53 protein-coding genes (1 of these 53 running past the window's edge) are annotated in these 57671 nt (G+C 40.7%); 25 read left to right on the top strand and 28 right to left on the bottom strand.

The genetic code is table 11. The features are described from left to right. Together A7A69_RS13635 and pncA are read right to left on the bottom strand one after the other, a co-directional pair. Positions 1–421, bottom strand: the beginning of a protein-coding gene (locus tag A7A69_RS13635; RefSeq protein ID WP_152878117.1) for a bile acid:sodium symporter family protein. 542 nt of this gene lie to the left of the window's left edge; the window shows 421 of its 963 coding nt (coding positions 1–421); its start codon is at positions 419–421; its stop codon lies beyond the left edge, outside the window. A gap of 43 nt (positions 422–464) precedes the next feature. After that, positions 465–1127 carry a bifunctional nicotinamidase/pyrazinamidase gene (pncA, locus tag A7A69_RS13630; RefSeq protein ID WP_152878115.1) on the bottom strand — a complete coding sequence of 221 codons (663 nt, stop codon included), beginning with the start codon at positions 1125–1127 and terminating at the stop codon, positions 465–467. A gap of 317 nt (positions 1128–1444) precedes the next feature. Here pncA and dapA point away from each other — a divergent pair, with 317 nt between their 5' ends. The 4 genes from dapA to A7A69_RS13610 all read left to right on the top strand — a co-directional run bounded on the left by dapA (position 1445) and on the right by A7A69_RS13610 (position 4962). Beyond that, complete coding sequence (gene dapA, locus A7A69_RS13625) at positions 1445–2341, top strand: 4-hydroxy-tetrahydrodipicolinate synthase (RefSeq protein WP_120369924.1); 897 nt, start codon at positions 1445–1447, stop codon at positions 2339–2341. A 9-nt stretch (positions 2342–2350) separates the two neighbouring features. Further along, positions 2351–2953: a lipoprotein-34 precursor (NlpB) gene (locus A7A69_RS13620; RefSeq protein WP_120369925.1), complete on the top strand. Its 603-nt coding sequence runs from the start codon at positions 2351–2353 to the stop codon at positions 2951–2953. A gap of 39 nt (positions 2954–2992) precedes the next feature. Next, positions 2993–3712: a phosphoribosylaminoimidazolesuccinocarboxamide synthase gene (purC, locus tag A7A69_RS13615; protein ID WP_120369926.1), complete on the top strand. Its 720-nt coding sequence runs from the start codon at positions 2993–2995 to the stop codon at positions 3710–3712. 410 nt (positions 3713–4122) lie between these two features. Beyond that, a complete protein-coding gene (locus A7A69_RS13610; protein WP_151979790.1) occupies positions 4123–4962 on the top strand; it encodes a formate/nitrite transporter family protein in 840 nt (279 codons plus the stop codon). Positions 4963–4970: 8 nt separating this feature from the next. On the opposite strand, the gene A7A69_RS13605 is transcribed toward A7A69_RS13610, so the two are convergent. The 4 genes from A7A69_RS13605 to A7A69_RS13590 form a co-directional block, all read right to left on the bottom strand. Continuing rightward, positions 4971–6245 (bottom strand): replication-associated recombination protein A, encoded by a 1275-nt coding sequence (locus A7A69_RS13605; protein ID WP_120369928.1) that lies wholly within the window; start codon positions 6243–6245, stop codon positions 4971–4973. A 91-nt stretch (positions 6246–6336) separates the two neighbouring features. Next, a complete protein-coding gene (gene ampC, locus A7A69_RS13600; protein ID WP_241675266.1) occupies positions 6337–7467 on the bottom strand; it encodes a class C beta-lactamase in 1131 nt (376 codons plus the stop codon). 93 nt (positions 7468–7560) lie between these two features. Then, the gene (locus A7A69_RS13595; protein ID WP_152878111.1) at positions 7561–8733 is read right to left on the bottom strand and encodes a PQQ-dependent sugar dehydrogenase; all 1173 of its coding nucleotides are present in this window, start codon (positions 8731–8733) and stop codon (positions 7561–7563) included. 128 nt (positions 8734–8861) lie between these two features. Further along, complete coding sequence (locus tag A7A69_RS13590; RefSeq protein ID WP_120369931.1) at positions 8862–9269, bottom strand: Cd(II)/Pb(II)-responsive transcriptional regulator; 408 nt, start codon at positions 9267–9269, stop codon at positions 8862–8864. 65 nt (positions 9270–9334) lie between these two features. Here A7A69_RS13590 and A7A69_RS13585 point away from each other — a divergent pair, with 65 nt between their 5' ends. After that, entirely contained in the window at positions 9335–9976 is a 642-nt protein-coding gene (locus tag A7A69_RS13585) for a cation efflux transmembrane domain-containing protein (RefSeq protein WP_120369932.1), read from the top strand. Positions 9977–9987: 11 nt separating this feature from the next. Here A7A69_RS13585 and A7A69_RS13580 read toward each other — a convergent pair whose 3' ends face one another. Further along, positions 9988–10440, bottom strand: a complete 453-nt coding sequence (locus tag A7A69_RS13580; protein WP_120369933.1) for a YcgN family cysteine cluster protein — start codon at positions 10438–10440, stop codon at positions 9988–9990. 187 nt (positions 10441–10627) lie between these two features. Between A7A69_RS13580 and A7A69_RS13575 the strand changes: the two genes are divergently transcribed. The 8 genes from A7A69_RS13575 (at position 10628) to ahr (ending at position 15830) form a co-directional block, all read left to right on the top strand. Continuing rightward, positions 10628–10786: a DUF1328 domain-containing protein gene (locus A7A69_RS13575; RefSeq protein WP_004986102.1), complete on the top strand. Its 159-nt coding sequence runs from the start codon at positions 10628–10630 to the stop codon at positions 10784–10786. A gap of 261 nt (positions 10787–11047) precedes the next feature. Next, a complete protein-coding gene (locus A7A69_RS13570) occupies positions 11048–11782 on the top strand; it encodes a dienelactone hydrolase family protein (protein ID WP_152878109.1) in 735 nt (244 codons plus the stop codon). Positions 11783–11848: 66 nt separating this feature from the next. Continuing rightward, positions 11849–12211 (top strand): HIT family protein, encoded by a 363-nt coding sequence (locus tag A7A69_RS13565; RefSeq protein ID WP_120369935.1) that lies wholly within the window; start codon positions 11849–11851, stop codon positions 12209–12211. A gap of 120 nt (positions 12212–12331) precedes the next feature. Further along, entirely contained in the window at positions 12332–13366 is a 1035-nt protein-coding gene (mutY, locus tag A7A69_RS13560) for an A/G-specific adenine glycosylase (RefSeq protein ID WP_120369936.1), read from the top strand. Positions 13367–13405: 39 nt separating this feature from the next. Continuing rightward, positions 13406–13942 carry a M23 family metallopeptidase gene (locus A7A69_RS13555; protein WP_151979785.1) on the top strand — a complete coding sequence of 179 codons (537 nt, stop codon included), beginning with the start codon at positions 13406–13408 and terminating at the stop codon, positions 13940–13942. An 11-nt stretch (positions 13943–13953) separates the two neighbouring features. Then, on the top strand, positions 13954–14202 hold the full coding sequence (locus A7A69_RS13550; RefSeq protein ID WP_120369938.1) for a hypothetical protein: 249 nt from the start codon (positions 13954–13956) through the stop codon (positions 14200–14202). Positions 14203–14226: 24 nt separating this feature from the next. After that, positions 14227–14784, top strand: coding sequence for a DNA-3-methyladenine glycosylase I (locus tag A7A69_RS13545; protein WP_120369939.1), 558 nt, complete (start codon positions 14227–14229; stop codon positions 14782–14784). A 23-nt stretch (positions 14785–14807) separates the two neighbouring features. Then, on the top strand, positions 14808–15830 hold the full coding sequence (gene ahr, locus A7A69_RS13540) for an NADPH-dependent aldehyde reductase Ahr (protein WP_152878107.1): 1023 nt from the start codon (positions 14808–14810) through the stop codon (positions 15828–15830). Positions 15831–16010: 180 nt separating this feature from the next. Here the strand turns inward: ahr and A7A69_RS13535 are convergent, their stop codons facing one another. The 4 genes from A7A69_RS13535 to A7A69_RS13520 all read right to left on the bottom strand — a co-directional run bounded on the left by A7A69_RS13535 (position 16011) and on the right by A7A69_RS13520 (position 21529). Next, positions 16011–18395: a TonB-dependent siderophore receptor gene (locus A7A69_RS13535; RefSeq protein WP_206669012.1), complete on the bottom strand. Its 2385-nt coding sequence runs from the start codon at positions 18393–18395 to the stop codon at positions 16011–16013. Between the two features lie 207 nt (positions 18396–18602). Continuing rightward, positions 18603–19496, bottom strand: coding sequence for a FecR family protein (locus A7A69_RS13530; RefSeq protein WP_152878103.1), 894 nt, complete (start codon positions 19494–19496; stop codon positions 18603–18605). After that, positions 19489–20013 carry an RNA polymerase sigma factor gene (locus A7A69_RS13525; protein WP_152878101.1) on the bottom strand — a complete coding sequence of 175 codons (525 nt, stop codon included), beginning with the start codon at positions 20011–20013 and terminating at the stop codon, positions 19489–19491. Before A7A69_RS13525 ends, A7A69_RS13530 begins: the two co-directional genes overlap by 8 nt. Before the next feature lie 85 nt (positions 20014–20098). After that, positions 20099–21529 (bottom strand): aminotransferase-like domain-containing protein, encoded by a 1431-nt coding sequence (locus A7A69_RS13520; RefSeq protein WP_152878099.1) that lies wholly within the window; start codon positions 21527–21529, stop codon positions 20099–20101. Between the two features lie 90 nt (positions 21530–21619). Here A7A69_RS13520 and A7A69_RS13515 point away from each other — a divergent pair, with 90 nt between their 5' ends. Further along, positions 21620–21961: a hypothetical protein gene (locus A7A69_RS13515; protein ID WP_152878097.1), complete on the top strand. Its 342-nt coding sequence runs from the start codon at positions 21620–21622 to the stop codon at positions 21959–21961. Here A7A69_RS13515 and A7A69_RS13510 read toward each other — a convergent pair. Then, the gene (locus A7A69_RS13510; RefSeq protein ID WP_120371256.1) at positions 21956–22864 is read right to left on the bottom strand and encodes a LysR family transcriptional regulator; all 909 of its coding nucleotides are present in this window, start codon (positions 22862–22864) and stop codon (positions 21956–21958) included. The two genes, A7A69_RS13515 and A7A69_RS13510, sit on opposite strands and share 6 nt — an antisense overlap. Before the next feature lie 121 nt (positions 22865–22985). Between A7A69_RS13510 and A7A69_RS13505 the strand changes: the two genes are divergently transcribed. Continuing rightward, a complete protein-coding gene (locus tag A7A69_RS13505; protein WP_152878094.1) occupies positions 22986–24176 on the top strand; it encodes an MFS transporter in 1191 nt (396 codons plus the stop codon). Between the two features lie 58 nt (positions 24177–24234). Here A7A69_RS13505 and A7A69_RS13500 read toward each other — a convergent pair whose 3' ends face one another. From A7A69_RS13500 to A7A69_RS13475, 6 genes are all read right to left on the bottom strand, one after another. Then, entirely contained in the window at positions 24235–24888 is a 654-nt protein-coding gene (locus tag A7A69_RS13500) for an START domain-containing protein (protein ID WP_171500828.1), read from the bottom strand. A gap of 47 nt (positions 24889–24935) precedes the next feature. Further along, on the bottom strand, positions 24936–25757 hold the full coding sequence (gene dapB, locus A7A69_RS13495) for a 4-hydroxy-tetrahydrodipicolinate reductase (RefSeq protein ID WP_151979711.1): 822 nt from the start codon (positions 25755–25757) through the stop codon (positions 24936–24938). Positions 25758–25882: 125 nt separating this feature from the next. Continuing rightward, on the bottom strand, positions 25883–26998 hold the full coding sequence (gene dnaJ, locus A7A69_RS13490; RefSeq protein ID WP_125269465.1) for a molecular chaperone DnaJ: 1116 nt from the start codon (positions 26996–26998) through the stop codon (positions 25883–25885). A 105-nt stretch (positions 26999–27103) separates the two neighbouring features. Next, positions 27104–27481, bottom strand: coding sequence for a hypothetical protein (locus tag A7A69_RS13485; protein WP_120371252.1), 378 nt, complete (start codon positions 27479–27481; stop codon positions 27104–27106). Between the two features lie 134 nt (positions 27482–27615). After that, positions 27616–30750 (bottom strand): efflux RND transporter permease subunit, encoded by a 3135-nt coding sequence (locus tag A7A69_RS13480; protein WP_152878092.1) that lies wholly within the window; start codon positions 30748–30750, stop codon positions 27616–27618. Continuing rightward, positions 30747–31853, bottom strand: a complete 1107-nt coding sequence (locus A7A69_RS13475) for an efflux RND transporter periplasmic adaptor subunit (protein WP_152878090.1) — start codon at positions 31851–31853, stop codon at positions 30747–30749. Before A7A69_RS13475 ends, A7A69_RS13480 begins: the two co-directional genes overlap by 4 nt. 150 nt (positions 31854–32003) lie before the next feature. On the opposite strand from A7A69_RS13475, the gene A7A69_RS13470 reads away from it, so the two are divergent. The 4 genes from A7A69_RS13470 (at position 32004) to A7A69_RS13455 (ending at position 38108) form a co-directional block, all read left to right on the top strand. Continuing rightward, the gene (locus tag A7A69_RS13470) at positions 32004–32621 is read left to right on the top strand and encodes a TetR family transcriptional regulator (RefSeq protein WP_187349232.1); all 618 of its coding nucleotides are present in this window, start codon (positions 32004–32006) and stop codon (positions 32619–32621) included. A gap of 163 nt (positions 32622–32784) precedes the next feature. Then, positions 32785–35469 carry a phosphoenolpyruvate carboxylase gene (gene ppc / locus A7A69_RS13465; RefSeq protein ID WP_152878088.1) on the top strand — a complete coding sequence of 895 codons (2685 nt, stop codon included), beginning with the start codon at positions 32785–32787 and terminating at the stop codon, positions 35467–35469. A 314-nt stretch (positions 35470–35783) separates the two neighbouring features. Then, positions 35784–37079, top strand: coding sequence for a solute carrier family 23 protein (locus A7A69_RS13460; RefSeq protein WP_152878086.1), 1296 nt, complete (start codon positions 35784–35786; stop codon positions 37077–37079). Positions 37080–37199: 120 nt separating this feature from the next. Further along, positions 37200–38108 (top strand): LysR family transcriptional regulator, encoded by a 909-nt coding sequence (locus A7A69_RS13455; RefSeq protein ID WP_206669011.1) that lies wholly within the window; start codon positions 37200–37202, stop codon positions 38106–38108. Here A7A69_RS13455 and A7A69_RS13450 read toward each other — a convergent pair. The 5 genes from A7A69_RS13450 to ilvD all read right to left on the bottom strand — a co-directional run bounded on the left by A7A69_RS13450 (position 38105) and on the right by ilvD (position 45667). After that, positions 38105–38836, bottom strand: coding sequence for a sulfite exporter TauE/SafE family protein (locus tag A7A69_RS13450; RefSeq protein ID WP_152878084.1), 732 nt, complete (start codon positions 38834–38836; stop codon positions 38105–38107). The two genes, A7A69_RS13455 and A7A69_RS13450, sit on opposite strands and share 4 nt — an antisense overlap. A gap of 240 nt (positions 38837–39076) precedes the next feature. Continuing rightward, positions 39077–39961, bottom strand: coding sequence for an amino acid ABC transporter substrate-binding protein (locus tag A7A69_RS13445; protein ID WP_152878082.1), 885 nt, complete (start codon positions 39959–39961; stop codon positions 39077–39079). 876 nt (positions 39962–40837) lie between these two features. Next, entirely contained in the window at positions 40838–42157 is a 1320-nt protein-coding gene (locus A7A69_RS13440; protein ID WP_152878080.1) for an NAD(P)/FAD-dependent oxidoreductase, read from the bottom strand. Positions 42158–42402: 245 nt separating this feature from the next. Next, positions 42403–43692: a hypothetical protein gene (locus A7A69_RS13435; RefSeq protein ID WP_152878078.1), complete on the bottom strand. Its 1290-nt coding sequence runs from the start codon at positions 43690–43692 to the stop codon at positions 42403–42405. Between the two features lie 145 nt (positions 43693–43837). Then, a complete protein-coding gene (ilvD, locus tag A7A69_RS13430) occupies positions 43838–45667 on the bottom strand; it encodes a dihydroxy-acid dehydratase (RefSeq protein WP_120371241.1) in 1830 nt (609 codons plus the stop codon). Positions 45668–46069: 402 nt separating this feature from the next. Between ilvD and fmt the strand changes: the two genes are divergently transcribed. Both fmt and rsmB read left to right on the top strand, forming a co-directional pair. Then, positions 46070–47029 carry a methionyl-tRNA formyltransferase gene (gene fmt / locus A7A69_RS13425; protein WP_187349231.1) on the top strand — a complete coding sequence of 320 codons (960 nt, stop codon included), beginning with the start codon at positions 46070–46072 and terminating at the stop codon, positions 47027–47029. After that, positions 47026–48330, top strand: coding sequence for a 16S rRNA (cytosine(967)-C(5))-methyltransferase RsmB (gene rsmB / locus A7A69_RS13420; protein WP_152878076.1), 1305 nt, complete (start codon positions 47026–47028; stop codon positions 48328–48330). Before fmt ends, rsmB begins: the two co-directional genes overlap by 4 nt. A 32-nt stretch (positions 48331–48362) precedes the next feature. Here the strand turns inward: rsmB and zupT are convergent, their stop codons facing one another. The 4 genes from zupT to A7A69_RS13400 form a co-directional block, all read right to left on the bottom strand. Beyond that, positions 48363–49169 (bottom strand): zinc transporter ZupT, encoded by an 807-nt coding sequence (gene zupT / locus A7A69_RS13415; protein ID WP_152878073.1) that lies wholly within the window; start codon positions 49167–49169, stop codon positions 48363–48365. 88 nt (positions 49170–49257) lie between these two features. Continuing rightward, a complete protein-coding gene (locus A7A69_RS13410) occupies positions 49258–49401 on the bottom strand; it encodes a methionine/alanine import family NSS transporter small subunit (RefSeq protein WP_004986166.1) in 144 nt (47 codons plus the stop codon). 10 nt (positions 49402–49411) lie between these two features. Next, positions 49412–50890, bottom strand: a complete 1479-nt coding sequence (locus tag A7A69_RS13405) for a sodium-dependent transporter (RefSeq protein ID WP_120371237.1) — start codon at positions 50888–50890, stop codon at positions 49412–49414. Positions 50891–51303: 413 nt separating this feature from the next. Then, a complete protein-coding gene (locus A7A69_RS13400) occupies positions 51304–52161 on the bottom strand; it encodes an ATP-binding protein (protein WP_421721597.1) in 858 nt (285 codons plus the stop codon). A 162-nt stretch (positions 52162–52323) separates the two neighbouring features. Here A7A69_RS13400 and A7A69_RS13395 point away from each other — a divergent pair, with 162 nt between their 5' ends. Continuing rightward, entirely contained in the window at positions 52324–53106 is a 783-nt protein-coding gene (locus A7A69_RS13395; RefSeq protein ID WP_152878069.1) for a helix-turn-helix domain-containing protein, read from the top strand. Positions 53107–53122: 16 nt separating this feature from the next. Here A7A69_RS13395 and A7A69_RS13390 read toward each other — a convergent pair whose 3' ends face one another. Continuing rightward, entirely contained in the window at positions 53123–54571 is a 1449-nt protein-coding gene (locus A7A69_RS13390; protein WP_152878067.1) for an aldehyde dehydrogenase family protein, read from the bottom strand. 142 nt (positions 54572–54713) lie between these two features. Between A7A69_RS13390 and A7A69_RS13385 the strand changes: the two genes are divergently transcribed. From A7A69_RS13385 to A7A69_RS13375, 3 genes are all read left to right on the top strand, one after another. Continuing rightward, complete coding sequence (locus tag A7A69_RS13385; RefSeq protein WP_152878065.1) at positions 54714–55466, top strand: TIGR04219 family outer membrane beta-barrel protein; 753 nt, start codon at positions 54714–54716, stop codon at positions 55464–55466. 65 nt (positions 55467–55531) lie between these two features. Continuing rightward, the gene (locus A7A69_RS13380; RefSeq protein ID WP_152878063.1) at positions 55532–56641 is read left to right on the top strand and encodes a zinc-binding metallopeptidase family protein; all 1110 of its coding nucleotides are present in this window, start codon (positions 55532–55534) and stop codon (positions 56639–56641) included. Between the two features lie 342 nt (positions 56642–56983). Then, positions 56984–57529: a type 1 glutamine amidotransferase domain-containing protein gene (locus A7A69_RS13375; RefSeq protein ID WP_152878061.1), complete on the top strand. Its 546-nt coding sequence runs from the start codon at positions 56984–56986 to the stop codon at positions 57527–57529. Positions 57530–57671: the final 142 nt, after the last annotated feature.

Raw genomic sequence — 57671 nt, 5'->3', positions numbered from 1 at the left:
TAGGCGCTAACAAGGTTGATACCGACGTACACGCGACCGAAAGTGCGGTATTACCCTTGGCCATATAGGTAATCACATTAGACGCTGTTCCTCCAGGACAACATCCGACTAAAATTACACCAATGGCAATTTCTGGCGGAAGTTGAAAGAGCTGACATAATAAAAAAGCTAAACTCGGCATCACAATAAAATGAGCCACGACACCAATCAGAACCGCTCTTGGATATTGAATTACAGCTCGAAAATCGGCAATGCTAATCGTCATCCCCATACCAAGCATAATGATGCCTAATATCCATGGAATATAAACCGTGAGCCAGACAAAATAGGTCGGTTGCCATAAGGCGATCGCTGAAAATACGATGACCCATAGCGCAAAAGTCTTTTGCATAAACTGTGTCAGTCGCAATAATAATGGCATAGCAATATCCTGATTTTTAATACAATACAATTTTAAAAATGCTTTAATTGCCTAATAACTGCGACGATGTCATTCTTTTTACACCTTTACTGATCATCTGCTGCCACGCCTGCTGCAATGAACCATTTAAATCAATTGCTTTACAGGCATCGACCACCACATAACTTTCAAATCCTGCTTGTTTAGCATCCATAGCTGTCCATGCCACACAAAAATCGGTCGCAATACCTGTGATATAAACCGTATCAATACCGCGCTCTTTTAAATAACCAGCAAGTCCTGTAGAGGTCGTTCGGTCTGCTTCCATAAATGCCGAATAACTATCAATATCTGCATGAAAACCTTTGCGAATAATCAACTGTGCCGAAGCGATATCCAGATCAGGATGTAACTCGGCATCATGCGTTCCCTGTACACAATGTGATGGCCAAAGCACCTGCGTACCATAAGGCAGTTCAATATGTTCAAAAGGCTGTTTGCCTGCATGATTTTCAGCAAACGAGATATGATCGGCAGGATGCCAGTCCTGCGTCAGAATGATATTATCAAAAACACAAGCCAACTGATTGATACAGGGAATAATCTGATCCGCATGTGCGACTGCCAGTTGTCCTCCCGGAGTAAAACCATTTTGGACATCGACCACAATTAAAGCGCTATTTTTTCCCTGTTTCACGGCTCTGCTCCTGATATGAATCAGCGTCATTGATGCTGTAGTTCTGAGCATCTTATAAGAACTCTATTACTAAAATAAAGCTTTCGGCGTGCATCATATTAGACCTTTAGAACTTACAAACTTGTATGACGAGCGCATATATAAGGCCTAAAATGCGAAACTGGTATATAAAGTTTTGACTGCTTTGACTAAAGCATATTGTTCTTATGCTTCCGATCAGTCATAATTTGCATAATAGTCATTCAACAGAAATTACTTTTTGTTGAGACGCTAAATCAAAAGACTGCAAAACCATCCGTACTTCGTTCTGTATCTCACTGGATGGCACAATAGGATATTTTTTTAAAATGACTCAGCAAGCACAGACCATTCAAGGCTCAATTGTCGCACTCGTCACCCCAATGTTTGAAGATGGCAGCGTAGATTGGAAGAGCCTCGAAAAGCTGGTTGAGTGGCATATTAATCAGGGAACCAATGGTATTGTCGCTGTAGGTACTACAGGCGAACCATCGACTTTAAGCATGGAAGAACACACACAGGTGATCAAAGAAATCATTCGTGTGGCCAATAAGCGCATTCCTATTATTGCGGGAACTGGTGCAAACTCAACCCGTGAAGCGATTGAATTAACTCAAGCCGCCAAAGAGCTTGGTGCAGATGCCGCTTTACTTGTGACACCGTATTACAATAAACCGACTCAAGAAGGTTTATTCCAGCATTTTAAAGCAATTGCCGAAGCCGTTGAGCTACCACAGATTCTTTATAATGTACCAGGCCGTACAGGCGTAGACATGCTCAACGAAACAGTTGTTCGTCTTGCTGATATCCATAATATTGTTGGTGTCAAAGATGCGACAGGCGATATTCCTCGTGGTAGCGAATTAATTCAAGCATTGAATGGCAAAATCGCAGTTTACTCAGGTGATGATGAAACAGCATGGCAACTCATGTTGGCAGGTGCTAAAGGCAATATTTCTGTCACTGCCAATGTTGCGCCAAATATTATGAGTGAACTTTGTGTCAGCGCAGTAAATGGGAACGCAGCAGAGGCTGAAGCCATTAACAATAAAGTTGCAAATGTACACAATAATCTATTTTGCGAATCGAACCCAATTCCTGTGAAATGGGCGGTACATGAAATGGGACTCATTGGTACAGGTATACGTCTGCCTTTGACCCCTCTTGCACAGCAATATCGCGAACCACTCCGTAATGCCCTGAAAGCAGCGGGAATTATTCAATAAGAGCAGATTATGATGCAGTTACGACTTGGACTAACTTTTGCTATCGCCGCTATGGGTTTAGTAGGCTGTAGTAGTTTTAATAATCATTCTTTAGATTATAAGAATACCACTACGCTTGCTCCTCTCCAGTTCCCGACAGATGCAACCGTGCGCCCATTTACGCCACTGTATCCTGCACCCACTGTAGATCAGCTCGCGATTGAACATGCACCCAAACTTGAGAACAAGCAGGGAACACGTTTTGCATTACCTCGTCCTGATTCAACCAAAGCAAATACTGTTGCAACCAGTGCGGATAGTACTGTAGCAATGGGTCGTCCGCAGGTCGTCGTTGACGGTAATAAAAATCCATTGCTACAAATTAATGGTTCAACCTCAGACATTTGGCAATATACCATTGCAACGCTGACTAGCCTGAACTATAAGGTGTTGGGTGAAAATAAAGCGGGGCATGAGGCGACCATTAAAGTCGGTGATCAAAGCTATGTATTGAAACTGACAGGTGTCGGCAATACACATAATCTTGCATTATTTAATCCAGATAACAGTTTTGCTGATCCAGCAAAAGCAACTGAATTACTCAACCAGATTTATCAAAATTGGCCAGCCTAGGCTTTCTCTAGGCAATTTTTTTTTGAAAAAGGTTCCCCCATGTTAAAACAAACCTTGCTCTACACTGGTAAAGCCAAATCTGTTTATGAAACAGATGATGCAGACCATTTGGTTTTAGTCTTTCGTGATGATGCTTCTGCATTTAATGGCGAAAAAATTGAACAACTGGATCGTAAAGGCAAGGTCAACAACCGTTTTAACGCCTTTATTATGGAAAAACTAGCAGAAGCTGGGATTGAAACTCATTTTGAGAAGCTTCTAACTCCAAACGAAGTGTTAGTTAAAAAACTCAAAATGATTCCTGTAGAATGTGTGATTCGTAACTTTGCCGCAGGTTCACTTTGCCGCCGTCTAGGTGTTGAAGAAGGCAAAGAACTGACTCCACCAACATTCGAACTGTTCTATAAAGATGATGGCTTAGGCGATCCAATGGTCAATGAATCGCAAGCGATTGCATTAGGTTGGGCAACCGCAGAACAGCTTGAGAAAATGAAAGAGTTGACTTACAAAGTCAATGATGTGTTAAAAGCACTGTTTGATGCGGGTAACATGATTTTAGTCGATTTCAAACTTGAATTTGGCGTGTTCCACGATCGCATTGTATTGGGTGATGAATTTTCTCCAGATGGCTGCCGCCTTTGGGACAAAGACACCAAGAAAAAACTAGATAAAGACCGTTTCCGTCAAGGTCTAGGCGGTGTGGTTGAAGCTTATGAAGAAGTTGCTGCACGTTTAGGGATTGACCTAGACAACATTTAAGCAATTTTTCTTCTATACAAAACGAGTCAGTTAGCTGACTCGTTTTTTTATTTCATAAACCCTCATATCTTGTGAATGCTTTTAAACCCCAAATTTTCTGGCTAAATGAATTTCCTATCTAATCAAAGCTGACTAACCGTCAACAGCGCTTATCTACGATAAGATTTATTAATTATCTGAATTTATTCATATAATTTAGTAGCAATTCTTGTAAAAAAATCTGCATTTGACTCAAAAACAAGTCATCAAAAATCATAAATAATTCCTGAATCGTTATAAAAAACACACACAAAAGCTGATCTAATCATCTGGATTCATAGACATTTATTTTTTAAAAAGAAAATATAGACATTTATGATGATAACAATAGAAGCAAATTGCTACGGCTTTAAAATTGAGGAGTGTAAATAATGAGTGAAGAAAAAAAAGAACAGGAAAAAGAGACTGATAATACCCTCACTTGGCGTGAAAAAATGGCGATTGAGGAGCATGAAAAACTTTCGCCTCGACTGGTTTATGAAATTATTCGTAAAAATGGAGTAGAAGAACTTGAACGCCCAACCAAAGCCCTGATTTTCTCGGGTATCACAGCAGGCATCGTCATCAGTTTTTCATTTGTTTTTAAATCTCTGCTCAATGCTTATTTGCCCGATGCTAAGTGGGCTTTTTTGATTGAAAATATGGGCTATACCGTGGGTTTTGTTCTGGTTATTTTAGGACATATGCAACTTTTTACGGAAAATACCATTGCAACAGTCGTTCCTTTATTTAAAAATTTTAGTCTTAAAAAATTAAAAGCTGTGTTTCGCCTATGGGGAATCGTGTTTATTTCCAATCTCATCGGAACTGCACTGGCCGCACTTTTTTTACTTAATCCGCATCTGTTTGATGCAGATTTGATGCAATCTTTTGATAAATTAGCACATCATGTTGCGACTTTTAGTGTATCTGAAAATATTATAAAAGGAATTCCCGCTGGTATTTTGATTGCCTCACTGGTCTGGATTTTACCTTCAGCCAATAATAAATTTCTGCTTATTTTCTTTATTACCTACCTCATGGCATTAGGCGGTTTTACGCATGTTATTGTTGGCTCTGCGGAAATGGCATATTGGGTATTTAAAGGACATGCGACGTTTTCAGAATATATTTTTCAATTTTTATTACCGACAACACTGGGCAATATTATTGGCGGTACTGGGGTATTTACTCTATTAATTTATGGACAGGTCAATGAAGAACTAGAATAAACAGCAGCTTATTGCTGCTGTTGTTCCTGCTGCCAACGACGTTGTTGCAAGCGTTCGCCCTCAACTTCACGTTTATTTCGTGCCGACTCGTAGAGTTTTACCCCTTTTAATTCAGGTGGTAAATATTCCTGCAATATGAAATGCTCTGGATAATTGTGTGGATAGAGATAATCCACACCATAACCCTGCTGTTTCATAAGTTTAGTTGGTGCATTTCTTAAATGTAATGGAACAGGTAAGTTTGCCGTTTTCTCTGCAAGTTCTAAAGCACGATTAATCGCTAAATAGGTGCTATTACTTTTCGGGCTTGTCGCCAAATACACCGCTGTTTGACCCAATATAATTCGCGCTTCGGGCATGCCTACCGCCTGAACTGAACGGAAGCATTCACCTGCCAATAACAAAGCATTCGGATTAGAGTTTCCTATATCTTCTGAAGCTGCAATCAGCATTCGTCTCGCAATAAAGACTGGATCCTCGCCGCCTTTTAGCATTCTTGCCATCCAGTACAGCGTCGCATCGGGGTCACTACCACGAATAGATTTAATAAACGCCGAGATAATATCGTAATGTTGCTCGCCCGATTTGTCATAACGCGCAATATTTTGCTGCGCGACTTTGACCGTGACGGCATTGGTTACACTATTTTCTTGATCAGCTTCAAAGGTACTTGCAATCAGATCAATTAAATTCAGCGCTTTGCGAGCATCTCCCGCAGCAAATTGAATCAAGGCATCGTATTCTTCAATCTGGATATGTCGTTCTTTTAAAAAAGGATCGGTTTGAATGGCTTTATTGAGCAAAGTTTGAATCGCATCTTGATCCAGCGAATTGAGCGTATAGACCTGACAGCGTGACAATAAAGCGCTATTTACTTCAAACGAAGGGTTTTCAGTTGTTGCCCCGATGAGCGTAATTTTGCCTTTTTCAACGGCATTTAGTAATGCATCCTGCTGCGATTTATTGAAACGGTGAATTTCATCGATAAACACAACAGGTGTGAGTAAATCACCACTTTCCGCGATGATTTCCCGCAGTTCTTTTACACCCGTATTGAGCGCAGATAAACTCACAAAAGGACGATCCACTGCTTGCGCCAGTAACAACGCAATGGTGGTTTTACCCACGCCTGGCGGTCCCCAAAAGATAATCGAAGGCAAATGTCCCTGATCGATCATTTGACGCAACGGCGCATGTTGACCTAGCAAATGATCCTGCCCAATAATTTCGGATAAATCACGTGGACGTAATCGTTCAGGAAGTGGAATATGCGTATCTGACATCATCAATAGCTTTGTAATCTTTTACTGTAGTCTATTGTGTCTAGATCAAATCTACAATTTGAATCTGTACACAGTGATCATTAGATGCAAATTAATGCGGTTTCAAAAGCTGCTCAAGCACATGATAGCTCGCACGAATGCGTACCTCATTTGGAAAATTTGTATTGGCCAACATCACAATGCCAATTTTCTGCTGTGGAATAAACGCAACATAAGCCCCAAAACCATTGGTAGCACCCGTTTTATTAAAGAAAGTAGCTGATGAAGCAATTTTTGGTTGTTTAATTGCGCTGACTGGATGACTTTCAAATGCCATTTGGTTGGAATTGCCCTCTAGCAAAGTATCCAGTTTTATTGGATAAGAATATTGCTCCCAACCTAAACCTTGCGTCATAACCCCTACTTTAAAATAACCCACATGGGTATTTTCAATCGCTTTACGTAACGGTTGTTTGAGTTGTTGTGGATTAATTTGTGCATCGAGAAATTTCAACATATCTGCGCTGCTACTTTTCACGCCATAAGCTTCTGCACCGAACATACCCGCAGAAACGCGTAGGGCTTGCTGTCCTTTATATCCCCATGCATATTGAGTCATCTGCTGTTGGGGGACATCAATAAAACTCTCGTTGAGACCCAATCCTGGAAAAAGTGTTTTCTCGAGTAATTGGCTATAAGGTTTTTTCATCGCCAAAGCAGTCACATACCCCATTAGCCCAATGCTCGGATTGGAGTATTGACGCTGTGTACCAATTTGATATTTTGGCTGCCATGTCTGGAAATATTTCAACATGTCCTGTTGTTTTACGATTTGATCTGGAAACTGAAGCGGAAAACCGCCTGCGGTATACGTCCCCAGATTGAGTAAAGTCGCTTGATTAACCGCTGTATTTTTTAACTCTGGAAAATATTGTGCTGGATGATCTGAAAAAGAAAGTAACCCTTTTGCCTGTGCGTAACCCGCTAAAGTTGCATTAAAGGTCTTACTCACCGAACCCAATTCAAATAATGTATGTGAACTGACCGCTTGCTGTGTTTGTGTAGATGACACGCCATAATTAACAAAATAATGTTTTCCATTTAAAGTTACACCCACAGCAAGTCCAGGAATATTGTGCTGTGCCAAGAGTGGTTTAAACTGCTGATCAATAATCGCTTTAACTTGTTGCTCTGTCAGATCTTTTGCATAAGGTGTTGAACTACATACAAACAGTCCAACCATCCATAATGATTTCTTAGACCATGATGGCTTTCTTGAACAGGTCTCTCTCTTTAACAACGACAACATCATTATTTCTCTATTTTAATTAAAAATTTAATCGGCACTTAGCTTCAGCAGTCTGGCATTTGAACCATCTTCGATGACCCAGATTAAACCATCTTGCGCTTGTAAAAGTCCACGAATTCGTTGCTTCATGTTCAAACGTTGAACTTCCTGTACAGGTTGCGATTTCAAATCCACCACAGTGATTGATTCTGAAGATAATCCACCAATTAAGGCTTTGTCTTTCCACGCAGGGAATTGATCTCCCCGATAAATGATCATACTTGATGGTGAAATGACAGGTGTCCAACTAATCTCAGGTGCCTTAAATTCAGGTCGGGTGTCATGGTCAGGTATTGGCAAACCTGAATAATGATCGCCATTGGAAACGACGGGATATCCATAATTCGCACCTTTGACAATCCGATTAAGTTCATCGCCCCCTTTTGGCCCCATTTCCACCACCCAGAGCTGACCATTTTCATCAAATGCCATCCCCAAAGGATTACGATGACCTAATGACCAAATTTGCGCGGCGACGCCACCCTGACCTGCAAATGGATTTCCCGCCGCAGGACTTCCATCGTCATTTAAACGCACGATTTTACCCAGATTGGACTGCATGTCCTGCGCAGGATCAAATTTCTGCCGTTCACCAGAGCTAATCCAGAGTTTACCCTCGCGATCAAAAGCTAAACGATGACCATAATGTCCTTGTCCCGAAACCTTATGTGTCTGCTGCCAAATTTTTTGTAAGTGAGTAAGCTTGGGCTGATTCGGTGCGCTTAAATCCAGTTGAGCACGTACCACCGCAGCGCCTTGTCCACCTTCACCAGATTCAGCATAACTCAAATAAATCCAATGGTTTTGCGAAAATTGAGGATGTAGAATGACATCACCTAACCCACCTTGCCCTCCATAGCGAACTTTGGGAACACCTGAAACATTCAGGACTTGTTTGGTTGTTGGATCAAAAATTTTAACTGCACCCTGACGTTCCGTGATCAGCAAGCGTCCATCATTAAGCTGAGCCAATGCCCACGGCTCCTTAAATCTAGCAATTTCTTGTGTTTTAAAGGTCTGATTAACACCTGTCGTTTGACTTACGGCTTGCGCATGATTAGATGTTTGCTGTAGTTCTTGTGAATGGCTATTGTTAGAACCACAAGCCGTCAATAACATTAAACTGCTACAAAGTAGCGACGTGGCAAATTGCGTCGTCATCTCGATGATCCTCACTTTATTCTCTGTTCTATTTGTATCTTAAAGACCGAGTCAGAAATAAATATTCGAAAAATGTATTTTTGTTTTAGTTTATATTTCAAATAATTACTTTATATTTCAAAAAGGTTTTATATATCGTGCTGTTTGAGCGTTTCAATAATTTTGCAATTGTCGATATTACTGGTGGACTGGCAACGAGCACGTAATTGTTCTAGTTGTAGTTTAAATTTCTCAAATTGTTGGATTTTATAATTAATATGCCCAAGATGTTCTTCAATCGCTTGATCTACAACATTACATTGTAGTTCAGGTTGCTTGCGTAATTCATTGAGTTCTTCAATTTCATGTAAAGACATGCCTAGTTCGCGACAATGCCGAATAAAAATCAGTTGGTCTAATGCCTCATCATCATAATAGCGATAGTTATTTTCTGCACGTTGTGGTGGTGTCAATAAGCCACGTTTCTCATAAAAGCGAATCGTATCTACAGAAACCTGAGATTTTTTTGCTAATTCACCAATCAAATATTTCATCATAAGACTTGACCCTAGAGTGACTCCAGACTTTCTAATGAGCTTATCGAAAGAGAAGGAAGTTGCCAATGGCCTGCTGTAACTGTGATCATGAAGAAATGCCTAAAGTCAAAAGCAACAAGTTTAAAATTGCCTTGTGGATTGCATTGATCTTAAATCTTGGAATGTTCTTAATTGAAGTATTTGGAGGAATGCAGGCAGGTTCTGCTTCCCTCTGGGCAGATGCGCTAGATTTTTTTGGAGACTCGATTAATTATCTGATTTCATTACTGGCACTGGGTTTAAGTCTTTACTGGCGTGCTACGGTCGCACTCATTAAAGGTTTAACCATGAGTTTGTTTGCAGTGATTATTTTAGGAAAAGTTGTCTGGTCTTATTTACATGGTGTTCCACCTGAAGCAATCACCATGGGAATTATTGGGGTAATGGCACTAATCGCGAATATCATCAGTGCAGTGGTGCTATTTGCTTTTCGTGATGGCGATGCCAACATGCAATCTGTTTGGTTATGTAGTCGTAATGATGCCATTGGTAATATTGCGGTGATGATTGCTGCATTAGGCGTATTTGGTACACAGAGTGTATTGCCTGATTTGATTGTGGCACTATTTATGGCATTTTTAGGACTCAGTGCAGGTTGGAGCATTATTAAAAAGTCACAACTCGAACGTCGCGAACAACAGCAAAATCAGTTGTCACATTTGCACTAAGTTTTCGTTTTTTATCGAATCCAGCGGACGATATAATCTTCAATATCGTCCTCTGACACATCGACTTCGGAAAGACAACGCCCCGCCGCTGATTTACGAGCTTTGATGACACTCTGACGTGAACCTGTATTTAAATAATGCCATGAAGGTAAGTTTTTTCCTTCATTTAAACGTCGATAAGCACAACTTGAAGGCAACCAACGAATCGTTTGTAACTTCTCAGGTGTGAGTTGAATACAATCTGGAACGAACTGATGTCGATGAGAATAATTGGAACAACGTGCTGTCTGACAATCGAGTAATTTACACGCCACTTTGGTATAAGCGATTTCGGCACTGTCTTCATCTTCAAGTTTAATCAAACAACATAATCCGCATCCATCACACAAAGCTTCCCACTCTGCCTGATTGAGTTGGTTAAGTGAATAATGTTTCCAGAAAAATGGACGTGTTTCAGTGTTCATAAAGCAGGAGACCCAGCAGCGAATACACATTATAACACTGTTTCTAATGTGCATCCTTTACATAGTTTATGTAACACAATTAATTGAATATAAAAGACAATATACAGATTGCACACATAAACAACACATAGCTTTTCGATGATCAGACTTATATTTAAGGAACGATAAATATAAGGAGATTAGAACTATGTTTCGTTGGGCGATTATCTTTGCTGTGATTGCATTGATTGCAAGCTTATTAGGTTTTGGTGGAGTTGCAGGCTTATCCAAAGACTTTGCAGTGATTTTATTGGTGGTTGCGGTGATTTTGGCCATTATCGGTTTTATTTCGCGAGGTCGAGCTTAGGCTCCACGCAAATCAATGATTTAGCGTAAGTTCTATTCAAAAAAAGGATCAAAGGTCCTTTTGAAATGAAAAACAAACCCCGATTAGATTTATATTTAAGCGGGGTTTTGTTTCTGGCTTTTTTATTTACTGAACAGAGATTGTCCTTCCCTACATAAATTCTCACATTTATGCATGAATTGATTACACTGAATATGCATATCACCACATTTTTTATGATTTAATTATTTTCAATTTCAGCTTGATATCAGGATTTAACGCATGACATCTACCATCAAAACACGTGAAATTCACTATACTGCAAAAGATGGCTCAAACCTGATTGGTTATTTTGCTACGCCAGTAAGTGAAACACCTGTAGCGGGCGTAATTGTAGCACCTGAATGGTGGGGAAGAACCGAATATACTGAACAACGCGCCCGCGAGTTGGCTGAACATGGCTATGCTGCATTGGCAATTGATATGTATGGTGACAAAAAAGTTACGACTACAGCATCACAAGCCAATGAATGGATGACACAAACTTTTCAGGATTCTGAAACGATTGTAACTCGTGCAACTGCGGGTTTGGAGACTTTGGCTGAACAGCCTGAGGTCAATTCAGACCAACTTGCTGCAATTGGTTTTTGTTATGGCGGTAAAGTTGTATTGGATTTGGCACGTTCTGGCGCAGCTTTAAAAGCGGTAGCTTCATTTCATGGTACATTGACTCCAAAAGCATCTGCTGAGAAAGGCAAGATTCAAGCTGAAGTTTTAGTCTTGCATGGTGAACAAGACAGTATGGTGACACTGGATGATGTCAGCAAATTTAAAGCTGAAATGGATCATGCTGATGTGAATTATGAAGTGATTATTTTAGAAAATGCTAAGCATGGCTTTAGTAATCCATTAGCAGATGAACGCGCTAAAACTAATGGTGTTGATTTAGGTTACAATCCACAAGCAGAACAGCAAAGTCTGAACGCAATGTATGGACTACTTGAAAGAACTTTATAAAATCTACTGCACAACTGCGCTATATCATGTACATATAGATTTAAGATGGAAAAGAGAGGATGAATCATGACTGAAAAACATTGCCCTTATTGTGAATTTGATGAATATGATGTGATTCATCAAAATGAATTTGGCGCCATCCTGCCCGAAGCTCATCCTCTTTCTAAAGGACATTCGGTGATCATTCCTTTGCGTCATGTCAGTTCTTTTTTTGACGTAACCGATAAAGAACGCAAAAGCTTGATTTCTTTGATTGAGTTGGCGCGTAATGAACTTCATTTACGTCATCAGCCCGATGGTTTTCATATCGCCTTTAATGATGGTGAAGTGTTTGGTAAAAGTGCTGAACATTTACATATTCACATTATTCCACGTTATCAAGGGCAAGAACTTAAACTAGATAATCGTTGGGGTATTGTTCAGGCCTAATCCTTTTCTTGATTCAAAAGATGATCTTCGGATCATCTTTTTTTGCTTTAAAAATGGTGTAAATGGCTTGCTAAGAACAATTTAGTTATACTGCTGTTCCTGTTTTTGCTCTCTGTGTTCATGTCTGATTTTTCGTTTTCTGATGCCCTACTGGACTGGTTCGATCAACATGGTCGTCATGACTTGCCGTGGCAAATTGCAGATGATCCTTACAAAGTTTGGGTCTCTGAAATTATGTTGCAGCAGACACAAGTCAAAACCGTACTCCAATATTTTGATCGTTTTATTGCACGCTTCCCCACAGTGGATGACTTAGGTACAGCCACATGGGAAGATGTCGCTCCGTATTGGGCAGGACTGGGCTATTATGCCCGTGCGCGTAATTTGCATAAAGCTGCGATACAAGTACACCAAAATGGACACTTCCCACAAAATCTTGAACAATGGATGGCACTATCTGGGATTGGTCGTTCGACTGGCGGCGCGCTTATGTCTTTGGGACTGCGCCAATATGGCGTGATTTTGGATGGCAATGTCAAACGCGTCTTATCGCGGTTTTTTGCCATAGAAGATGATCTCTCCAAGCCTATTCATGAACGTGCATTATGGCAAATAGCTGAGCAGCTTTGCCCAATAGAACGCAATCATGATTACACACAGGCGATTATGGATCTGGGCGCAACCATCTGTACGCCTAAAAAACCATTATGTCTATATTGCCCCATGCAGCAACACTGTAAAGCGCATCAGCAAGGTTTGGAAAATGAGCTACCATTTAAGAAACCTAAAAAAGCAGTTCCTGTTAAAACTGCGGATGTTGTTCTGATTCAATCAAATGGACAATGGCTTTGGCAGCAGCGCGATTCACACGGTTTATGGGGTGGGTTATGGTGCTTACCTATTATTGAAGACAAAAAAATATTATTAGAATGGCGCTCACAATTTGACCTGACGCCTATTTCAAGTCAGATACAGATTTCCCATAGTTTCACTCACTTCACATGGCTACTGAATATACAGATGTTTCACGTGGAACCAGATCAGCAAGAACATCTTATTACAGAATTAAGAGGTCATTGGTTAAGCCCTGAACAAGCAACTGCAAGAGGGATTCCCACTGCCATGAAAAAATTGATCTCAGCTATCGATCCATGACATAGTGCAGATCGTGATCATAAAAATAATGGAGAACCTGTGTCTCGCTATCTCCCCTATCTCATTCTAGGCTTTGTTTTAAGCTTGCTTGCTGCCTGTACCACAGCGCCAAAAAAATCGCAGCCTTTGCCAGCAAATCGCGTTTCCCAATTACAAATGCAAAGTTTAAGTACACATTTACCTATCCCCGTTAAAGGGATAAAAGCAAATCAATTGACTGATACTTGGGGTTCAGCGCGTAGTCAGGGTCGCCGCCATGAAGGAATCGACATTATGGCTCCACGTGGAACAAAAGTTTATAGTGCGACAGATGGATTGATTGCAGATTTGCGCAATAATAATCTGGGTGGCAAGGTGATCTGGATTTTGGGGCCAGCAGGTTCATGGCATTATTATGCGCATTTAGATGGGCATAAACGTGGTCTTGCCGTTGGAGATTACATCAAAAAAGGTGACCTTATTGGTTATGTCGGCAATACAGGAAATGCTCGATATACTGCATCGCATTTACATTATGGTATTTATCTGTCTGGAAAAGGACGTGGTGCCGTCAACCCTTATCCATATTTACGTTAGGAAAATAAATTATGTCTGAAGCTTTGATCAATCGACTGGTTGAATTTGCCGAGTCAGGGAATCAACAAAAAATCTGTTTGAATCAACAAAGCTATCAGGGCTGGATTATGGAAATTTCTGAAGATGCCCTACTCATTAGCACAGGCTATGCAGATAAATCTGGTCAAGATTTTTGGATCAAATTTGAAGACCTAGCTCAAGCCGAGCTATATTATTGGGATACCTCCACTGACCAGTGGAAAGCATTTTCAATAAACTAACAGATCAAAATAAAGGAGCAGCATATGACTGCCCATCGTTGCGGTTGGTGTTCAAATGATCCCCTGTATATCTCTTATCATGACCTAGAGTGGGGAAAACCAGAATTTGATGAAGCCCGACTTTTTGAAATGCTTTGTCTGGAAGGACAGCAAGCGGGTCTTTCATGGATTACAGTACTTAAAAAACGTGAAAGCTATCGTCAGCATTTTTTCCAATATCCGATTGAAGATATTGCCAAACTCACAGATCTACAACTTGAACATAAACTCAGTGATACAGGTTTAATTCGTCATATCGGTAAACTAAAAGCTATTCGTGATAATGCGATTGCATGGCAGAACCTAAAAAGTCAGGGACATAATATGTCGCAATGGCTTTGGAATACTGTACAACAGCAGCCTATCATCAATGATGTAGTCAATTATCGTGAAGCACCTGCAAAAACTGAATTAAGCCTTGAACTGTCTAAACGTTTAAAGAAACAAGGTTTCAAATTTGTAGGGCCAACGACTTGTTATGCATTCATGCAGGCAGTTGGAATGGTCAATGACCATGAAAATCACTGTTCTTTTCGATCATAAAATTTATATAAGGGCATACTGCAATGAGTAGTAATATAATCCGTGCCTATGCAGCAATGCAGGCAGGCGAGCCACTAGTTCCCTATCAATTTGATGCAGGTGAATTACAACCACATCAAGTGGAAATCAAAGTTGAATATTGTGGTTTATGTCATTCCGATATTTCAGTCATCAACAATGAATGGCAATCATCTCAGTATCCTGTTATCGCAGGACATGAAGTCATTGGAACCATTACTCAATTTGGCAGTGAAGCCAAAGGCTTAAAAGTCGGACAACGGGTTGGCTTAGGTTGGACAGCGGAAAGCTGTCAATCTTGTGATCAATGTATAAGTGGTCAGCAAGTGTTGTGTACTGGCGAACATACCGCGACTATTGTCGGTCATGCAGGCGGTTTTGCCGATAAAGTTCGTGCTGGTTGGCAATGGGTTATTCCATTGCCCGATGATCTAGATCCGACTAGCGCAGGGCCGTTACTCTGTGGCGGAATCACCGTGTTTGATCCGATTTTGAAACATCAGATTCAAGCTATTCACCATGTTGCCGTGATTGGAATCGGTGGCTTAGGTCATATGGCGATTAAACTGCTTAAAGCATGGGGCTGCGAAATTACCGCATTTACCTCTCATCCAGATAAGGCGGATGAACTTAAAGCAATGGGCGCAGATCATGTGGTCAATAGCCGTGATAATGCTGCACTAAAAGCACAACGTGGTAAGTTTGATTTATTACTCAGTACCGTGAATGTGACACTGAACTGGAATGCATATTTAAATACATTGGCTCCAAATGGAACAGTTCATTTTCTTGGCTTGGTTTTAGAACCTGTTCCAGTTCCTGTCGGCACACTGATTGGTGGTGCAAAGTCAATTACAGGATCACCTACTGGCTCCCCTGCTGCACTGCGTCAGTTATTAAAATTTGCTGCACGTAAAAATATTGCACCGCTAATTGAGCTTTATCCTATGTCCAAACTCAATGATGCAATAGAACGTTTGCATTCAGGTCAGGCACGTTATCGGATTGTATTACAGGCCGATTTTTAATACTCGGTTATGAAATAAAGAAGGCTGCATGATGCAAGCCTTCTTTATTAATAAACGAAAATCTATACCGCAGTGTTAAGCCAATAACATTGTATGTCAGCATGATCATAGAACTGATCCCGCTGCCTAATTCATGTTGTAGCATCTGACTGTAAACTGGTACTAGCGCCGTGGTTAAAGTCAAAAATTATATTTTGCTGACAACGTTACATTGCGCGGTTCGCCATAGACATTACTAGGGAAACCCACACTGCCAGACAAGGCATTATAGTACTTTTTGTCGAAAAGGTTATTGACATTGAGGCGTAGATCTAGCTTCGGTGTGGCTTGCCAGCCCAAAATCAGATCGGCCACAGTATAAGCGCTTTGGCTAATATAGAACGGCACGCCGCTCGCAGTACCCTTGTTGTAGATTGGTCCCTGACGATAAACCGAGCCACCAATACGCCAATGCTGAAGTTCGCCGGGTAACCGATACATCGTAGACAGCTTAAATAGGTGTCGTGGGGTGTCAGTGTCGAAAAGCGCTCCCACATTACTAGCCGTCGCATCCTTTCGGTAACGAGCAATAGCGATCGTGTAGCCAGCACCCACCTGCCAATTGGGGGTAACGGCACCCTGTATCTCGAATTCCGCGCCCTCGCTCCGCACCTCACCAGCAGCCGAATAACAGATAACCGTTGGATATCCAGCACATTGAGTCTGGTCAGTACTACGAAAGGCACGATTTTCTTGATCCATTCGGAACACAGCTGCTGATGCATTCAGTGCACCCTCAAAATATTCACCCTTGATACCCATTTCGTAGTTTTTGCCAGTCACTGGATCTAATAGCTTGCTGCTAGCATCCAGATAATTTTGAGGCTTAAAGATATCGGTATAGCTCACATAGATCGAGTGCTGGTTATTCAGGTCATAGACTAATCCTGCATACTTCGTTAACTGGTGGCTGACGTTATAGCGGTTATGAGTACTGACGGATGGCGTGTTCGAGGCAAAGTTTGGATAGGTATTAACCGTGTCTTTATAATCAAACCAGTCCAAACGTCCACCTAATATCAGCTTTAGTCGATCAGCTAAATTTAGGCGTGTTGTGGCGTATACACTTTGCTGACTGATCTTTGCATCCATCCAGTCTCGTAAAGGAATATTAGGATTTGCAACGGCGCTCGAGTCAAAGTTGTATAGATTGAGGTTGCTGTTGAGAACCACGCCTTGGCGGCTATTGCCGTCAAAATCAATGTTACGGTAACTGGCACCTAGCACTAACTCGTGATTACGGCCCAATAGTTCAAAAGGGCCATTGGCGTACAGATCTACACTACTTTGTTTTTCCTGATGGGAATTTCGTGCACCTAGCTGAGTATAATTCCCTGTGTTGAAGCTATAGCTAAGATAATGACCTAGCATGTCAACATCAGCCTGCGCGTAATAGGCTGAGATGTGCATCCGCCAGTCGTTGTCAAATAGATGATTTAGACCTACAAAAGCCGAAGTGGTCGTCTTGTTCCAATGTTCCCAGTCATTGGCATAAGAGGTAGACCGAGGCAGTCCCAGATCACTGCCGTCTCGTGCTACTGGAAGTCCAGTAAAACCATTGCCATGTAAACGGCTCTCCTGATGCAGTGCGCTGAGCGTGAGTGTGGTAGACGCATTTAAATCCTTTTCCAAAATCCCATAGTATGTCTGGCCGTTGCTGCTTTCGCCTCGCTTATAGCTCTCATAATCCTGAGCAGCGATCACTGTACGACCTCGCAGACTACCATCTTTAGATAAAGGACCAGAGGCATCTAATTCTGCTCGATAGCGATCCCAGCTACCAGCGCTCAAGTCGATCGATACTTGTGGCACATCAGTTGGCCGCTTGCGTACCAAGTTGATGGCAGCCGAAGGATTACCAGCCCCCTGTACTAATCCAGTGGCACCACGCACGATCTCCACACGGTCATAGATCGCCATATCAGTGGCAAGTAAGTCTTGTGATAGATTGGAACTATCTAGACTCACTGGAAGACCATCGAACATTAGATTGTCCACATACATGCCACGCGCGTAAAAGGAAGCACGCTCTGGTCCGAAACGTCTGAAAGTCAGCCCTGGAGCAGCCTGCACTACATCGTTAACCGTCGCCAAGTTTTGATCCTGAATACGTTGACTGGTGATGACAGTAACAGCTTGCGGGGTTTCCCGCATGGACAGATTCATTTTAGTGGCCGTACTCATACTGCGCGTAGTATAGGAGTTTGTACCATCGGTCGTACCTGCTTGCTGTGCCTGTAAACTAATTAGGGGCAGGCTAGTCGCAGATTCACCTTTTGCACCCGAAACTAGCTTTGGCATAGGCGTGACTGGACGTGAATCATCCGATGATATTTTGATAATCGAATATCGCCCCTCTCCCAAAGGTTTTAACTGCAAATTTGTATGTTGCAAAAGTCGTTGCGATGCCTGCTCAAGCGTCAACTGACCCTGTAATTTTAAACTTTGCTGACCTTTGACCAAATCACTAACAAATAAAATCTGTACGCCACTTTGCTGTGCCAGTTGTTGCAAAGCGGTATCCAATGATTGGGCCGGTATATTAATTGAGGCCGCTGCTGTATCTGCCCATAACGAACCTGCATATAATGCAAGCGATACTAGCAGGGCGAGCTGGCGCTGTTTAAATCGATATTTTGGCAATAAAGTCGTCATATTGTCCCCAGAAAATTTCTCTTTGTCCTTGTTATGTCGTTTGGGATGACGATTTTGTACACCTAGTGAGAAATTTTTTTATGGGCGTGAAGCGATCATAAACCCACCCTGATCCTGTGCTGTCACTTTTACAGGGGCAAATTTTTCTAAATCCTGCATAAATTGTTTGCGGTGTTTTAATTTAACTTCACCCGTAATTCGTAGCTGTTCAACATGGTGATCACGAAACTCTACTGATAAATTGCCATAGCGATTTAACTCATCAATCACCTCTACTAGAGGCTGATCCATAAACTGGTAGGAACCCGTTTGCCAGCTGGTGAGTTGTGCAATATTTGCATGTGATGGCTTGAACCATTGATCATGCTGACGATACAGACTTTGACCCTGATACAGGTCTATGTTTTGTTGCGCGCTTGATATCCTGACCTGTCCCTCACTAACACTAATCTGTAAATCAGTTCCATTTGGTTCACAGCGCACATTAAATACTGTCCCAATATCTTCAATCTTAACGTCCTTTGCCCAAACCACAAATGATCGTTTCAGCCACGGGGCCACACTGTGCCATGCCGTATGTTTGACCGTAAAACTTGCTTCTCCCTGTAGCAATTTAAACTCACGTGAACGCAGATGGGTGGTGACGATGAGTTGTGTCTGAGTATTCAATTGAATACGGCTACCATCCGTCAACTCAAACTGTTTTTGCTCACCAATACGAGTCGAGAAAACTTTCTGATCATAGGAAGAATTAAGCCATAACACGCCCAGCACACTGCCCAAACCTGCTAGCAACAACAGATGCTTATGCTGCTGTTTTTGTTTTTGTCGTGCTAATGCGCGATGAATAATTTGTTCTGCCGTGGGCAACTGTTCAATCAGGCTGTCTTCAAACGGCGCAAGAGCGCGTTGCACACGCTGTTGATTCTGCTCGGTTGAATTCGTTTTTTTAGACTTATCGGAATCAACCATGTGATTCAGCCAATAAAACTGGCAGTAAATCTCGGTAAGCACGCGCTAAATGACGAGCCACCATTCCTCTTGAGATATTTAATTGATTGGAAATCTGTTGTTGTGAAAAATGATAAAGCTGCGCCAGAATAAAAATATCCTGACAACACGGCGGCAATTGATAAATTGCCTTTAGAATAATCTGCTCCCGCTGAGTTTTAGCCACTGCCAGTTCAGGCGAAGTCAACTCAGGTTCTAGAGGCTGCTCTATTTCTGTCAGAGTGACATCCGTATCTATAATTTTTTTTCTGGTTTGCTCTTTGCGGTAAAAATCAATCGCAACATGCATACTCATCTTTTTTAAAAAAGCCAGCGGTAGATGAACTTCATCCAGCGTATCTGCCTGTTGCAAAACACGTAGACTGGTTTCTTGTACCACCTCCTGAGCAAACTGACGGTCACCAAATCGATAGCTGATGTAATCGACTAGTCGATCATTTTCAGCAATCAGTACGTCAATAAGATGGTGAACACGCATTGCACATTTTTCAGCAATAACTTAAATGAGAATTATATTCAATTGCATCTCAACACTCAATCCGTACATGAGACTTGATAGCTATTTAAACAAATTCAGTGTTAGCTAAATGCCGTTTTACCCAATCTGCCAGAAATATGATTGCTGCTTTTAAATGAGGCGTAAGTGCATGTCCAGCATTGAAACGGACAAAATGCCGATAACGCTCATCCTCCCCAAAGACTAAACCAGGAACGATATTAATCTGATTATTTTGTGCTGCGGTATACAAATCTAAACTGTCAATCAACTCGGGAAGTTCGAGCCATAGTGCATATCCTCCCTGCGGCTGACTGAGTCCCACATTCAAGGGATTAAAAGCACTTAAAATCTCCTGACGATACTGCTCAACCTGCTGCATCAATCGAGGTTGTAATTGATTAAGATGATTTCGATATTCACGACTATAAATAAAATCGGCCAAGCCTAGCTGCAATGGGGTGTTGACACTGATATTGTTGGCAATGATTTGAGGATATAAAGCTTTAAGTTGTGATCCAATACAAAACCATCCAACTCGATATGCTGTCGATAAAGACTTTGAAACTGAACCGACCCAAACGACAAAACCCTGTGTATCCCAATATTTAATCGGAAGTGGTCGTTTACCGCTATGACTACATTCCGCGTAAATATCATCTTCTAAAATAATGCATCGATATCGAGCTGCCAACTGCGCGATTTTCTGTTTATCGGCATCACTTAAGCAATACCCCAAAGGATTTTGGAAATTTGCTGTAAGCAAACATAGCTTAGGACGATGTGTAGCCATAGCTTGCTCTAATCGTAATAAATCAATCCCTTTCGCATCGGCGGGTGTTTCAATAATACGCCGTTTTAAACCCGCAATCAGTTGCAACTGTCCATTAAAAGTAGGGGTTGGAATTAAAATACTGTCCCCTTCCTGACTCAGTAGTTGAATGAGTAATGACAGTGCAGGCATACAACCATTGCTAATAAAAATATCTTCACTGCTGATATAAATTCCATCTTCACGCCAATGTTGTGCCAATGCTTCACGCAACTGCAAATGCCCCTGACGATTACAATATAAAAAGTCTTCAGGTTTACAGTGCTTTAATGCCCGTTGAATTGAACGTCGCAATGTATCCACTGAAATCAGTTCAGGACTAAGCTGAATCGCACCAAAGGGAATTAAATGATGCTGAATAGATGCTTCTTGTATCTGGTTTTGCAAGACTAAGTTCGACACAGTTCGAGGTCTGGACTCAAATGCAGGACTAATGGGTAAACGGCTGGCGACTGATGTAGATTTTACAAAATAACCAGACTTGGATTTAACCTCTATTAACCCTTGAGCTTCTAGCAATTCATAGCAGCTTTTTGCGGTACTAATGCTCACTTGATGTTGACTGGCAAAATCTCGCAATGAACTCAGCTTTTGTCTGGGCAAAAGTTGTTGTTGATAAATCTTTTGTGCAATCTGCTGTGCAAGCCGCTGATAGTGAAAACTCATATCTGTACTGCTTTTTTATAAAAATCTGTATCTGTAATGGTTTATACAAACCGATTAATCTTCAAAAAGCAAATACAACGAGTTAAACACATGAAAAATTTATATTTTATTTTTTGTCTAAGTCTATTTGTCAGTGCATGCCAGCCTCTAAGCCCTGAAAAACAGCAACAGGATTATATTTGTCGCAGTATGATTCAAGGCTATTTGAACATACAGCAGTACACTGCATATAAATTGTGGTCAGTCGATATGCAGCGTCCACAGTTGATTCGTTATGCTTATCGTCCTACGACTGAAAATGGCTTGATGATCGGCGCCCTGAAAAGTCAGGCATTAAACTTTGACTGCATTCAAGATCACATGACATTTCGTTTACGATTGAAACCCAAGCAAAGCTTAATGGAATTTCAGCTTCCTAAAGGAAAACTATGATGCCACAGCAGTTGAAAATTGCTGACTCAACTCATCTGCCAAAAACTCAATAAATAAACGTACCCGTTTTGGCAGATGTTTTTGTTGATAATACACCGCATGAATATGTTGATATTGCAATTCAATCTGATCTTCAAACAAAGCGACTAAACGCCCTGCTTCTAAATCCTGCCAGATCTCATATTCTGATAATCGTGCAATACCATGACCAGCTAAGGTCAGTTGTCTGACTGTTTCACCACTGGAAGCCTTGATTTTCGGAGAAACCGTCACATAGTCATCGCCTATTTTTAAGGGCCATGTATTCAAGTAAACGGGTTTGCTAAACCCTACCAATTGATGCTGAAACAGTGCTTGTGGTGTTTCGGGAATACCCGCTTGCTCCAAATAATCTGGACTTGCCACAATATATAAACGAGATTTACATATCAATTTGGCATGTAGACTCGAATCATGTAATACGCCAAAACGAATCGCAACATCCGTTTTATGCTGCAATAAATCGATGACCTGCTCATTACTATTCAGTTCGATCTCAATTTTGGGATAGCGTTGCATAAATTTTTGCATCAGCGGAGCAAGCACATGTAAAACAAAGGGTGTTGCCGAATCAATCCGAATCAGACCAGAAGTATCACTGTCAGATTTCAGTAATGCATCTTCCGCTTCGGCCAATTCTGCCAAAATTGAACGCGCTTTATCTAAAAATAAACAACCTTCTTGTGTCAGTTTCAACTTACGAGTGGTTCGCTCAAGTAATGTGACCTGTAGTTTCTTTTCTAATCGATTGAGTGCACGACTCAAACCTGATGGGGTTTGTTGAAGCTGCTCTGCCGCTGCCACAATTGAGCCTGTATCAACAATACTTATAAATGCGATAAGTTCTTCGATGGTAGATTTCATAGGCTGTTATTCGTGATTTCTAGTCAACAATATTTTGCTTACTCCTGTATTTTTTCGCAACAATGAACTTTGCATAATCTCTGTTCATTCGCCCATTGGTGAAATCAGGAGTATAGGACAAATGTTCAAAACAGCATCCGCATGGCCTTTATTGGCATTGATGATGGGGGCTTTTTCAATTGGTTTAAGTGAATTTTTGCCAATGGGTTTATTACCAGAAATCGCACTTGGGATGAATGTATCAATTGCGCAGGCAGGGCTTTTGATTACAGGATATGGTGTTGGTGTAATGGTTGGTGCGCCTGTCATTAGTTTATTACTGCGACAAATGGCTTGGCGTAATGCCTTGATTTTATTAATGTCATTTTTTATTTTAGGCAATCTTATGGCTGCCTTGGCACAGAGTTATAATGTGTTCATGCTAGCCCGTATCATCACAAGTTTAAATCATGGTGCCTTTTTTGGAATTGGCTCAGTATTAGCCGCAAGTTTGGTTCCATTGCATAAACAGGGGCAAGCAGTTGCAACCATGTTTTTGGGTTTAAGTATTGCCAGTATTTTGGGAATGCCGTTATTGACCTATGTGGGTCAACACTTTGGTTGGCATATTTCATTTTGGATATTAACAGCTATTGGTACGATGACCTTGTTAATGATTGGAAAAACATTGCCAATCACTACAGAAAAACCGCAGCTATCTGTCAAAATCAAATCTGAAATTCTTGCGCTTTTTCGCCCGATGGTACTATTGGCTTTGTTGACCACCATATTTGCATTTGGTTCGATGTTTACTCTATATACTTACTTGGTTCCTATGCTCCAAACATTTACCCAAGCGTCACAAAATCTAATTACAATTATGCTTTTTTTAATAGGTATAGGTTTTTTTATCGGTACACAACTAGGTGGAAAATTCGCCGATTATTCTATTAACAAAACATTAATCGGCTGTGTAAGTTTACTCATGATCATCATGCTGTTATTTCCATGGATGGCAAAAAGTGTGGTTGGTGCTGGCTTTGCTATTTTAGTATTTGGTGCTAGTGCATTTGCAATGATTCCTCCATTGCAAATGCGGGTTATGACAGTAGCTCATGACGCTCCAACACTTGCTTCTGCTGTCAACATTGGCTCGTTTAATCTGGGCAATGCAATTGGTGCTGCTGTTGGTGGTTTAATGCTCAGTTTACATCTAGGTTATGTCGCTGTTTGTTTTACTGGCGCAGGCTTGGCGGGATTAGGTCTGTTACTGGTATTGCTGCAAATACATTTCAGCCGTTCAATACCTAGCAAGCAGCAATTCTGTAGTTAATCATCATCAAGCGCCTTAAGGCGCTTATTGAGCAATATTTTTCAAGAACATTTAAAATTTATTTTAAAATATCAGGCAATTTTACTAAAGAATTTGCTGGCTTTTGTAATTCTATTTTCATTTTCATCAGCATTTGATAGGGCTGCTGCTGTACAAACATATTCACAAAACTTAAGGGAATTGAACCCGCTGGATCAGCATAACCAGAGGTCGTAACTTTGACTTTATTAGCTCCAAGTTTTTGAAAAGTCCAATCTCCCTCATATTTATTTAAACGCAATCGATCTTTCTGAACAGGATAATAACCCGTTACAGCATTATTTCTAATGCTAATAATGCCATTATTGGTTTTTGAGATTTTTCCCTTCACCACTAAATCACGATCTTTTAGGGGAAATGGAAAGTCCAGAACCATATAAAGTATGAATTCACCTTTCTTATCATCGCGTGATAACACTTTGGTTTCACTAACGTAAGGCACCCATTTTGCAGCATGTTCTACATTCAGAATCAGTCCAACAGCCTGCTCAATGGGAACATCAAAAGTTGTCTCTGCTTTATATTGAATGACAGGATTATTTTCAGTCTGATATGTCCAAACCTTAATATTATTCTTGTCTAAGCTTAGTTTAGCTTCAGTTGCGGGTACTGCATGCACCATGAAGCTACTAAAGCTCAAAGTGCATGCCAACATCCATGATTTATTATTCATTTTATTCTCAAATCGATTTTATTTTTTAAATGACATGACTGATGTAATTACACCTGAATGTCATTAAATCCTAATACATCTTTCATATCGTATTTTCTTGCTTCACGACCGACCACCCATGCCGCAGCACGTACCGCACCCGCAGCAAAATTCATACGACTTGTGGCTTTGTGGGTAATTTCAACACGTTCCCCTTCGCCAATAAACATAGCCGTATGTTCACCCACAATATCTCCACCACGAATGGTTTGAAAACCAATGCTTTGACGCTCACGTGGTCCAGTATGACCTTCTCGACAGTAAACAGCATCCTGTTTAAGATCTCTCCCCAAAGTGTCCGCAATAGCCTCGCCCATCATTAATGCTGTACCCGATGGTGCATCGACTTTATGACGATGATGCGCTTCAATAATTTCAATATCAACGCTATCACCAAAGACTTTAGCTGCGAGTTCCAGTAGTTTGATGGATACATTGACACCCACTGAATAGTTAGCAGCATAGACCACAGGCGTCTGAGTAGCAGTATCGTTGAGTAATTGTTTTTGTTGTTCAGAAAAACCTGTCGTGCCAATCACCATTGCTACACCAGCTTCAGAACATAATTTCAAATGCTGTTCAGTGGCTGATGGTGCGGTAAAGTCAATCACGACATCACAGTCTGTTAATACATCTGCCAGACTACCTGCTATCTTGACGCCTATATTACCAATCCCTGCCAGCTCACCCGCATCGCTGCCCACTAAACTACTTTCTGGTCGCTCAACTGCGGCAGCCAACTGATAGCCTGCTTGCTGTACAGCTTGAATCAGGGTGCGCCCCATACGACCACCTGCGCCCAATACACCAATGCGTGGAGATGCTGACATAATCTGTTCCTAAATCATTAAAAGCGTTGACAATGCGATCTACTATATCAAACTCTCACCGCTCGCTAAAATTTAAGCATAAAAAAATCTGCCAAATTGACAGATTTTTTTGCAATCGAATTGAATTAATCAAATAAACGATCGAAGAAAGATTTTTTCTTGGATGACGCGCTATGTTCATCACCATCCAGTGTCGCTTGTAGTTCTTTAAGCAATTCACGCTGACGGCTAGTAAGATTAACTGGTGTTTCCACCACGATACGGCAGAGTAAATCCCCAACCATACTACTACGTACTGGACGTACACCTTTGCCACGTAAACGGAATAATTTACCTGTTTGAGTGCCTTCTGGAATTTTTAAGCTAACACGACCTTCAAGCGTTGGAATTTCAATCTCTTTACCCAAAGCAGCATCAGCAATACTAACAGGCACATCCATATAAAGATCTGCACCATCACGTTGGAACACGTCATGCTCACGTACTACTACTTCGACGTATAAATCACCCGCCTGACCATCACGTACTGCTTCGCCCTTACCTGTTAAGCGAACGCGATCGCCATTGTCGACCCCTGCTGGAATCGTCACTTCTAGGGTTTGTTGACGGTCTTTTACCCCTGAACCATGGCAGCTATTACATGGATTTTTAATGATTTTACCTTGTCCACGACAAGTACTACAGGTTTGCTGAACCGAGAAAAAGCCCTGCTGCATACGCACTTGACCTGTACCATGACAAGTCTTACAGGTTTCAACATCGTTTGGATTTTTAGAACCTTTACCATCACAGACATCACAAGGCGCTGGTGCAGTAAAAGTAATGGTTTTTTTGACACCACGAACGGCTTCTTCGAGTGTCAATTCCATCACGTAGCGTAGGTCGGAACCACGGCGTTGACGTTGTTGCTGACGACCACCGCCACCAAACGCACCACCAAAGATATCACCAAACTGACTGAAAATATCTTCTGCACTAAAACCACCAAAGCCGCCACTACCGCCGCCATAGCCACCTTCAAAGGCATTATGACCCATACGATCATACATACTACGCTTTTCGCCATCAGACAATACTTCATAAGCTTCTGAAGCTTCTTTAAACTTTTCTTCAGCTTCGGCGTTATCAGGGTTACGATCTGGATGATACTTCATCGCCAACTTACGATAGGCTTTTTTGATCTCATCATCACTCGCGGTTTTCGAAACGCCTAAAACCTCATAATAATCTCGTTTAGCCATATCTGGCGATGCTCCTCACGGAATTTAAAATATATTTGACCTGCGACTAAGTTGGGGGTTTTAGTCGGATTTACAAGGGGGAAAACTGAAAAAAATTAGAAATTTCTAGAAAACAGCTTTGTTCTTGGCATATTTTGCGAGGCCTTTAATCCATGCATTTAACAAATATAACCAAGCAATTGCTGAAAATACTACACCTGCAATCGCACACGCCGTCACCCAGAGTGCGCTATTCCAGATAAAGAAAATCAGAGGAATAAACCATAAAGCAGCAAAAACAGCCAGCATCAGAAACATGACCACACTCCGCATAATCCAGAGCGCCTGTGCATGAATCCAGACTTCAGCGCCATCAACCATGGCAACTTTACGAGCTAGAAAATAAGCAATCACGGCAAAAAGAATCGTAAACAACCCCAGAAACATGCACACATAAGATGCTGCAATGTAACGACGATGTTGTACTAGATTGGCCTGCCCCATGTACTTTCAACCTCAACTTACAGTCTTCACGTTATGTTTTTATGCGGTGAAATTCTGCTGTCATTTTTTGTCTTAACAATAAGATGCTACTATATTGAAATTTTCAATATTTCGCATCTTTTATTCGAAAAAAATTATGACAAATTTGTTGCTCTTTTCACTTTAAACCACGCTGCATACAACGCAGGTAAGAAAAACAGGGTTAAAAAGGTCGCAACAATCAATCCACCCATAATTGCAACCGCCATCGGGCCAAAGAAAATACTGCGTGATAATGGGATCATGGCCAATACGGCTGCCAACGCAGTAAGTAAAATTGGACGGAAACGACGGACTGTTGCATCAATAATAGACATCCACGGGTCATGACCCGCTGCAATATCTTGCTCGATTTGATCAATCAGAATCAGAGAGTTACGCATGATCATACCCGATAACGCAATTGTACCGAGCATCGCAACAAAACCAAAAGGTTTATTGAGCAACAATAAAAAGAGCGTGACTCCGATCAAGCCAAGTGGCGCGGTTAAAAATACGATGATGGAACGTGAAATACTTTTCAATTGAATCATCAATAAAGTCATCACAACCGCTAAAAATAACGGCATGCCTGCATTTACAGAACTTTGCCCTTTGGCAGATTCTTCGACTGTCCCCCCGACTTCAACCAGATAACCACTCGGCAGTTGGGTACGAAGTTGATCCATCTTTTCTGACAGTTGATCGACCACTGTCGCAGGCTGTAAATGGCTACGAATATCGGCGCGGACGGTAATGGTCGGTAAACGATTACGATGCCAGATCAGACCATCTTCGAACTTGTATTCAATCTTGGCAATTTGGGCGAGTGGTACACTATTGCCCTGACTAGTCGGAACCGCAAGACTGGATAAAGAGGCGACATCGACTCTTTCGTTTTGATCGCCACGTAAACGGATTTCAATCAATTCACGTTTTTCACGATATTGATTAATTACCGCACCTGTAATCGAACTATTTAAGAAGTTGGCTAAATCCTGACTGCTTACGCCCATTTGACGCGCTCTGTCCTGATCGATATTCAGTTGAATGATTTTACTCGGTTCACCCCAATCCAGATGTACATTGGTGGTATTAGGGTTTTGACCCATGACTTTTGCCACTTTCTGCGCCCATTCGCGCACTAACGTTATATCTTCTCCAGAAACGCGATATTGAAGTGGATACCCCACAGGCGGCCCATTTTCTAATAATGACACTCGCGTTCGAACTTCAGGCAGTAGTTTTTTAATTTGCGTATCTAAAGATTTACGAATTTCATCGCGATCATCTAAGGAAGAAGCCAATACTACAAACTGAGCAAAACTGGCTTGTGGTAATTGTTGATCGAGTGGCAGATAAAAACGCGGCGAGCCTGTTCCAACATAGGCCACGTAGTTATCAATACCCTTTTGCTTGGCAAGAAACTGCTCAACCTTTTTTACAGCCTGTTCTGTGGCAGTGAGTGATGCACCTTCTTCTAGCTTCAAATCGACCAAAATTTCAGCACGATTTGATGGTGGAAAGAACTGTTGTGGTACAAGCTTAAATAGAAATATTGAACCGATAAAAATCAAGACTGTGGTTAAAATGACGGTCTTACGGTAAGTGATGCAAGTTTCTACCATTTTACCAAAACGCAGATAAAATCCACTCCGATAAGGGTCATGGTTTTCACCTGCATGATGCTGCACAGGCTGAGGCGCAGGTTGATGGCGTAACCTCGCCCAAAGTCGCTGATACCACGGCACCATTTGTTGCATCTTGCTAAAGTCTGGCAGTAATTTTTCACCCAGATAAGGCACAAATAATACCGCCGCAAACCACGAAACAATCAAGGCAATGGTGACCACCTGAAAAATCGAACGGGTATATTCACCTGTACTTGAGCTTGCGGTAGCAATGGGTAAAAAGCCCGCCGCGGTAATCAGCGTTCCTGTTAACATCGGAAACGCTGTGGTTTTCCATGCAAATCCTGCGGCTTTAATACGGCTATAGCCCTGCTCCATTTTGATCGCCATCATTTCAACCGCAATAATGGCATCATCCACCAATAGCCCAAGCGCAAGAATCAACGCACCAAGTGAAATTTTATGCAGCCCAACATCAAAAAGATTCATACCTGCAAAGGTCATGGCCAGCACCAGTGGAATGGAAAATGCCACCACCAGTCCTGTACGAAACCCTAAGGAAAAAAAGCTAACCAACAACACAATCATCACAGCTTCGGTTAAAACTTTAATAAATTCGTGAATACTGCGCTGCACTGCAACAGGTTGATCCGATACTTTTTTCAGCTGCATACCGAGCGGCAAGGTTTGTTGTAAATTGTTAAATTCACTTTCCAGATTTTTGCCAAGCGCAATAATATCTCCACCCTTACGCATCGATACCGCAATGCCAATACCGTTTTCTCCCATAAAACGCATTCGCGGCTGCGCAGGCTCGCTAAAACCACGATAAATCTCAGCCACATCACCTAATTGAATGGTTCGATTACCAACCAGTAACGGCATATGCTTGAGATCATCAACGTTTTGTAATGCACCTGTGACTCGAATCTGGATTCGGTCTGTCGATGTTTCAAAAAAACCTGCACTGTTAATACTGTTTTGTTTTTGCAATGCATCCTGTATGGCAGTCACAGGTATTCCAAGCTGTGCAGCTTTGGTGTTAGAAAGTTCGATCCAGATTTTTTGATCTTGCAAGCCCACCAACTCGACCTTGCCTACATCCTTGACGCGTTGCAATTGTAATTGCAAACGATCAGCATATTCTTTCAACACTGCATAATCGTAGTCTTTGCCTGTCAGTACATAGATATTGCCAAAGGTATCGCCAAACTCATCATTAAAAAAAGGGCCTTGGACACCTGCGGGGAGTTGCTGTTTGATGTCTCCTACTTTTTTACGCACGTTATACCAAACATCTGGAATCTGATCGGATTTGAGCGAATCTTTGGCAACAAAAGTCACCATCGATTCACCCGGTCTGGAATAGGCCATGATTTTTTCATATTGGCCCGTGGTCATCAGTTCTTTTTCAATCCGATCTGTCACTTGTAAAGACACTTCCTGTGCAGTTGCACCCGGCCAATAGGTTTGAACTACCATCACTTTAAAGGTAAAAGGCGGATCTTCACTTTGTGATAATTTAGAGTAAGAAAAAATCCCCACAATGGCTAAGAGCAACATCAGATATAAAATGATGCCTTTATTGTTCAGCGCCCATTCTGACAAGTTAAACTTCATGGCTTAACTCCTGAGGCAATTTGCACTGGACGATTATCCCGATCAATTGGATGAATTTTTTGTTGTTCATGTAATAAATGGACACCACCCACCACCACATAATCACTGGATTTTAGACCAGACAGGACTGGAACACTGTCACGCCCGTAAGCACCTAAAGCCACTGCGACCTTATGAATGGTCTGATTCGGATTAACCACCCAAACGTAGGCTTGTTGATGATTTGCAGAAACACTGGATAAAGGCACGCTCAGCACATCATGCTGGGTATTGTTAAAAAACACACGGGCACTTTGTCCAAGTTGAATGGAAGGCTGAGCTTCACGCAATGCAACTTTGACACTAAAGGTACGCGATTGATCTGCCGCAGGTGATATTTCACGTACATAAGCTGCATACTTTTGTTCAGGCTGTGACCATAAGGTAATCCATGCAGGTTGCCCTACTTTTAGTTCAGTAATCGCCTGTTCAGGTGCGCCAATGACCACTTCGCGGTCACCATCAATCGCCAGTTGATAGGCAGCTTGTCCTGCTGCAACCACTTGCCCGATTTCAATTTCACGCTGGGTAATTACGCCGCTTTTATTGGCAATCAGTTGGTTATATCCTGTCTGATTGGCTGCGACTTCATAATTGGAACGTGCTTGCTGCAAACTGGCTTGAGCTGCATCATTTTGATTTTTGATGCTGTCAAATTGGGAGCGACTTACTGCATTTAAAGGCAAGAGCTGTTGAAAGCGTTTTAATTCTTCACTGGCGATTTTTGCCGAAGACTGGGCACTTTCAAGTTGGGCCTTAGCGGCATTCATTTGTAACTGGGCATCTTTTACATCCAGTCTGGCCAATACCTGTCCAACTTTGACCCGATCACCTACATCAGCATAACGCTGAGTAATCTGTCCTCCCACCCGAAAAGCCAAAGCCGTTTGCTGCCGCGCCTGTACCTCGCCTGCATAGCTTTTCTGCGCATTCATGCTCGCTGAGGGTTGTGTCACCATGACATAAGGAATTTGTTCTGCTTCAGGCGCTTGCTTATTACACCCACCCAATGTAATTAGACATACTACCCATATACTTAAACTTGTCAGTTTTATCGCGGTCATAACCCTTCGCTCTTATTCAAATTTGTTTTTTAAGGCACAATATAAGCAGTATCTTAATTTGTTTGTTTTTTAATTAATATACCCGACGGTACATTAATTATGTAAAATGAGATAAGTTTTTATTTTTTAAATTCATTTAAGAGATTTTTTGTGCAAAATACGATTGGTCGACCAAAAGATCTGGAAAAAAGAGCGCGTATTCTTGAAGCAGCCAAAGCCCTTTTTTTAAAACTGGGCTACCACGGTTCCAGTATGAACCAGATTGCCAAAGATGCTGGTGTGACCAAGCTCACGGTTTATAATCATTTTCAAGATAAAGAAAGCCTATTTACCTGCGCTATTCAGGAAACCTGTACAGAATGTATTTCTGAGCAGCAGTTTTGTTTGACTTCACAAAGCCTGTTTCAAGCGGTATTTTTCGATGCCTGTGAATGTGCTTTAAAGATGATTTATTTACCTGAAGCGATTAAGCTTGAACACGTGTTACTTGAACTTGCTGCCGAAAAAAGTCCATTAGCTCAACATTTTTTTGAAGCGTCACATCAACCTCTTTGCGATGCGTTGTGTGAATTTTTCACTCAGGCAGCCAGTTTAAAATTTATTCGTCAGGATGATCCACTTAAACAAACAGAACTGACATTGTCGCTATTACTTGGGATCAGACATCATCAGGTTTTACTTGGTATTACTGAAGTGCCTTCTAACGAAGAAATCTGCAACATTGTGAGTGATGCAATCGAAATTTTTATGCTGAAATATAGGGTATAGACCTTTGGCGTATTGTGAATGACGATGTTTTTTGCGTGTGTGTTATATCTTGCATAACTGTTAATTTTTTAAACAATAATTCATATATTTTTACGCTCTGGACTTGGAATGTCATTGAATCGGGGTATAGTCAAAATAACAAAAAAGCAGGAGAGCCAACGCCATGATTCAACAAATTGATGCTCCTTTACGCGAGGACGTGCGTCTACTGGGTAATTTACTGGGAGAAACCCTAAAACAGCACGCTGGACAAGATTTGTTTAATCAGGTTGAGCAAATTCGCGCCTTAGCCAAAGGTACACGCGATGGACATGCAGAAGCCGAAAAAAAACTGGAACAACTGTTTTTGGGTCTAAAGGATGAAGAAATCCTGCCGTTGACTCGTGCTTTTTCTCAATTTCTTAATTTTGCCAATATTGCTGAACAATACAATGTCGTGCGGAGCCGCCGCCGCAGTGAGTTTGATGAACAGACACCCTCTCCAAATCCTTTGGTTCATTTATTTGCTAAATTTAAAGAACGCCAGATTTCATCACAACAATTGTTTGAACAAATCTGTCAGCTTAATATTGAACTGGTATTGACCGCGCATCCAACCGAAGTCAGCCGTCGTACCCTCATTCAGAAATATGATGATATTAATGAAGATTTAGCACGACTCGATCAGCAAAAATTAACGCCACGTGAACGTCAGGCAGTTTTGAATAATCTTAAAGAATTGATCTGTTCCGCTTGGCAAACGGATGAAATTCGTCATAACCGACCAACCCCTGTAGACGAAGCCAAATGGGGTTTTACCACCATCGAACAAACACTATGGAATGCAGTACCCAAGTTTGTACGTGAACTGAATGAATTGGTTCAAGAGCATTGTGATACCACATTACCACTAGAAATTTCACCCATCCGTTTCGCCTCTTGGATGGGCGGTGACCGTGATGGCAACCCAAATGTGACTCACAATATCACGCAAGAAGTCTTATGGTTATCGCGCTGGCAAGCGGCAGATTTGTATCTACGTGATATCGAAGATTTACGTTGGGAACTGTCTATTCAGGCTTGTTCGGATGAGCTAAAACAAGCATTAGGCTATGAACACCCTGAACCATACCGCGAATATTTACGTGAGACTCGCCAACGCCTAAAAGCGACACGAAACTGGTTAGCACAGCGTTTACAAGGTTTTGAAGCCGATGATAGCCAGATTATCCATACTAAAAGTGAGTTACTAGAGCCGTTATTACTGTGTCATCGTTCACTGATCGAATCGAATTTACCAGAAATTGCCAATGGTAAATTACTGGACTTTATCTATCGGGTAAATTGTTTTGGCATTGAACTACTTAAACTGGATATTCGTCAGGAATCTGGTCGGCATCGTCAAGCCATCTCAGCCATTACCGAATATCTTGGATTGGGTAATTTTGAGTCATGGACAGAACAAGCTCGTCAAAACTTTTTGATTCAGGAATTACAAAGTAAGCGTCCGTTACTTCCACGACATTTGGACGAACCGCAAAACAGCCTGATTCAGCATCCTGATGTCAAAGAAGTGTTTGCCACAATGCAGACATTGGCAGCTCAACCACCCGAAAGTTTAGGTGCTTATATTATTTCGATGGCTGAATATGCCAGTGATGTGCTGGCAGTGTTATTGCTTCAAAAAGAAGCAGGTATTTTGCATCCTCTTCGTGTGGTGCCGTTATTTGAAACCCTGAAAGATCTGGACGGTGCAGCAGCGACCATGAATACGCTGTTCAATATGCCGTGGTACAAACAACACATTCATGGCAAGCATGAAGTCATGATTGGCTATTCAGACTCGGCCAAAGATGCAGGCTTTATGTCGGCGAACTGGGCACAATATCGCGCACAAGAAGAATTGACTGCTGTTGCGAAACAACATGGGATTCAACTCACCCTGTTTCACGGTCGTGGTGGTTCGATCAGTCGTGGTGGTGCTCCCACTCAACAGGCACTTTTTTCACAGCCTCCTGGTTCTATTTCTGGTGCTATTCGTGTGACTGAACAAGGCGAAATGATTCGTTTTAAATTTGGTCTGGAAGAAGTTGCCTTACAAAATCTGGAAATTTATACCGCGGCAACGCTTGAAGCGACCTTGTTACCACCTCCTATTCCAAAACAGGAATGGCGCGAACTGATGCATCAAATGACCGATATTTCGGTGCAGGTCTATCGTGAAACAGTACGTGAAAATCCATATTTTGTGCAATATCTACGTACTGTTACACCAGAACTTGAATTACAAATGTTGCCTTTAGGCTCTCGTCCCGCTAAACGTAAAGTCAGTGGTGGAATTGAATCTTTACGGGCAATTCCGTGGGTATTTGCATGGACACAAATTCGTTTAATGCTACCTGCATGGTTAGGTACAGGTGCCGCGATTAACCAGATTATCGATGCAGGTAAAAAAGAAACACTGGATGAGATGCTACAACAATGGCCTTATTTCCAGACTTTAATTGATATGCTAGAAATGGTTCTCTCGAAATCGGATGGCGGTATTGCTCTGTATTATGAATCTCATTTAACTCAGGACGAAAACTTAAAAGCGCTTGGTACTGAACTACGCCAACGTCTTAAAGACGCAGTCCAGACCTTACTTGCCATGAAAGGCGAATCCAAGTTACTCAGTAATAATGAAGTGCTGGATCAAGCCATGCGTGTTCGCAAAACTTACTTGCTTCCGCTACATCTGCTACAGGCAGAACTCATGAAACGGCGTAGAAGTTATTTAAACGTTGAACAGGCTGAACATACTCCTGTTGACCATGCTTTAATGGTGAGTATTGCAGGAATTGCCGCTGGTCTACGCAATACAGGCTAAAAGCTTTTTTTAAATATTGTTAGGTAATCTCTTTTCAAAATAAAGAGCTTGCCTAACAAGTTTACCCAATTACCTTTTACAATTTTTTGTTTGGGTTTTAAATTTCTTATCAAATTTGATCGGCTGTTTATCACATCACGTGATCTCTTCAATCTTCTGATATATCTTTAAGTTAAGTTTTCCATAAATTTACCATTTGGTAAAAATAAAATAAAAATCAAATGCCTTCATTTACCCGTTGCCAAGAAAGCAATTAAACCATCATCAAAGAAAGAGTATGATGTGCGCCAGCTAAAACAATTAGAGTTTATTTTATGTCCACTTGGTTTCCAAAATGGCGTCCGTATCAAGGGCAGATTGATCATCGTCCTGTTGCGACCGATGAGTATCTCCCCCCTGCTCAAAGTGCAGTTTTAGGTATTCAACATGCATTTGCCATGTTCGGTTCGACCGTATTGGCTCCGTTACTCATGGGCTTTAACCCAAATCTTGCGATCCTGATGTCAGGCATCTGTACCATCTTATTTTTCCTTATGACAGGCGGGCGTGTTCCAAGTTATCTGGGTTCGAGCTTTGCGTTCATTGGCGTTGTAGCTGCTGCGACAGGACATATCACAGGTTCAGGTGCAAATCCGAATATTAGCGTTGCACTTGGCGGTATTGTCGCGTGTGGTGTGATTTATGCCATTATTGGTTTTATGGTCATGCTGACAGGTACCCGTTGGATTGAAAAATTGATGCCACCTGTAGTTACAGGTGCAGTGGTCATGATTATTGGTTTAAATTTAGCACCAGTCACCGTTAAAGCAGTGGCTGGTCATCCATTTGATATGTGGATGGCGCTGATTACAGTGTTGTGTATGGGCATTATCGCCGTATTTACACGCGGGCTATTACAGCGTTTATTGCTGTTGATTGGTCTACTCATCGCTTATCTGATTTATGCGATTACCACCAATGGACTAGGGTTGGGTCAACCAATTGACTTTTCACAAATTTCGGCTGCACCGTGGTTTGGTTTGCCAAGCTTGACTGCACCCACCTTTCAAACCAATGCCATGCTCATTATTGCACCTGTTGCCCTCATTTTAGTGGCTGAAAATCTAGGACATATCAAAGCAGTAGGTGCCATGACAGGTGAAGACTTAACCCCTTATCTGGGTAAGGCTTTTGTCGCTGATGGTATTGCGACTACATTGTCAGGTAGTGTGGGCGCGCCAGGGATGACCACATATGGTGAAAATATTGGGGTCATGGCAGTCACTCGTGTTTATTCCACTATTGTCTTTGTCATTGCAGGGATCTTTGCAATTTTCCTCGGATTATCGCCTAAATTTGGTGCCGTAATTAGTACCATCCCTAGCGCCGTGCTAACAGGTGCTTCGATTGTGGTCTTTGGTTTAATTACGATTGCAGGTGCAAAAATCTGGCTTGAAAACAAAGTTGATTTTTCCAACAACAAAAATCTGATTGTTGCTGCGGTCACGATTATTTTGGGTGCAGGTAACTTTGAACTCATGTTTGGCAACTTCAATTTAGGTGGAATCGGAACAGCAACGTTCGCTGCGATTTTACTCAATTGGCTTTTTGGCCTAAAAGATAAAAGCTAAAATATTCTTTTTTTGAATCTTCAAGCAGCCATAAGGCTGCTTTTTTTATGAAATTAAATCTTGAATCAATCATTTTTGGTTATCATGACTTTGTCATGCTTAATACTCACCGAATGGCTTATGCGCTTTGATTTTTTTGATCTACAACTTTTTTTACATGTGGTGGATACAGGCAGCCTTACTAAAGGGGCTGAACGTTCAGCTATTTCTTTACAGGCAGCCAGTGAACGCATTAAAAAACTCGAACGACATTTTCAGAGCGCCTTGTTTATTCGTCATGCGACAGGCGTTGAATTGACTATTTCAGGTCAAACCCTATTACAACATGCACAACATCTGATCTATGGACTCGACTCATTAGAACAAGAGATGCAGACTTTCCAGCGTAAAACCACACAGCAACTGACTTTATGGTGTAATTCATCTGCACAAAGCGAATATTTACCCATGTTATTGCCCAAATATCTGATCGAACATGCACAACTTCAGATTGAATTGCATGAGGCAGAGAGTAATGACATTATTGCTGCATTACAAAAAGGTCAGGCAGAACTAGGACTGATTTCCAGTTTTTTTGCCCCAAATGATGCATTGGAAACACACGTTTTTGCTGAAGATCCATTGGTATTTATTTGCGCACCAGATCATCCTTTAGCCACACATGGACAATTGGATTTTGCAGCAATTTTAAAGGAAGATTTTGTTGGACTTCTGCCACATCACTCATTACAACAATCCATAGAAACACAAGCCAAACATCTTCATCACCAACTGCACTATCGTTTACGCTTACCTAGCTTTAGTGCGATGGCTCAAGTTGTCGCCAATGGTGTCGGTGTCGCAATTATGCCACTTCGTGCTGCTTCGCATTTACAAAAACTTTATGCGTTTTCTACAATTGCGCTCACAGGTGCATGGGCAAATCGCAAATTACTGTTAGCTGCTCGTCATTTTTCTAATCTTTCTGCAAGCTATCAAGATTTTGCCCAGTTCTTACTCGAAAACAAACCTCAGCCCATTAGCGCTTAATGTACAACCATGTAAGCACCTAATAAAATGAGTCCAATAAAGAAAAAACGGCGAAAACGTTGCTCAGGTATGCGATAACGTAATTTTTGCCCAAGCCACATCCCGAAAACTGCTGGAATTACAGCGATCCATGCCAAACCATAATCAATGTGCATACTTGCTGTGCTATGAAGTTGTAAATAAATGGCCAGACAAATCGTCGATAAGGTGAAAACCAAACCTAATGACTGTACCAAATCATCCCGTTTCAAACGCAAAGACTGTAAATAAGGCACCGCAGGAATAATAATGACGCCTGTTGAAACAATTAAAGCACCACCCAAATAACCAATAATGGGTGACAACCATTTTTCATAAGGTGCGAGATTGGGGAGTTGTTTAACCCATAAACCATATAGACCATATACGATGAGCATTCCACCCAATAAAACCTCACTGGTTTTACCTGTCGCCTGACTTAAAGTCGGTAAAAAACTAAATACAGTGCCGACAATAATCCCAAGTAACAACAACCAAAAACGTTGGATCAGGCTCCAGACCCGCCCTTCTGCAAACAATTGCCAAAAATTCGTAATCATGGAGGGAATAATCAGCAAAGAAGCCGCCTGAAATGGTGCAATCACAATGGTCAGCAATCCCATTGCGACGGTAGGTAGTCCCAAACCCAACGCACCTTTGACCATGCCTGCTAACATAAATACGATGATGACTAAAGCCAACATTTCCATCAGCAACGGACTCTGTAGTTTGAATAAGGTTATGCTAATGGAGTCAGGTAAAAGTTCCTATTCATGTTTTTGGTAGATGGCCTCAAGCAAAGATTGAGGCTATATGATGAAAGCCAAAATAAAAAACCATTGCTTTTTTGCAATGGTTTATAAATTTGAAAATTAAAATTATGAATTAAAACTACCGTCAACGGCGCAACGCTTGCTCAATTCAAGTTAATGTTCGTTTTCAATTTAGTCTCAAATACCAACATCATTTGGTTTAGCTTTTAATGCTTTATAAGAGCCGCTTGGCGCAAGATTTAAATTTATATTTTTAGGTGGGATTGGGGACTGGAACCATTTTTTATAAAGTTGATCCATTTGACCAGATTTCCACATCTGATTGACCACGCCATCTGCAATACTTTTGAGTTTAGGATCAGTTTTGGCAAACATGATGCCATAAGGCTCAGAAGACAAAGTAGGACCGACAATTTCATAATCTTTAGGATTCGCAGACTTAGCAATTAAACCTGCAAGACCGATATCATCGTTTACAAAGGCTGCTGCGCGACCTGAAGATAGCATTGAAAATGCATCGGCATGATCTTTACCACCTAATGAAATAATATTGATATTTGCTTTTTTAGCACTTATTTTTAAATATTTTTCAGGATTTCCACCTTGTACAGTCACGACAGCTTTGCCATTTAATTGCTTTAAGGTTTGAATATTAGATGTTTTTTTAACTGCCATACGAACATCAGCCACATAATAACTGGTAGAAAACGCCACTTGTTGCTGACGTTGTTTATTATTCGTGGTCGTTCCACATTCAATATCAACATTACCTGCCAAAACTTCTGGAATTCGGCTGGTTGAATTCACAGCTTTGTATTCAATTTTTAATTGTGGTGTTTTAAGTTGTTTTTTAATTTCTGTGACAACATTTTGACAAATATCAAGTGCATAGCCTACGGGCTTGCCATTTGCAATATAAGAAATAGGATCTGCTGACTCACGATAACCGATGGTAATCGAACCTTTTTGCTTGATTCTGTCTAGCACATCGCCTGCCATCACCTGTGGCGCCATAGTTAAAAGTACGATTGGGGCGAATACGAACTGAAGATGTTTTAACATGAAATATCCCTTATAAAAAAATCGTTTTGATTGCTGCATCAATTAATAACTATAGACCTGCTTTTAAAACCTAAAATATTTGTTTAAAGCAAAAATATAGTGTTATTTTCATAATTTTATAAAAATAACCAAATTTAAAATAAATATAGCAATTAATATGCCACAGCCATGATTTAAAACAAACAAATCCATCTGGTCTTAAATCAATAACAGCTTTAATTTAATACAGATTCAAATTAAATAAAAGTATTATTTTTAGACATTAAAATTATTTATAAAAATATTAAAATTAAATAATATCAATTACTTAAATAAAAAATTTATTTCTTTAACAAACAACATGAATAATAGTAAATTAAATACATTACTTTTTTTTGATATTAAGTAACAACCAAAACCACAATTTAAATACTATTTAATTATCACTGTGATACGAAAAATATATTAAATAAATTTTAAAACTATTCTATTTTAATTATTAAATTTATTAATCTGACGTATAAAAAATCAAATACCCCCACTTTTAAATACATCTATTTATAAGTAAAAATAGTTTGAGTTAATTTCGATTTATACAAATTATTTAAATTTAAAAAACGATATGACATTGTTGTTACTGAATTATTTTTAAAAATAAAACAGCTATAAGGATGCAGGCAATAGCAACCCATGCGTGTTTGAAAGTTCAGATTAAATCAGGAAAAGGTGTTTTTTCAGGATGTATTTTGATTGAAAGCTTAGTGTTCAATGTCTGTGATTTTTCCCAAATACAGCATGCGCAGTAATCTCTATGACAAGCGAGCATATAGATCACTTGTCATAGGAAAGTGGTTTAAATTAGATGATGTATCAAAAAGATTTAGCTGTTGCCCAGCATTAGTGCATTTTGAGTTTTGGTGATGCAGTTTTGGATAATAAATCAGTCATCATCATCAAAGCGGTTTTAAATACGCCATGTAATGCAACCTGATGGAAACGATAAAGTGAAACATACATCATTCGTGCGACAAAACCTTCAACATTAATATTGTTGAAAATGCTTCCAACACTACTATGTTCACTTAAGGAAACCAGTGAGCCTTTGTCCTTAAATTGAAATTGCCCCAATGGTTTATGATTTAAACGGTTTTCTAATGCTTTTGCCAAAAATATAGCTTCCTGATTAGCCACTTGCGCACGCGGTGGGACAGGTCGCTCTTGACCCTCAGGGATGTAGCAGGCGCAGTCCCCCATCGCAAAAATACTATCGTCATATGTGGTCTGCAAGCTTGGTCGAACCACCAATTGATTGATTCGATTCGTTTCCAGTCCTGCTATATCTTTAAGAAAATCTGGAGCTTTAATTCCTGCTGACCAGACTTTAAGCGTCGCAGCAATTTGTAAGTCTCCCTCACAAAAGACTTTATCGGCATCAATATGCGTAACCCGACAATTTGTCAGAACTTTTACTCCAATGTCTTCAAGCTCTTTCTGGGCACGTTCAGATACACGTTCATTCAGTGCAGGGAGAATACGCGACGCAGCTTCAATTAAACTAATATTGACATCTTTTGGATCAATACTGTTCAGTCCATATTTAGAAAACTCATTTGCCGCATGATGTAATTCGGCAGCCAATTCAACACCTGTTGCACCTGCGCCAATAATCGCAATATTCAAATTATTCTGATGGCGGTGCATTAAATGATTAGCTTGTGCTTCTATATACATACTTAAAAATTCACGCTGAAAGCGATCCGCCTGTGGACGTGAATCCAGAAAAATACAGTGTTCCTTTGCCCCTGAGGTGCCAAAAACATTGGAGGTTGAACCAATCGCCATCACCAATGTGTCATAACCAATGCGTCGTTCAGGTGCAATGTCCTTGCCTTCTTCATCCCGCAGAACATCTAGTATGATTTCTTTGCTCTGACGATCAATATCTTTTAAATGCCCCAGAAAAAACTCAAAATGATGTTGATTTGCATGGGCAAAATAATTCAATTCATCTTCATAAGAATTTAAGGTCCCCGCTGCCACTTCATGTAACAAGGGTTTCCAGATATGCGTCAAAGCAGCATCGACTAAAATAATCTCGGCTTTTTGACGTTTGCCAAGTTTGTTACCCAGACGTGTCGCAAGTTCAAGACCTCCTGCACCTCCACCCACGATCACAATACGATGTAATTTTAAATCACGATTTGATGTCGTCATCATAAGATAGCTCCAATTTTCTTATAAATACCAACTGTTTCAATTTGTATTTATAAGAAAAATGCCATCTATTATTTGCACAAATATTTAGCATAAGAAACATACCTTTTGCCAACATTTAGGCTATTTTTTGTTAAACAATCTAGTAAGAAAAAACAAAAAAACTACGTTCTACCTAAGGTCGAACGCAGTTTTTTTAAGGAGATGAATTTGAATTTTATGGGGATTTGAACACAAACAAAGGAAATTTAGCCTTCCAGACTTTCTGTTTTATATTTTTCTTCAAGCACACTACTAAAGATGCTTTCAATCATCCAGACTCTATACAAGCTATTAAATACATAGCGTTGTCCTTCTATACGTAATTCCAGTACAGGGAAATCGGGTTGGTGTTTGTCCTGACATAAGCGATCATTATCAGCCAATAAAACTGCGATATCTTCCTCAGTTAAAGCGTCGATACCAAGCTGTTGTTGTAAAACATGAAAATGCGTTTTATAGGATGGATCCTTACCTTTGGTCCAGACTGCCTGTAAAATATCATAAATGGCATCAACACGTTGTTCTTCAGCAGTACTATAATACAGTCGTGCCATGTCCAGTGTCGCTTGCTGAGTCGGACGACAAAACGGTGTAAATGCGATATCTGTACGCTTGGATAATCGTGTCGCTAAACTCCAGTCAAATAAATCGCGACCCTGATAACTCAGAGGATAAACCGTGAGCTGAATATTATAGTAATTGGCCAATTCTTCGCGGATATAAGCCAATAACAACCAGCTAATCGGGTCCTCAAGCGCAATAAATAAATCAAGTTCAGGATGCATGGCCTGAATATCTGCCAACTCCTCGGCATCACTCAGTAAATGTTCACGCCATTCAATATGGTTAATCAAAAAAATCGGATTGCCCGTTAATAATTTCTGTTGTTTTAAACGACGCGTTAAACGGAGTAAATCATCTACCGCATGATATTTTCGTCCGCCGAACTCAAAGAAACTGGCAGCAACAGGAACATCATTAAAAATACGTTCTGGAAAACTTTGAGGGCTTTGCTGTTGGCTTGCCATGGTATAGAGGGTACGTAATTTACCGTATTGCTGTTGCCACAGCATGTGAAAGACATCTTCAAGCAAATACAGGAAATTCTTTCCCTGTAAAGGTGTATTTTTTAGAATAAGTTCGGCTTGCTTCAAGGCTTCTATTGCGGGAGGTTCAGGTGTTTCATCAAAACTAAAGCGGTGTTGTTTGGCCAAAATTTTGGCATCGTTAAAACAATAATTTTGCCATTCCAGTGCAGTCATGCCATTGGGGGGTTCTGCGGCCTGATGCGAAATAATGACTTTAAGTGGTTTTAACTCATCACTTAAAATTTCATCCAGTTGCGTCAGTTGCTGTACTGCAAGATAGCTATAGACATCGTCTAGCCGTAAATAAATACTCAAACCCTGCTCTGTTGATAACACCGCCTGACGAGAGGGCTTTTGGTAAAACCAACTCGATCGAATAGGATCAAACCAACGGCGTAACAGTGACATGAATCAAGCCTCTAATAAATTTTTATCGGACAATAAGTTAAATAAGACAGAACAGCATAATGCATTATACTTTAACATTGAAATGACCGTTTTCCATAAAAAAACACCCACAAAAGTGAGTGTTTTATAAACGCAGTGGGTATGCTTAAACTTCGCGTACCGCACCTCGTGCTGCACTGGTAGTATGCATCGCATAAGCTTTTAATGCTTTGGACACTTTACGTTTACGCTCTTCAACTGGATGCCAGCCTTTTTCTTCTTGCACCGTACGGCGATGTGCCATTGTTGCATCATCAACATTTAAGTGAATGGTACGGTTTGGAATATCAATTTCAATGGTATCGCCATCGTGAACCAAACCAATTGCACCACCCTCTGCAGCTTCTGGAGATACGTGACCAATTGAAAGACCAGAAGAACCACCTGAGAAACGACCATCGGTAATCAAAGCACAGTCTTTACCCAAACCTTTAGATTTAAGATAACTGGTTGGATATAGCATTTCCTGCATACCCGGACCACCACGTGGGCCTTCATAGCGAATGACCACTACGTCACCTGCTTTAATATCACCACCTAAAATTGCTTCTACGGCTGAATCCTGACTTTCAAAAACACGGGCTGTACCTGTAAATTTGAGAATGGATTCATCGACACCCGCTGTTTTGACGATACAACCATCCAAAGCGATGTTACCGTAAAGAACAGCCAAGCCACCGTCTTGAGAAAAAGCATGTTCAGCATTACGGATTACGCCTTTTTCACGGTCACCATCCAGTGTCGAATAATAACGATTTTGTGAAAATGCCACTTGAGTCGGTATACCGCCTGGTGAAGAACGATAGAACTCATAAACTTCAGGTGCTTCGGTACGAATGATGTCCCATTTATCCAGTGCATCTTTTAACGTTTTTTCATGCACACTGTTCACGGAGGTGTCTAGTAAACCCGCACGATCCAGCTCACCTAAAATTGCCATAATTCCGCCCGCGCGGTGTACATCTTCCATGTGTACATCCTGTTTTGCAGGAGCAACTTTTGATAACACAGGCACTTTACGCGACAGGTTATCGATATCATCCATCGTGAAATCGACTTCGGCTTCGTGTGCCGCTGCCAACAAATGCAGCACTGTATTGGTCGAACCGCCCATGGCAATATCTAGCGTCATCGCATTTTCAAACGCTTTTTTGGTGGCAATTGAACGTGGCAAAATACTGTAATCATCTTGTTCATAATGACGTTTTGCCAATTCAACAATCAATTGTCCCGCACGTTCAAATAGTTTTTTACGGTTTGCATGGGTCGCTACAATTGAACCATTACCCGGCAAAGACAGACCTAATGCTTCGGTTAAACAGTTCATTGAGTTCGCAGTAAACATACCTGAACATGAACCACAAGTTGGGCAAGCCGAACGTTCAAAAGCCTGTACTTCTTCGTCTGTATAGCTGTCATCCGCAGCGACAACCATTGCGTCGACCAGATCAATCGCTTTTTCATTGCCACGAATCTTGACTTTACCTGCTTCCATCGGGCCACCAGAAACAAAAACCACTGGAATGTTAAGGCGCATTGAAGCCATTAACATGCCTGGGGTGATTTTGTCACAGTTTGAAATACACACCATGGCATCGGCGCAGTGTGCATTGACCATATATTCGACAGAATCTGCAATCAAATCACGCGAAGGCAATGAATACAGCATGCCATCATGCCCCATCGCAATACCGTCATCGACCGCGATGGTGTTAAATTCTTTAGCCACACCGCCTGCCGCCTGAATTTGTTCAGCCACCAGTTGCCCCAGATCTTTAAGATGTACGTGACCCGGAACAAATTGAGTGAATGAGTTCACCACCGCAATAATCGGTTTACCAAAGTCTTCATCTTTCATTCCTGTTGCGCGCCATAAGCCACGCGCACCAGCCATATTTCTTCCGTGCGTAGATGTTTTTGAACGATAATCAGGCATTTGCGTTTCCAACAAGTTGTGCTTGAGACAAATCTAAATGGGTCTCTGGCTAAATTAGGCTATTTCAGCAGATTCTTACATCATACTACAGCTTAGTGTTTAAGCGATGAGCAAAAATGACTTTCATTTTAAGGCACATTCGATGCACGCTGCTCATCACAAAACCATAAAATTGGGGTAATAGAAAGTTCAATATAAACCGATCTGTTTAAAATTGAATACAAAACTTTCATGAATAATTTTTTAATTTTGCATTACCTTTTGTTATTAATAAAAATAATGATGCTCAAACACACCCAATATGCCATTTAAGCCATTGTAATTACGCAAATAATCACTGGATTTTAGGCTTAAACGCGGTTTTGCCTTATAATAGCGATAAGTTTTTATGGAAGTGAATGTGTGAAAGTTATTTTTGCAGGAACACCTGAATTTGCCTCTACGGCTTTGGCTGCCTTACTTCAAACAGAACATGAGATTGTTGCTGTTTACACTCAGCCAGATCGCAAAGCAGGTCGTGGTCAAAAACTCACACCTTCTCCAGTCAAGCAACTCGCGCTTGAACACAATTTAGCTGTTTATCAACCTTTACATTTTAAAGCATCGACAGAAGAAGGTCTTGCGGCTCAGCAACAACTGGCTGAGTTGGGTGCAGATGTCATGGTCGTTGCAGCTTATGGTCTGATTTTGCCACAAGCAGTTTTAGATACACCAAAGTATGGTTGCCTGAATATTCATGGTTCATTATTACCACGTTGGAGAGGTGCAGCACCTATTCAACGTGCCATTGCCGAAGGTGATACCCAGACAGGTGTTACGATTATGCAAATGGCAGCAGGTCTTGATACAGGCGATATGCTCTACAAAACCTTTTATGATATTCAAGCCACGGATACATCTGCCAGTTTATATGAAAAATTGGCAATTCAAGGCGCAGAAGCTATTTGCAAAGTGCTAGAGTCAGAACAGAGTCTACAAAGTTATTTGCATACCCGTCAGGTTCAGGATGAGAGTCAAACAGTATATGCTCACAAACTCACAAAACCTGAAGCACAAATTGACTGGGCGCTAGATGCGGTTCAGATAGACCGCAATATCCGAGCTTTTAATCCGTGGCCCGTCGCTTTTATTGTGCTTGATGAGAGCAATAACTTACGTGTCTGGAATTCCAGTATTTCTTCTTTCAGCAATGAAAATGCTCAAATAGGTGAGATTATTGCCATAGATAAAAATGGCATACATGTCGCCTGTGGTACAGGTGCAGTCTGCTTGAGTTCATTACAATGGCCAGGTGGTAAAGCTTTAAATCCTGTACAAATTCTACAAACGCAAAAACTTAATATTGGGCAAGTATTGGCATGAAACAATTTCCGCGTCCAAGTACCGAACTTAATTTACGTGCACAAGTCGTGATAACACTTTTACAGGTGCAACAAGGTCAATCTTTAGCGAGCTTATTACATCAGCAACTGAGTGAAATTCCAGAACGTGATCGCGCTTTGTTTCATGAACTGGTATTGGGAACCCTACGCCAATGGTATGCACTTAAAGCAATCACCTTACCTTTATTGACCAAACCTCTGAATAATGAAACAGTGGAAACCTGTTTGTACGTTGGGCTATATCAAGTATTGTGTACGCGTATCCCTGCACATGCTGCCATTTCAGAAACAGTCACTGCCAGTAAACAACTCGGTTTTCATGCTTTAAGCGGCATTGTGAATGCCATTTTACGTCGTGCTACGCGGGAAACCGAAGATTTTCAACAACATTTACAACAAGCGCATGGGCTTCCAAGCTGGCTGTATAAACGTTTGAAAAAAGACTGGCCGCTACAAGTCGATGATTTATGTCAGCAACTCAAACAAACAGCACCGCTCACATTAAGAATTAACCAGCGCCATATTGGGCGTGATGCTTATCTTGCTAAACTTCAGGCTGAACAAATTCAGGCACGTGCGTGTCACGTGTCAGAGGTGGGTATTGTATTAGAGCAATCTGTTCAAATTACAGCATTGCCGGGTTTTGAACAGGGCTGGTTTTCGGTACAGGATGAACATGCTCAGCTTTGTGCCACACTGTTACCCGATTTAAACGATCAAGTCGTTTTGGATGCTTGCGCCGCGCCAGGTGGTAAAACGGCACATATGCTAGAAAAATTTAAACCGCAGTCTTTGATTGCCTTAGATCAGGATTCAAAGCGTTTACTTCGGGTCACTGAAAATTTACAGCGTTTACAACTTGATCAAAGTCATGTTGAGATCATTGCTGCAGATGCAACGACGTGGTCAGCAGATCAGGCGTTAGATTGTATTGTTCTAGATGCCCCTTGTTCTGCTACAGGCGTGATCCGTCGTCATCCAGACATCCGTTTATTGCGTCAATCTAGTGATATAGCCCAAACCATCGAACTGCAAAAACAGATTTTGCAGAATTTATGGCAACAACTTAAAGTAGGCGGCACTTTGCTGTATATCACCTGTTCGATTTTAAAAGCTGAAAATGAACAGCAAATGATTACGTTTTTTGCTGAACATGCCAATGCTGAAGAAATAAAAATCGAGGCAACTTGGGGAATTGAACAAATTCATGGTCGCCAGTTACTTCCAGCCACTGGTCAGGGCGATGGCTTTTATTATTGTAAAATCAAAAAAGTCGCTTAATTGCGACTTTTTTATCACCACCCATGATGCCGTTAAACAAACTTAAATAGCACCAGACTGAGCGCCAAAGCTGCCATACCAGAAACTAAACCATACACCGTTTCATGTCCTTTGGAATAACGTTTAGCTGTAGGTAATAATTCATCCAGAGATAAATACACCATCACCCCTGCGATCAGACCAAATACAATGCCATAAACCATCGGTCCCAAAAAAGGCGCCAATACAAAATACCCTAACGCTGCTCCAAAAGGTTCTGCTAAACCAGACAATAAGCTTGCCATAATCGCAATCGATTTCTTTTGTGTGGCAATATAAACAGGAACAGCAATTGCAATACCTTCAGGAATGTTATGAATCGCAATGGCAACCGCCAGAGGCGTACCCAATGTTGGGCTGTCTAAAGTCGCAAAAAAGGTCGCCAAACCTTCGGGAAAATTATGTGCTGTAATCGCCAATAAAGTAAGTAAAGCAGTACGACGAATTTGTGCCTGATCCAGTTGCAGATTTGCGCTCTTTTCAACCATGGTATGTGGATTCGGTACAAATCGATCAAGTAATAAAACTAAAATCACACCCGCTAAAAATGCAAAAGTGGCATAAGCATATGCGACTTTATCTTGAAAAATTTCAGAAAAAGAATGCCATGATTTATTTAGAATCTCGGTCAGTGAGACATACACCATCGCCCCACCAGAAAATGCCAGACCAAAAGATAAAAGACGAAAGCTCGGTTGCTTAAAAAACAGGACAATCGCACCACCGACCAATGTTGCTAAACCCGCTAAAAAAGTGACTGCAAAAGCAATCCAGACATCTGGGCCAAACAATGACGACATTGTGATTGCTCCTCAAAAAAGAAAGCCATCATCATAAATGATAATGACTTTCATTTTCAATAAATCAATTTATTCTAATACTTAAAAATCAAAGCGTATGCTGATCTTTAACTTCATCTAGCACTTCATCTAGTTCTTCAGGATGTTTGCTTAAATGCATAATCGAAAGAACCAGACCGCCCCATACAAACACCATAGAAATGATCATCATTATAATTGCGGAAGTATTCATATATTGCCTCCTAGCGATCTTTCATTTTGCTTAATACAATAGCCACAACAGCACAGAAAATAACGCTGCCCCAGCCAAATACACCCTGTAAACTCATACTATAAGTATCATAGCCATTTTTGATCAAATTAAAAACAGTCATGCTGAGTGTTGTTAATAGAATCAAAGAAGTAATCACGGTGAGGGTAAAATCCCAACCTTTACCTAATTGAATGGTCGAAATTGCATTTACATGATCTCTTAATTGCACTAATGCAGAACGTTTAAACCATGCAACTGCAACAATCGAAATCAATGCACCACCAATAATGCCGATGTTATTGATAAAGTGATCTACAATATCCACCAGTTTAATGGCATTTACACTTGAGAATAAAAAGATTGAAACCAGTGCGCTACCACCACCAATAATCGTGACCGCTTTTTTACGCCCCCATTTAAGTTTGTCTTGCATGGCTGCAATAGGAACTTCCAAAATACTGACCATGGAAGAAATTCCCGCCACAAAAAGTGAAGAGAAAAATAAAAGACCGAACAAATCAGCCCCAGCACCTAAACTTGAAATAATTTTTGGAAAGGCAATAAATGCAAGTCCAATACCGCCACTTACAACGTCCTTAACTTCTGTACCCGCAGCATGCGCCATAAATCCTAATGCAGCAAAAATCCCGATACCTGCCAAAATTTCAGTCGAAGCATTGGCAAAGCCAACAATGAGACCCGAACCTGTAAGGTTAGTTTTAGGTTTTAAATAAGATGCGTAGGTCACCATGATCCCAAAGCCAACCGACAAAGAGAAAAAAGTATGACCATATGCAGCTAGCCAGACTTTATAGTCCATCATCGCTGCCCAATTGGGGGTGAAAAATGCATTCAGTCCTTGTACTGCGCCCGGTAAACGCAAAGCCTGAACCACCAAAATTGTGAATAAAACAAACAGTAAAGGCATAAAAATCTTATTGGAGAGTTCTACACCTTTTTTCACTCCACCATAAAGAATGATTAAGGTCGCCGCCCAAATCCCGACAATTGGCCAAAAAAGATGCCCAACAAATCGTAAGTCAAAACCCTTTGCATCTGTCGTTTGTAAATATGTTTTAAAGAAGAAGCCTTCTGGATCACTTCCCCACATTTGCCCAATGGAAAAGTAAATATAACTGCCTGCCCAAGTTAGCACGCTCGCATAATACAGCCCGATGATGATACACACACAGACCTGCCACCAACCTAGTGTTTCTCCACCACGGAACAATCTTCGATAGGCTTTAGGTGGTGAGTTTCGGGCTTTATGTCCGACTGCATAATCTAAAAATAAAAGAGGTAATCCTGCCGTAATAAGTGCTAATAAATACGGAATTAGAAATGCCCCGCCACCATTTTCATAGGCCACATAAGGGAAACGCCAAATGTTACCTAAACCAACTGCTGAACCAACGGCAGCAATAATAAAACCAGATCGTGAAGACCAGTTTTCACGGGTATCAGTCATAAATGATCATCCTTCGTCTTGATCTTGCTTGGATTAGTTATTGAACATTGCAAGATAAGTACCATTTTAAAAATTTGTTTTGGTCTGGACTTCATTTTTGCCTTTTGAGCATTTTTAATGTCCACACAGACAAAAAATTATTCCGTCTTCCTTAAAGATAGTCATGTATTTTTTGTCTTTCTAATGGTTGAACAATACCTTCTTTTTTGCTGATTTTCTCTTATTTTGCTGTAAAAAAAGCATAGTTTTGATGTTTTATGACTTATTTGTTTATTTTTTCTAAAATTTAGGATCTTTTGTGATGGGTTTAAAGATTTAATCTAACTAAACAATCCTCTTTCAAAAATAAAAAAAGAGAAAGACCTGCTTTCTCTTTTATCTCAATTGGATTTGAGATAAGTTCCACGTGGAACTTATTTTTGTCGATCGCGCTGTAATGCTTTTTGCCCACTCAGCATTTTGGCAAATTGATTGGCAATTCGACCTGAACGATTACCTTTTTGGGTTGCATACTGAATCGCTTGCTGTTTCACTTGCTCAATTTCATCATCCTGCCAGCCATATTCATGTAACCATTGTTTGACTGTATTTAAATACTCAGCTTGTGAAAAAGAGTAAAAATGGATTTGTAAGCCAAAGCGATCTGCCAAAGAAACTTTTTGTTCTATACTATCTCCAGGATGGATTTCTCCATTTTCAGTGGCAAAAAATTCCTGATTATCACGCTGATATTCCGTCACCATATGTTTACGATTAGAGGTAGCGTAAATTAGAACATTGTCTGCACTCGCCGACAATGAACCATCTAGTACTGTCTTTAAACCTGCATAGGATGTATCACCCGCTTCAAAAGCCAAGTCATCACAAAAAATAATAAATCGTTCTGGTCTGTCTGCAATCAAGTTGACGATTTTAGGCAAATCATTCAGATCTTTCTTTTCAAGCTCAATAATCCGTAATCCCTGTGCATGAAACTCATTTAAGCAGGCTTTGACGATAGAGGATTTTCCCGTTCCACGTGCACCTGTGAGCAAGACGTTATTAGCAAAATAACCTTTAACAAAAGCCTCAGTATTGTCTTTAACTTTACTAAGTTGTTGGTCAACATTACACAATGCATTAAATGAACTCAGTTGTGGATGTCGAGTCGCAATCAGTTGTCCCGTATGACGCATATCATCGGTTTTCTCCCAACGAAAGGCGATGGCTTGCTCAAACAGGCGATGATCTACCGTTGCTTGCAGGCTATATTGATTAAGCGCCTCTGCAATACTTTGTAAACGATCATTGAGTTGCTGTACCGTTTGAATCAACTCGACAGTTAACTGTTCCAAAGCCACACTCCTATCATGCTATCGCGATATTGTAAGACTATTTAATGTGAAAGTATTTCGATAAAATCTCAAGAATTGTCGCCAAAATATCAGTTCAATATGCAGTCTGATCCTAATTATTTCGAATATTTTGAGATAGCACAAAGTCCACTTTATTGCTTATCTGCACTCTATCCACAGCATCATTATTTTACTTGGCATCAACATGTGCGAGCACAGCTTTTATATGCGGTACAAGGCAGCATGTTGGTCGAAACGCATCAAGGAAAGTGGATTGTTCCTGCCCTACATGGTGTATGGCTAGCACCCAATACACCCCATGCGATTACTATGCTAAATGATGTGCATATGCGCTCAATCTTTATTGCCCCTGAACTCAATATTCAGTTCGAATTAGCTATTTGCGTCATCAAAATTTCAGCTTTGTTGCGTGAATTAATTCATGCCAGTAGTGAAATTCATGACCCCTATTTACCCAATACTCGTGAAGAAAGAATCAATCAATTGTTATTAGATGAGCTACAACAGATGCCTGTTTTACCCTTTTTTCTGCCGTGGCCAACTGAAAAAAATCTACAGCATTTATGTCAGGAAATTTTGCAAACGCCTCAACATCATTTGACTATCGATACAATTAGTCGGCAACTCAATATGAGTAAAATTACCTTTCAACGGCACTTTCAAAAACAAACAGGTCTTAGCTTTGGGCGTTGGCGTCAACAGGCCAGATTATTACTGGCACTTGAACGGCTGAGTCAGGGAGAAAAAATCTTGAGTATTGCCCTAGATCTGGGGTTTTCCAGTCAGAGTGCTTTTAGCGCCAGCTTTAGGCAATACTTTGGAATTACACCGAGTGCTTGTTTTCACACACACCCAGCCTAAACTATGATGAAACAGCTTAACTCTGTTTAATCACCAATAATCGTTCTTCCTGCATATCACGGATTGCTGAATGAATCCCTTCACGTCCAAGACCTGAATCTTTGACTCCACCATAAGGCATATTATCGACACGGAAAGTCGGAATATCATTAATAATGACGCCGCCGACATGCAAATGCTGCCATGCATACATCATTTTATTTAAATTTTGAGTGTATATTCCTGCCTGTAAACCAAAACGACTGGTATTAATTTTAGCGATACCCTGCTCAAAATTTTTGTATTTTTCCAAAATGGCGATAGGCCCAAAAGCTTCATCTTTATAAATTTCAAGTTTTTCATCGACATTTTCTATGAGTGTCGCTTCAAACATCACTCCATCCAAAACTCCACCTGCAAGTATTTTTGCTCCTTTTTTCTCTGCTTTATCGAGCCATTTTTTTAATCGAACTGCTTCTTTTTCCTTAATCATTGGCCCCACGATAGTGGTTGTCAGATCTGGATCTCCAGCTTTGAGTTTTTTGACTTTAGCCACTAATTTTTTCTTTAGCTCAGTATAGAGATCAGCATGTACCAAAATGCGTTGTACACTAATACATACTTGTCCAGATTGACCGTAAGCTCCAGCAATCAGTCTGTCTATCAACGCCTCTGTGATCTCTGTATCTGATTCAATCATCACTGCTGCATTGCCACCTAACTCTAGCGTGACCTTTTTACGCCCTGCGCGGGCTTTCATATCCCAACCGACCTGATCTGACCCTGTAAAACTCAGCATCTTGAAACGATCGTCAGTGACCAAGATATCCGCTGCATTCCGTTCACATGGTAAAATTGACCATGCGCCTTTTGGTAAATCAGTTTCAGCCAATATCTCAGCAATTTTTATCGCACTTATTGGTGTGAGACTGGCAGGTTTTAAAACAAATGGACATCCTGCTGCAATAGCGGGTGCAATTTTATGTGCCGTTAAGTTCAACGGAAAATTAAATGGGCTAATAAGCGAAATAGCGCCAATCGGTACATGACGCACCATACCCTCATAAGCTGCTGCAACTGGAGTCACAGCTAAGGGTAACAAACGACCACTCTCCATTTGAGTGGTTGCGTCCGCAGCCAACTGAAATGTATTAATCAAACGCTCAACTTCCGCCGCTGCTGCATTGCGGGGCTTTCCGCCTTCTGCAATCAAGATTTCAGTTAATACAGCTCTTTCTTCAGTAAAGCGTTTTACGCAATGCAACAAAATTTTTTGTTTTTGATACGGCTTCAGGGCTGCCATCTCGGCTTCTGCTTTTACCGCTGCTACGGTCGCCTTTTCGATGGTTTTCGCATCCGCTAATGCAACTCGTGCATACACTTCACCATGAAACTTATGATGAACTTCCAACCATTGATCTGTTTTCACAGGTTTCCCTGCCACATAAAGTGGGTATTCTGGTGGAGTTGAGATTTTCGTCGGCATAATTACTCCTTATTTAAAATTAGTCACTGTATTTCAATGTTTATTCTTATATCATGCGCTGATTATGCTGATTAATCGGCTGTGATTAAGTAACAAACATTCAAAATAAATTTTTGGATAATTTCAAGGAAAGATTTTCAAGATGAAAATACTTCAAACTACATTATGTATCATGGGCTTAGCAATAAGCGGTATGGCTCAGGCCGATTTTATCGGTGTTAAAGGTAGCGCTGATTACTGGTTTTATGATGGACACATTCAAGTCCAGCCACAATCTTCTTCTCTGTCAAATAATACTGGCACAGATAACCTAATCATCGATCCCTCTATGGGGCTTTATCGTCAAAATGATCTAGATCGTGATGGATCGGTGCAATTTTCGTTAGCATTCGAACATCCAATTCCGTTATTACCCAATGCCAAACTTCGCTATGTGAATTTAAATGCCCAAACCGAATCCCATATTGCAGGTCAGGCAACCTATGATATCGATCTGGATGATACAGATTTTATTTTGTATTACGAGGTATTAGATAACATTATTAATCTTGATATAGGTGTAGGTGCAACTCATCTCAATGGAGATATAAACAACTATCTTGATCAACAAATTAGTATTAATAAAACTTATCCAATTCTTTATTTAAATGCAGAAGCCAAGCTGCCTTTGACGGGACTCAGTGGCTTAGCTGAAGTCACTTATACCAATATCGATGATACTAAAATCAGTGATGCACGTGCTGAAGCAAAATATAAGTTTATCGATAATTTATTCATCGATGTAGGCGCTAAAGTTGGTTATCGTCTACTCAAGATTGACTTTGATGACTATAAAAATAATGATCTTAAATTTGAGTTTAAAGGCCCATATGTTGGTCTGGAAGCACATTTTTAATCTTTTCTTTACTTGAAATGCTCTTAAAATAAAGGAGCATTTCACTACCTAGACTGCAACTGCCCATGAAAGTTTTTTATTGCCATAACTGCCAGCATCAAGTTTTTTTCAACAATACCTATTGTGAAAACTGTAATGCACTTCTGGGCTATCAAGTCGCTAAAAAAACCATTGGAACTTTTGAACAGATTAATTCCTTGCAGTGGAAAAGCCTCAATCCTAAAGACAACAATCACCTTTATAAACCTTGTTATAACTATACCCATCATCAAGTATGTAATTGGATGATTCCATTTGATGATGAAAACATTTACTGTGAATCTTGTCGACTAACGCATACGATTCCAGATCTTTCAGAACCTAAAAATATCCTCTATTGGCAACGTTTAGAACAAGCCAAACGCCGATTCTTATATTTAACCCAGCAACTTAATATTTTTCCGCGCCCAAAAAAATCCGATGAAGATCGTTACGGATTACGTTTTAATTTCCTTATGCCAATGCCCGATCAGCCCGTCATGACTGGACATCAATCGGGTACCATTACCCTCAATGCGAGTGAGGCGGATGTGGTTCATCGTGAAAAAACACGTCTTGATATGCAGGAAAATTATCGGACTGTATTAGGCCATTTTCGTCATGAAAGTGGACATTACTACTTTGATATCATGACTCATCTTTATCCAGAATGGTTAGACGAATTTCGTTTTTATTTTGGTGATGAACGCGCCGATTATGCACAATCATTAAAAGAGTATTATCAAAAGGGGTCAGACGAACACTGGCAAGATTTATACATCAGCCGCTATGCAGGTGCACATCCTTGGGAAGACTGGGCCGAGACTTGGGCACATTATTTACACATGATGGATACCTTAGATACCGCTTATCATACGGGTATGAATATTGAGGCTAATCACCACATTGACCCAGACATGCACTTTAAAGAATCTCCCATCGGATCGGTAGATTTTGAACATACCCTGACCAATTGGTTTGCCCTGAGTTATGCCTTAAATGGGTTAAATCGTAGTATGGGCTTACAAGATGCCTATCCATTTACGCTATCCAATGCTGTTCTCGACAAACTCCGATTTATTCACCGTACTCTGATGAAAGTCGCTTTAAAGCCGGAAACTCGCGTATCCAATGAAAGTGACTCAAATATCATGTAAGCAATTACCTACATAGAATGCCGATTTTTACGAATATGAGCATTATTTTAACTACGCTATAGTTAAGTCATACAGGAACAGGATGTTTCTTTTCAAATAACAATAAAGATCACAGGATGTGAGCAGGTTGACAGGAGTTAACTTCACTATATAAATTTGAAAAAGCCCCAACAGGATGTTGGGGCTTTTTTACGCTGGTTATTTTTCTTTAAAGTAATTTTCATGTAAATAAATTCTACATAGTAATGTGATCTCAACAGATCAGGTATCAAACTACAACAGGACAAACCCTTAGAATTGACTAGGCTAAATCCTATATTTAAATAAATAGGATTTAATCTCATGACAAGCAAAGCATTATTTATTACATCCAATGCAGGTATTGAACATGATGAACTTATAAAGCCTTTGGAATTTCTACAATCGAAAGGAATTGAAGCTATTCATGCCGCTATCGAACAAAGTGAAGTACAAACTGTAAAAGATGATAAAAAGCTTGGTCCAGCATACACACCACTGACCAGTTTGGATAAAGTAGATCCCGCTGATTACGATATTTTAGTGATCCCTGGTGGTACGGTAAATGCAGATCAATTACGCCTTGATGACAATGCTAAACAAATTATTCAATACTTTACAGATCACGCAAAACCTATTGCAGCCATTTGTCATGCTCCATGGGTACTGATTAATGCAGAACGAATTAAAGATAAAAATTTAACGTCCTATAAAAGTATCCGTTTAGACCTTGAAAATGCAGGTGCAAACTGGGTTGATGAAACAGTGCACCGTTGTAACACAGGAGGTTGGGTATTAATTACTTCACGTAATCCAGATGATATAGCATCTTTTAATGAGGCAATTCTTAAGGAACTTGAAGTGAATTAATTACATCAGTTCGATAAAATTAAACGCATTGGAATGTGATCTGTAACTGTCTGAACCCAGACTAATTTTTCAAATTTTTTATCACTCAGAATTTTACGCCAGTTTGTATGGGTCATTAGTATTTTCACTCACACCGAGCATA

Origin of the sequence: Acinetobacter guerrae (assembly GCF_009372255.1) — a bacterium.
Taxonomy (GTDB): domain Bacteria; phylum Pseudomonadota; class Gammaproteobacteria; order Pseudomonadales; family Moraxellaceae; genus Acinetobacter; species Acinetobacter guerrae.
Note: the sequence above shows the minus strand (reverse complement) of the source record. Positions and strands in the feature narration are given on the sequence as shown.

Bases quoted from the DNA above. Each gene is read 5' to 3' on its own strand.
- pncA (WP_152878115.1), bottom strand. From the start codon at position 1,127: ATGACGCTGATTCATATCAGGAGCAGAGCCGTGAAACAGGGAAAAAAT.
- dapA (WP_120369924.1), top strand. From the start codon at position 1,445: ATGACTCAGCAAGCACAGACCATTCAAGGCTCAATTGTCGCACTCGTC.
- A7A69_RS13620 (WP_120369925.1), top strand. From the start codon at position 2,351: ATGATGCAGTTACGACTTGGACTAACTTTTGCTATCGCCGCTATGGGT.
- purC (WP_120369926.1), top strand. From the start codon at position 2,993: ATGTTAAAACAAACCTTGCTCTACACTGGTAAAGCCAAATCTGTTTAT.
- A7A69_RS13610 (WP_151979790.1), top strand. From the start codon at position 4,123: ATGAGTGAAGAAAAAAAAGAACAGGAAAAAGAGACTGATAATACCCTC.
- A7A69_RS13605 (WP_120369928.1), bottom strand. From the start codon at position 6,245: ATGTCAGATACGCATATTCCACTTCCTGAACGATTACGTCCACGTGAT.
- ampC (WP_241675266.1), bottom strand. From the start codon at position 7,467: ATGGTTGGACTGTTTGTATGTAGTTCAACACCTTATGCAAAAGATCTG.
- A7A69_RS13595 (WP_152878111.1), bottom strand. From the start codon at position 8,733: ATGACGACGCAATTTGCCACGTCGCTACTTTGTAGCAGTTTAATGTTA.
- A7A69_RS13590 (WP_120369931.1), bottom strand. From the start codon at position 9,269: ATGATGAAATATTTGATTGGTGAATTAGCAAAAAAATCTCAGGTTTCT.
- A7A69_RS13585 (WP_120369932.1), top strand. From the start codon at position 9,335: ATGGCCTGCTGTAACTGTGATCATGAAGAAATGCCTAAAGTCAAAAGC.
- A7A69_RS13580 (WP_120369933.1), bottom strand. From the start codon at position 10,440: ATGAACACTGAAACACGTCCATTTTTCTGGAAACATTATTCACTTAAC.
- A7A69_RS13575 (WP_004986102.1), top strand. From the start codon at position 10,628: ATGTTTCGTTGGGCGATTATCTTTGCTGTGATTGCATTGATTGCAAGC.
- A7A69_RS13570 (WP_152878109.1), top strand. From the start codon at position 11,048: ATGACATCTACCATCAAAACACGTGAAATTCACTATACTGCAAAAGAT.
- A7A69_RS13565 (WP_120369935.1), top strand. From the start codon at position 11,849: ATGACTGAAAAACATTGCCCTTATTGTGAATTTGATGAATATGATGTG.
- mutY (WP_120369936.1), top strand. From the start codon at position 12,332: ATGTCTGATTTTTCGTTTTCTGATGCCCTACTGGACTGGTTCGATCAA.
- A7A69_RS13550 (WP_120369938.1), top strand. From the start codon at position 13,954: ATGTCTGAAGCTTTGATCAATCGACTGGTTGAATTTGCCGAGTCAGGG.
- A7A69_RS13545 (WP_120369939.1), top strand. From the start codon at position 14,227: ATGACTGCCCATCGTTGCGGTTGGTGTTCAAATGATCCCCTGTATATC.
- ahr (WP_152878107.1), top strand. From the start codon at position 14,808: ATGAGTAGTAATATAATCCGTGCCTATGCAGCAATGCAGGCAGGCGAG.
- A7A69_RS13530 (WP_152878103.1), bottom strand. From the start codon at position 19,496: ATGGTTGATTCCGATAAGTCTAAAAAAACGAATTCAACCGAGCAGAAT.
- A7A69_RS13525 (WP_152878101.1), bottom strand. From the start codon at position 20,013: ATGCGTGTTCACCATCTTATTGACGTACTGATTGCTGAAAATGATCGA.
- A7A69_RS13520 (WP_152878099.1), bottom strand. From the start codon at position 21,529: ATGAGTTTTCACTATCAGCGGCTTGCACAGCAGATTGCACAAAAGATT.
- A7A69_RS13515 (WP_152878097.1), top strand. From the start codon at position 21,620: ATGAAAAATTTATATTTTATTTTTTGTCTAAGTCTATTTGTCAGTGCA.
- A7A69_RS13510 (WP_120371256.1), bottom strand. From the start codon at position 22,864: ATGAAATCTACCATCGAAGAACTTATCGCATTTATAAGTATTGTTGAT.
- A7A69_RS13505 (WP_152878094.1), top strand. From the start codon at position 22,986: ATGTTCAAAACAGCATCCGCATGGCCTTTATTGGCATTGATGATGGGG.
- A7A69_RS13500 (WP_171500828.1), bottom strand. From the start codon at position 24,888: ATGAATAATAAATCATGGATGTTGGCATGCACTTTGAGCTTTAGTAGC.
- dapB (WP_151979711.1), bottom strand. From the start codon at position 25,757: ATGTCAGCATCTCCACGCATTGGTGTATTGGGCGCAGGTGGTCGTATG.
- dnaJ (WP_125269465.1), bottom strand. From the start codon at position 26,998: ATGGCTAAACGAGATTATTATGAGGTTTTAGGCGTTTCGAAAACCGCG.
- A7A69_RS13485 (WP_120371252.1), bottom strand. From the start codon at position 27,481: ATGGGGCAGGCCAATCTAGTACAACATCGTCGTTACATTGCAGCATCT.
- A7A69_RS13480 (WP_152878092.1), bottom strand. From the start codon at position 30,750: ATGAAGTTTAACTTGTCAGAATGGGCGCTGAACAATAAAGGCATCATT.
- A7A69_RS13475 (WP_152878090.1), bottom strand. From the start codon at position 31,853: ATGACCGCGATAAAACTGACAAGTTTAAGTATATGGGTAGTATGTCTA.
- ppc (WP_152878088.1), top strand. From the start codon at position 32,785: ATGATTCAACAAATTGATGCTCCTTTACGCGAGGACGTGCGTCTACTG.
- A7A69_RS13460 (WP_152878086.1), top strand. From the start codon at position 35,784: ATGTCCACTTGGTTTCCAAAATGGCGTCCGTATCAAGGGCAGATTGAT.
- A7A69_RS13455 (WP_206669011.1), top strand. From the start codon at position 37,200: ATGCGCTTTGATTTTTTTGATCTACAACTTTTTTTACATGTGGTGGAT.
- A7A69_RS13450 (WP_152878084.1), bottom strand. From the start codon at position 38,836: ATGGAAATGTTGGCTTTAGTCATCATCGTATTTATGTTAGCAGGCATG.
- A7A69_RS13445 (WP_152878082.1), bottom strand. From the start codon at position 39,961: ATGTTAAAACATCTTCAGTTCGTATTCGCCCCAATCGTACTTTTAACT.
- A7A69_RS13440 (WP_152878080.1), bottom strand. From the start codon at position 42,157: ATGATGACGACATCAAATCGTGATTTAAAATTACATCGTATTGTGATC.
- A7A69_RS13435 (WP_152878078.1), bottom strand. From the start codon at position 43,692: ATGTCACTGTTACGCCGTTGGTTTGATCCTATTCGATCGAGTTGGTTT.
- ilvD (WP_120371241.1), bottom strand. From the start codon at position 45,667: ATGCCTGATTATCGTTCAAAAACATCTACGCACGGAAGAAATATGGCT.
- rsmB (WP_152878076.1), top strand. From the start codon at position 47,026: ATGAAACAATTTCCGCGTCCAAGTACCGAACTTAATTTACGTGCACAA.
- zupT (WP_152878073.1), bottom strand. From the start codon at position 49,169: ATGTCGTCATTGTTTGGCCCAGATGTCTGGATTGCTTTTGCAGTCACT.
- A7A69_RS13410 (WP_004986166.1), bottom strand. From the start codon at position 49,401: ATGAATACTTCCGCAATTATAATGATGATCATTTCTATGGTGTTTGTA.
- A7A69_RS13405 (WP_120371237.1), bottom strand. From the start codon at position 50,890: ATGACTGATACCCGTGAAAACTGGTCTTCACGATCTGGTTTTATTATT.
- A7A69_RS13395 (WP_152878069.1), top strand. From the start codon at position 52,324: ATGCAGTCTGATCCTAATTATTTCGAATATTTTGAGATAGCACAAAGT.
- A7A69_RS13390 (WP_152878067.1), bottom strand. From the start codon at position 54,571: ATGCCGACGAAAATCTCAACTCCACCAGAATACCCACTTTATGTGGCA.
- A7A69_RS13385 (WP_152878065.1), top strand. From the start codon at position 54,714: ATGAAAATACTTCAAACTACATTATGTATCATGGGCTTAGCAATAAGC.
- A7A69_RS13380 (WP_152878063.1), top strand. From the start codon at position 55,532: ATGAAAGTTTTTTATTGCCATAACTGCCAGCATCAAGTTTTTTTCAAC.
- A7A69_RS13375 (WP_152878061.1), top strand. From the start codon at position 56,984: ATGACAAGCAAAGCATTATTTATTACATCCAATGCAGGTATTGAACAT.